The organism is Paenibacillus sp. FSL R7-0652 (assembly GCF_038595045.1).
Lineage (GTDB): Bacteria > Bacillota > Bacilli > Paenibacillales > Paenibacillaceae > Paenibacillus.
In genome coordinates this window covers 5,142,343-5,200,013 of the sequence record NZ_CP152001.1, presented here as the reverse complement: position 1 = coordinate 5,200,013, position 57,671 = coordinate 5,142,343, and the positions used below count along the sequence as shown (strand labels likewise).

50 protein-coding genes, 9 tRNA genes, 3 rRNA genes and 1 other annotated feature (2 of these 63 only partly in view) are annotated in these 57,671 nt (G+C 48.0%); of the genes, 59 read left to right on the top strand and 3 right to left on the bottom strand.

Going from position 1 to position 57,671, the window contains the following annotated elements; translation table 11 throughout:
- From MKY97_RS22795 to yajC, 47 genes are all read left to right on the top strand, one after another.
- Positions 1-2,045, top strand: partial view of a valine--tRNA ligase gene (locus tag MKY97_RS22795; protein ID WP_342552525.1) — the 3' portion only. The gene continues 619 nt to the left of window position 1, outside the view; the window shows 2,045 of its 2,664 coding nt (coding positions 620-2,664); the start codon falls outside the window, past its left edge; it ends in the stop codon at positions 2,043-2,045.
- 87 nt (positions 2,046-2,132) lie between these two features.
- The gene (locus MKY97_RS22790; protein WP_342556429.1) at positions 2,133-3,509 is read left to right on the top strand and encodes a folylpolyglutamate synthase/dihydrofolate synthase family protein; all 1,377 of its coding nucleotides are present in this window, start codon (positions 2,133-2,135) and stop codon (positions 3,507-3,509) included.
- Between the two features lie 56 nt (positions 3,510-3,565).
- Positions 3,566-4,885: a UDP-N-acetylmuramate--L-alanine ligase gene (gene murC / locus MKY97_RS22785; protein WP_342556428.1), complete on the top strand. Its 1,320-nt coding sequence runs from the start codon at positions 3,566-3,568 to the stop codon at positions 4,883-4,885.
- 171 nt (positions 4,886-5,056) lie between these two features.
- Positions 5,057-6,322, top strand: a complete 1,266-nt coding sequence (locus MKY97_RS22780; RefSeq protein ID WP_342552524.1) for an SPOR domain-containing protein — start codon at positions 5,057-5,059, stop codon at positions 6,320-6,322.
- 149 nt (positions 6,323-6,471) lie between these two features.
- A complete protein-coding gene (locus tag MKY97_RS22775; protein ID WP_342552523.1) occupies positions 6,472-6,714 on the top strand; it encodes a DUF4321 domain-containing protein in 243 nt (80 codons plus the stop codon).
- Positions 6,715-6,803: 89 nt separating this feature from the next.
- Positions 6,804-7,418: a Maf family protein gene (locus MKY97_RS22770; protein WP_342552522.1), complete on the top strand. Its 615-nt coding sequence runs from the start codon at positions 6,804-6,806 to the stop codon at positions 7,416-7,418.
- Positions 7,419-7,449: 31 nt separating this feature from the next.
- On the top strand, positions 7,450-8,139 hold the full coding sequence (gene radC, locus MKY97_RS22765) for a DNA repair protein RadC (protein WP_342552521.1): 690 nt from the start codon (positions 7,450-7,452) through the stop codon (positions 8,137-8,139).
- A gap of 187 nt (positions 8,140-8,326) precedes the next feature.
- Positions 8,327-9,361 carry a rod shape-determining protein gene (locus MKY97_RS22760; protein ID WP_111268761.1) on the top strand — a complete coding sequence of 345 codons (1,035 nt, stop codon included), beginning with the start codon at positions 8,327-8,329 and terminating at the stop codon, positions 9,359-9,361.
- Between the two features lie 176 nt (positions 9,362-9,537).
- On the top strand, positions 9,538-10,410 hold the full coding sequence (gene mreC / locus MKY97_RS22755; protein WP_342552520.1) for a rod shape-determining protein MreC: 873 nt from the start codon (positions 9,538-9,540) through the stop codon (positions 10,408-10,410).
- Positions 10,410-10,943: a rod shape-determining protein MreD gene (gene mreD, locus MKY97_RS22750; RefSeq protein WP_342552519.1), complete on the top strand. Its 534-nt coding sequence runs from the start codon at positions 10,410-10,412 to the stop codon at positions 10,941-10,943. Before mreC ends, mreD begins: the two co-directional genes overlap by 1 nt.
- Positions 10,944-11,017: 74 nt before the next feature.
- Positions 11,018-11,680, top strand: coding sequence for a septum site-determining protein MinC (gene minC, locus MKY97_RS22745; protein ID WP_342552518.1), 663 nt, complete (start codon positions 11,018-11,020; stop codon positions 11,678-11,680).
- Between the two features lie 3 nt (positions 11,681-11,683).
- Positions 11,684-12,478 carry a septum site-determining protein MinD gene (minD, locus tag MKY97_RS22740; RefSeq protein WP_024633965.1) on the top strand — a complete coding sequence of 265 codons (795 nt, stop codon included), beginning with the start codon at positions 11,684-11,686 and terminating at the stop codon, positions 12,476-12,478.
- Between the two features lie 294 nt (positions 12,479-12,772).
- Entirely contained in the window at positions 12,773-13,702 is a 930-nt protein-coding gene (locus MKY97_RS22735) for a M23 family metallopeptidase (protein WP_342552517.1), read from the top strand.
- The gene (locus MKY97_RS22730; RefSeq protein WP_342552516.1) at positions 13,695-14,552 is read left to right on the top strand and encodes a M50 family metallopeptidase; all 858 of its coding nucleotides are present in this window, start codon (positions 13,695-13,697) and stop codon (positions 14,550-14,552) included. Before MKY97_RS22735 ends, MKY97_RS22730 begins: the two co-directional genes overlap by 8 nt.
- Before the next feature lie 159 nt (positions 14,553-14,711).
- A complete protein-coding gene (locus MKY97_RS22725) occupies positions 14,712-15,962 on the top strand; it encodes an Rne/Rng family ribonuclease (RefSeq protein ID WP_342552515.1) in 1,251 nt (416 codons plus the stop codon).
- A gap of 56 nt (positions 15,963-16,018) precedes the next feature.
- Positions 16,019-16,101, top strand: a sequence feature (ribosomal protein L21 leader region).
- 14 nt (positions 16,102-16,115) lie between these two features.
- On the top strand, positions 16,116-16,427 hold the full coding sequence (gene rplU, locus MKY97_RS22720; protein WP_090919085.1) for a 50S ribosomal protein L21: 312 nt from the start codon (positions 16,116-16,118) through the stop codon (positions 16,425-16,427).
- Between the two features lie 13 nt (positions 16,428-16,440).
- Entirely contained in the window at positions 16,441-16,770 is a 330-nt protein-coding gene (locus MKY97_RS22715) for a ribosomal-processing cysteine protease Prp (RefSeq protein WP_342552514.1), read from the top strand.
- Between the two features lie 23 nt (positions 16,771-16,793).
- Positions 16,794-17,105, top strand: a complete 312-nt coding sequence (rpmA, locus tag MKY97_RS22710; RefSeq protein ID WP_110898889.1) for a 50S ribosomal protein L27 — start codon at positions 16,794-16,796, stop codon at positions 17,103-17,105.
- A 151-nt stretch (positions 17,106-17,256) separates the two neighbouring features.
- Positions 17,257-17,994, top strand: coding sequence for a Spo0B domain-containing protein (locus MKY97_RS22705; RefSeq protein WP_342552513.1), 738 nt, complete (start codon positions 17,257-17,259; stop codon positions 17,992-17,994).
- A gap of 16 nt (positions 17,995-18,010) precedes the next feature.
- Complete coding sequence (gene obgE, locus MKY97_RS22700; RefSeq protein WP_342552512.1) at positions 18,011-19,321, top strand: GTPase ObgE; 1,311 nt, start codon at positions 18,011-18,013, stop codon at positions 19,319-19,321.
- 214 nt (positions 19,322-19,535) lie between these two features.
- Positions 19,536-19,973: an ACT domain-containing protein gene (locus tag MKY97_RS22695; protein ID WP_110898886.1), complete on the top strand. Its 438-nt coding sequence runs from the start codon at positions 19,536-19,538 to the stop codon at positions 19,971-19,973.
- A 46-nt stretch (positions 19,974-20,019) separates the two neighbouring features.
- Positions 20,020-21,306 (top strand): homoserine dehydrogenase, encoded by a 1,287-nt coding sequence (locus MKY97_RS22690; protein ID WP_342552511.1) that lies wholly within the window; start codon positions 20,020-20,022, stop codon positions 21,304-21,306.
- Positions 21,307-21,430: 124 nt separating this feature from the next.
- Positions 21,431-22,501 (top strand): threonine synthase, encoded by a 1,071-nt coding sequence (thrC, locus tag MKY97_RS22685; RefSeq protein WP_342552510.1) that lies wholly within the window; start codon positions 21,431-21,433, stop codon positions 22,499-22,501.
- Positions 22,498-23,466 carry a homoserine kinase gene (gene thrB, locus MKY97_RS22680; protein ID WP_342552509.1) on the top strand — a complete coding sequence of 323 codons (969 nt, stop codon included), beginning with the start codon at positions 22,498-22,500 and terminating at the stop codon, positions 23,464-23,466. Before thrC ends, thrB begins: the two co-directional genes overlap by 4 nt.
- Positions 23,463-24,338 carry a prephenate dehydratase gene (pheA, locus tag MKY97_RS22675; RefSeq protein ID WP_342552508.1) on the top strand — a complete coding sequence of 292 codons (876 nt, stop codon included), beginning with the start codon at positions 23,463-23,465 and terminating at the stop codon, positions 24,336-24,338. The genes thrB and pheA overlap by 4 nt, the downstream gene beginning before the upstream one ends.
- 144 nt (positions 24,339-24,482) lie before the next feature.
- Positions 24,483-25,364, top strand: a complete 882-nt coding sequence (gene ilvE, locus MKY97_RS22670) for a branched-chain-amino-acid transaminase (protein ID WP_342552507.1) — start codon at positions 24,483-24,485, stop codon at positions 25,362-25,364.
- A gap of 200 nt (positions 25,365-25,564) precedes the next feature.
- Positions 25,565-27,190 (top strand): LysM peptidoglycan-binding domain-containing protein, encoded by a 1,626-nt coding sequence (locus tag MKY97_RS22665; RefSeq protein WP_342552506.1) that lies wholly within the window; start codon positions 25,565-25,567, stop codon positions 27,188-27,190.
- Between the two features lie 555 nt (positions 27,191-27,745).
- Positions 27,746-29,300: ribosomal RNA gene (locus MKY97_RS22660) — 16S ribosomal RNA — on the top strand.
- Between the two features lie 340 nt (positions 29,301-29,640).
- Positions 29,641-32,565 (top strand): 23S ribosomal RNA (locus MKY97_RS22655).
- Between the two features lie 96 nt (positions 32,566-32,661).
- Positions 32,662-32,778: ribosomal RNA gene (gene rrf / locus MKY97_RS22650) — 5S ribosomal RNA — on the top strand.
- The 16S, 23S and 5S rRNA genes sit together here with 9 tRNA genes alongside, the layout of an rRNA operon.
- Positions 32,779-32,862: 84 nt before the next feature.
- Positions 32,863-32,938, top strand: a tRNA-Asn gene (locus MKY97_RS22645).
- Positions 32,939-32,942: 4 nt separating this feature from the next.
- Positions 32,943-33,014 (top strand) — tRNA-Glu (locus MKY97_RS22640).
- Between the two features lie 7 nt (positions 33,015-33,021).
- Positions 33,022-33,097: transfer RNA gene (locus MKY97_RS22635), tRNA-Val, on the top strand.
- 18 nt (positions 33,098-33,115) lie between these two features.
- A tRNA-Met gene (locus MKY97_RS22630) sits at positions 33,116-33,189 on the top strand.
- 26 nt (positions 33,190-33,215) lie between these two features.
- Positions 33,216-33,293: transfer RNA gene (locus MKY97_RS22625), tRNA-Asp, on the top strand.
- Positions 33,294-33,311: 18 nt separating this feature from the next.
- Positions 33,312-33,386 (top strand) — tRNA-Gly (locus MKY97_RS22620).
- A gap of 6 nt (positions 33,387-33,392) precedes the next feature.
- A tRNA-Arg gene (locus MKY97_RS22615) sits at positions 33,393-33,469 on the top strand.
- Between the two features lie 15 nt (positions 33,470-33,484).
- A tRNA-Leu gene (locus MKY97_RS22610) sits at positions 33,485-33,563 on the top strand.
- A gap of 7 nt (positions 33,564-33,570) precedes the next feature.
- Positions 33,571-33,644 (top strand) — tRNA-Pro (locus MKY97_RS22605).
- A 190-nt stretch (positions 33,645-33,834) separates the two neighbouring features.
- Positions 33,835-34,527, top strand: coding sequence for a BofC C-terminal domain-containing protein (locus MKY97_RS22600; protein ID WP_342552505.1), 693 nt, complete (start codon positions 33,835-33,837; stop codon positions 34,525-34,527).
- 295 nt (positions 34,528-34,822) lie between these two features.
- Entirely contained in the window at positions 34,823-35,326 is a 504-nt protein-coding gene (ruvC, locus tag MKY97_RS22595) for a crossover junction endodeoxyribonuclease RuvC (RefSeq protein WP_342552504.1), read from the top strand.
- Positions 35,323-35,937, top strand: coding sequence for a Holliday junction branch migration protein RuvA (gene ruvA, locus MKY97_RS22590; RefSeq protein ID WP_342552503.1), 615 nt, complete (start codon positions 35,323-35,325; stop codon positions 35,935-35,937). The genes ruvC and ruvA overlap by 4 nt, the downstream gene beginning before the upstream one ends.
- Positions 35,938-35,993: 56 nt before the next feature.
- Entirely contained in the window at positions 35,994-37,004 is a 1,011-nt protein-coding gene (ruvB, locus tag MKY97_RS22585) for a Holliday junction branch migration DNA helicase RuvB (protein ID WP_342552502.1), read from the top strand.
- Positions 37,005-37,120: 116 nt separating this feature from the next.
- Entirely contained in the window at positions 37,121-39,205 is a 2,085-nt protein-coding gene (locus tag MKY97_RS22580) for a SpoIID/LytB domain-containing protein (protein ID WP_342552501.1), read from the top strand.
- Positions 39,206-39,212: 7 nt separating this feature from the next.
- The gene (queA, locus tag MKY97_RS22575; protein WP_342552500.1) at positions 39,213-40,241 is read left to right on the top strand and encodes a tRNA preQ1(34) S-adenosylmethionine ribosyltransferase-isomerase QueA; all 1,029 of its coding nucleotides are present in this window, start codon (positions 39,213-39,215) and stop codon (positions 40,239-40,241) included.
- 34 nt (positions 40,242-40,275) lie between these two features.
- Positions 40,276-41,412 (top strand): tRNA guanosine(34) transglycosylase Tgt, encoded by a 1,137-nt coding sequence (tgt, locus tag MKY97_RS22570; RefSeq protein WP_342552499.1) that lies wholly within the window; start codon positions 40,276-40,278, stop codon positions 41,410-41,412.
- Between the two features lie 68 nt (positions 41,413-41,480).
- Complete coding sequence (gene yajC / locus MKY97_RS22565; protein ID WP_342552498.1) at positions 41,481-41,792, top strand: preprotein translocase subunit YajC; 312 nt, start codon at positions 41,481-41,483, stop codon at positions 41,790-41,792.
- 90 nt (positions 41,793-41,882) lie between these two features.
- On the opposite strand, the gene MKY97_RS22560 is transcribed toward yajC, so the two are convergent.
- Positions 41,883-42,278 (bottom strand): TIGR04086 family membrane protein, encoded by a 396-nt coding sequence (locus tag MKY97_RS22560; RefSeq protein ID WP_342552497.1) that lies wholly within the window; start codon positions 42,276-42,278, stop codon positions 41,883-41,885.
- 179 nt (positions 42,279-42,457) lie between these two features.
- Here MKY97_RS22560 and MKY97_RS22555 point away from each other — a divergent pair, with 179 nt between their 5' ends.
- Positions 42,458-43,210, top strand: coding sequence for a DUF421 domain-containing protein (locus MKY97_RS22555; protein WP_342552496.1), 753 nt, complete (start codon positions 42,458-42,460; stop codon positions 43,208-43,210).
- 1 nt (position 43,211) lies between these two features.
- Here MKY97_RS22555 and MKY97_RS22550 read toward each other — a convergent pair whose 3' ends face one another.
- Positions 43,212-44,849: a polysaccharide biosynthesis protein gene (locus tag MKY97_RS22550; RefSeq protein ID WP_342552495.1), complete on the bottom strand. Its 1,638-nt coding sequence runs from the start codon at positions 44,847-44,849 to the stop codon at positions 43,212-43,214.
- A 250-nt stretch (positions 44,850-45,099) separates the two neighbouring features.
- Between MKY97_RS22550 and MKY97_RS22545 the strand changes: the two genes are divergently transcribed.
- The 6 genes from MKY97_RS22545 (at position 45,100) to MKY97_RS22520 (ending at position 51,619) form a co-directional block, all read left to right on the top strand.
- On the top strand, positions 45,100-45,339 hold the full coding sequence (locus MKY97_RS22545) for a post-transcriptional regulator (RefSeq protein WP_145332921.1): 240 nt from the start codon (positions 45,100-45,102) through the stop codon (positions 45,337-45,339).
- A 91-nt stretch (positions 45,340-45,430) separates the two neighbouring features.
- Positions 45,431-46,681 carry a protein translocase subunit SecD gene (secD, locus tag MKY97_RS22540; protein ID WP_342552494.1) on the top strand — a complete coding sequence of 417 codons (1,251 nt, stop codon included), beginning with the start codon at positions 45,431-45,433 and terminating at the stop codon, positions 46,679-46,681.
- Positions 46,671-47,582 carry a protein translocase subunit SecF gene (secF, locus tag MKY97_RS22535; RefSeq protein ID WP_342552493.1) on the top strand — a complete coding sequence of 304 codons (912 nt, stop codon included), beginning with the start codon at positions 46,671-46,673 and terminating at the stop codon, positions 47,580-47,582. The genes secD and secF overlap by 11 nt, the downstream gene beginning before the upstream one ends.
- A gap of 73 nt (positions 47,583-47,655) precedes the next feature.
- Entirely contained in the window at positions 47,656-48,615 is a 960-nt protein-coding gene (locus MKY97_RS22530; RefSeq protein WP_342552492.1) for a cation diffusion facilitator family transporter, read from the top strand.
- Between the two features lie 42 nt (positions 48,616-48,657).
- Complete coding sequence (gene recJ / locus MKY97_RS22525; RefSeq protein ID WP_342552491.1) at positions 48,658-51,066, top strand: single-stranded-DNA-specific exonuclease RecJ; 2,409 nt, start codon at positions 48,658-48,660, stop codon at positions 51,064-51,066.
- A gap of 37 nt (positions 51,067-51,103) precedes the next feature.
- On the top strand, positions 51,104-51,619 hold the full coding sequence (locus MKY97_RS22520; RefSeq protein ID WP_342552490.1) for an adenine phosphoribosyltransferase: 516 nt from the start codon (positions 51,104-51,106) through the stop codon (positions 51,617-51,619).
- Between the two features lie 215 nt (positions 51,620-51,834).
- Here MKY97_RS22520 and uraA read toward each other — a convergent pair whose 3' ends face one another.
- Positions 51,835-53,151: a uracil permease gene (gene uraA / locus MKY97_RS22515; RefSeq protein WP_342552489.1), complete on the bottom strand. Its 1,317-nt coding sequence runs from the start codon at positions 53,149-53,151 to the stop codon at positions 51,835-51,837.
- 315 nt (positions 53,152-53,466) lie between these two features.
- Between uraA and MKY97_RS22510 the strand changes: the two genes are divergently transcribed.
- From MKY97_RS22510 to MKY97_RS22490, 5 genes are all read left to right on the top strand, one after another.
- Positions 53,467-55,644 (top strand): bifunctional (p)ppGpp synthetase/guanosine-3',5'-bis(diphosphate) 3'-pyrophosphohydrolase, encoded by a 2,178-nt coding sequence (locus MKY97_RS22510; protein WP_342552488.1) that lies wholly within the window; start codon positions 53,467-53,469, stop codon positions 55,642-55,644.
- Between the two features lie 14 nt (positions 55,645-55,658).
- Positions 55,659-56,108 carry a D-aminoacyl-tRNA deacylase gene (gene dtd, locus MKY97_RS22505; RefSeq protein ID WP_342552487.1) on the top strand — a complete coding sequence of 150 codons (450 nt, stop codon included), beginning with the start codon at positions 55,659-55,661 and terminating at the stop codon, positions 56,106-56,108.
- Between the two features lie 95 nt (positions 56,109-56,203).
- Complete coding sequence (locus tag MKY97_RS22500; RefSeq protein ID WP_342552486.1) at positions 56,204-56,371, top strand: hypothetical protein; 168 nt, start codon at positions 56,204-56,206, stop codon at positions 56,369-56,371.
- A 316-nt stretch (positions 56,372-56,687) separates the two neighbouring features.
- Positions 56,688-57,194 carry a type 1 glutamine amidotransferase domain-containing protein gene (locus MKY97_RS22495; RefSeq protein ID WP_342552485.1) on the top strand — a complete coding sequence of 169 codons (507 nt, stop codon included), beginning with the start codon at positions 56,688-56,690 and terminating at the stop codon, positions 57,192-57,194.
- 129 nt (positions 57,195-57,323) lie between these two features.
- Positions 57,324-57,671: the 5' portion of a hypothetical protein gene (locus MKY97_RS22490; protein WP_342552484.1), read on the top strand. It continues 99 nt past the right edge of the window; the window shows 348 of its 447 coding nt (coding positions 1-348); the start codon lies at positions 57,324-57,326; the stop codon falls past the right edge of the window.

The following is a 57,671-nucleotide window of genomic DNA, read 5'->3' as shown; positions in this document are numbered from 1 at the left end:
ACCACCTGCGTTATCCACTCCAAGATGGCAGTGGCCATATTACTGTGGCAACGACTCGTCCGGAAACGATGCTGGGTGATACGGCTGTTGCTGTTCATCCGAAGGATGAGCGTTATGCAGATATGATCGGTAAAACCCTCGTACTTCCTATTATTGGACGTGAGATACCGGTTATTGCTGATGACTATGTCGACAAAGAGTTCGGCAGTGGTGCGGTAAAAATCACACCTGCACACGACCCGAATGACTTTGAAGTAGGTCTGCGCCATGAACTGCCTCAAATCACGGTTATGGACGAAAGCGGGACAATGAATGCCGAGGCGGGTAAATATCAAGGGCTGGATCGCAGCGACTGCCGCAAACAGATCGTTGCAGATTTGAAAGAACAGGGTGTGCTGATCAGTATCGAAGATCATATGCACCAAGTGGGTCACAGTGAGCGTACCGGAGCAGTGGTTGAGCCGTATCTGTCCACACAATGGTTCGTTGAGATGAAACCGCTGGCGGAGAGAGCGATCAAAAGGCAGCAGAGCGGTGAAGGTGTTAACTTTGTTCCGGATCGTTTTGAGAAAACATACCTGAACTGGATTGAAAACGTTCGTGACTGGTGTATTTCCCGTCAACTATGGTGGGGACACCGTATTCCTGCTTGGTACGATGAGGAGACGGGCGAAGTGATTGTATCGGCTGAAGACCCGACGACACTGCCTGAATATGCCGGACGGAAGCTGAAGCAGGATGAAGATGTTCTGGATACATGGTTCAGCTCGGCGCTGTGGCCTTTCTCAACATTGGGCTGGCCCGAAGATTCGGAAGACCTGAAGCGTTATTATCCAACCAACGTACTCGTTACCGGTTATGACATCATCTATTTCTGGGTGGCACGTATGATCTTCACCGCCTTGGAATTCACGGATGAAATCCCGTTCAAGGATGTACTGATGCATGGTCTTGTACGTGATGCAGACGGACGTAAAATGTCCAAATCTTTGGGGAATGGTGTAGACCCGCTGGATGTTATCGAAAAATATGGTGCAGATGCGATGCGTTATATGATTTCGACCAGCAGTACGCCGGGACAGGATTTGCGTTTCCGCTGGGAGCGGGTTGAACAGGCTCGTAACTTTGCCAATAAAATCTGGAACGCTTCCCGCTTCGCATTGATGAACCTGGAAGGTTTCACCTACGAGGATCGAGATATCAGCGGTGAGCTCGGAACGGCGGATTATTGGATTTTGCACCGTCTGAACGAAACTTCCCGTGATATTACGCGTCTAATCGATGCATATGAATTTGGGGAAACAGGCCGCGTGTTATACAACTTTATCTGGGATGATCTGTGTGACTGGTACATCGAATTCGCCAAGCTGTCATTCTACGGAGACGACCCGATTGCGAAGAAGAAAACACAGTCGGTGCTGGCTTACGTGCTGGATCAGACCATGCGCCTGATCCATCCGTTCATGCCTTACATCTCTGAAGAGATCTGGCAGCACCTTCCGCATGAAGGGGAGACGATCACACTCGCTTCCTGGCCGGAATATGATCCTGCGCTGGAGAATCCGGAAGCTGTTGCCGAGATGAATCTGCTGATGGATACCATTCGTGCTGTTCGTAACATTCGTGCCGAAGTGAATGTGCCTATGAGCAAAAAGATCGAGTTAATGGTGAAGGCGAACAATGACGAAACATCCAGCATTATCGAGCGCAACAGTCATTATATCAAGCGTTTCTGCAACACATCCGAGTTTGAGAGCGGACTGAATTTGAGTTCACCAGACAAAGCCATGACGGCCATTATTACAGGAGCTGAACTGTACCTGCCGCTGGCTGGCCTGATCGATATCGAACAGGAAGTCGCTCGTCTGGAGAAAGAACTGCAGAACCTTGAAGGTGAAGTACTCCGCGTAGAAAAGAAACTGGCGAATGAAGGTTTCGTAGCCAAGGCTCCGGCTAAGGTTATCGAAGAAGAACGTGCCAAACAAGCAGACTATTCCGATAAACGGGATAAAGTCATTGCTCGGATCAAGGAACTGAAAGGTTAATACCAAAAGAGTCGGATGGAGTGCTTACCGCGCCATCCGGCTGCTTTTTTCAACTTTCTATCAAACAGGGGACCGAAGGTGAATAAGATGACGGAATTAAACGGGACACATACAGCTGCTCCTTTACAAACGTATGACGAGGCCGTGGACTGGATCAATGGCCTTATTCCTTTTGGTATCAGACCTGGTCTTGAACGAATTGAGGGTCTGATGTCGCAGCTTGGCAATCCGCACCAACGACTCAAATTCATCCATGTCGCGGGAACGAACGGTAAAGGTTCGACTTGCGCTTTTTTGACGTCAGTGCTGCTTCAATCAGGGTATGACGTTGGGACATTTACATCGCCTTACATCACCAAGTTCACCAATCGTTTTCAATACAACGGCAAAGACATCCCGGAAGAAACCCTGCTGAAACTGTCGAATCGGCTGCTTCCACTCGTGATGGAGATGGCGTCTACACCGCTGGGTTCACCAACGATGTTTGAAGTATCCACAGCTCTGGCCCTGCTGTATTATGCAGAAGAGTGTTACCCGGATGTTGTAGTATGGGAGACCGGGCTGGGGGGAAGGATGGACGTAACGAATATTGTTACTCCCGTCGTGTCCGTCATTACCAATATCGGTATGGATCATACGGATGTGCTCGGAGATACCATTGAACAGATTGCCGCGGAAAAGGCAGGCATTATCAAACCGGGTGTACCCGTTGTCACTTGTGCCGTTCAGCCTGAAGCTGTAAAAGTTATTCAGGAGAGAGCGAAGGAGCTGCGGTCAACGGTGTATTTGGCAGGCGATCAATTTTCCTATCGCAGGATAGACAGCAGCAAGGAAGGACAAAGCTTGCAGTTTACCGGTCCATTCCGTGATCTGCATGTTCATATTCGCATGCAGGGTGTGTATCAGTGTGATAATGCAGCGGCCGCATTAATGACTCTCGAAATACTGAGGCAGTATATGGCCTTTATGCTGGATGAAGACGATATTAAACTTGGCTTCGAAAATGCCTTCTGGGCAGGGAGATTTGAGAAAGTCAGTGACAGTCCTTTGATTGTACTTGATGGTGCTCATAATCCCGAAGGGGCGGAATCGCTGGCCAAGAGCATTATCGACGGTTATCCCCAAAAAAAGTTAATTTTGATGATGGGTATGCTGGCGAATAAGCATCACGAAGCGTATTTGCAGCATATACTGCCACTAGTGGATACGCTGATCCTGACCGAGCCAGATTTCCGGCGCAAAATGGCTGCAGCCGAATTGCTGCAGATTGTTGAACGGGTACGTCCCGCCATTGCGAAGCAGGAACTGGATATCATCGTCGAGCCTGATTGGGCAAAGGCACTTGATTTATTGAAGTCACGGACGGAAGCGGAGGATCTGGGGGTGGTTTCCGGCACGCTTTATCTCATTGCGGACGTGCGGGCAGCCCTTTTGCATCAAACCGATTCTGAAAAAGGTTGGTGAAAGTTTTGTTAAACACATCGGAACACGTTCATTTTATAGGGATTGGCGGTTATGGCATGAGTGCCATCGCCCGGGTTATGCTGGAGATGGGATACACCGTTACCGGATCGGATGTCGCTTCACAAGAGTTGACAGAGAAGCTGGCAGCCAAAGGGGCGAAAATATATATTGGACATACCGCAGAGCATGTGAATGGGGCAGATCTGGTGGTCTACTCTACTGCAGCGCCTGCGGATAACGTGGAACGTGTTGCTGCTGAGCAGCTTAACATACCCATTCTTCATCGCGCGCAGATGCTGGCGCGTTTGTTGAATGAGCGTAAAGGCGTCGCCGTTGCAGGAGCGCATGGCAAAACAACGACTTCTTCCATGATTGCACTCGTGATGGAGCAGTGTGACACAGATCCGACCTATATTATTGGTGGAGAGATCATGAATCTCGGTACAAATGCCAAAGCAGGTCAAGGCGAGTGGGTGGTAGCAGAAGCGGATGAGAGCGACGGTTCCTTTTTGCAATACCATCCATGGCTCGGCATAGTCACAAACATTGAAGCTGACCATCTGGAAAATTACAACAGCGATTTTGAGGAACTGAAGAAAGCATATGTACAATTCCTCAGTCAGATCCGTCCAGAAGGCACAGCTATTGTATGTGCTGATGACGAAAATGTGCAGGCTATTCTGCCGCACCTCAAGTCTCGTATTACAACTTATGGTATCGACCGGGCTGCTGATTATACAGCTGCTGATATCGTACTTGGGGATCGCCGTATTTCCTTCACGATGAATCATCAGGGTGCTGCCATGGGGACTGTTGAACTGTCGGTACCAGGCAAGCACAATGTATGTAACGCGATGGCTACAGTTATTACCTGTCTTGAGGCGGGCATTCCATTTGAGAAAATCACAGCGGCCATCGTGCAGTTCCATGGAGCCAAGCGCAGATTCCAAGTGCTCGGCGAAGCACGCGACATGCTGATTATTGACGACTATGCACACCATCCTACGGAAATAGAAGCTACGATCAGTGCGGCGAAAGCGACAGGCAAGCGAATTATTGCCGTATTCCAGCCGCAGCGGTATACACGTACATTTTTCCTGCTGGATGCATTCAGCCGGGCATTTGCCGAGGCGGATGAGGTGCTGATTACCGATATCTATTCCCCGGCTGGCGAGAAGCAGATTGAAGGTGTGCACTCCGCCAGACTGGTTGAACTAATTGTGCAGAACAGTAATGCTTCGGCAAGATATCTTCCGACGAAGGAGGAAGTTGTTGCTGACCTGCAGCCGCGGCTGCAGCCAGGAGATCTTGTGCTTACAATGGGTGCAGGAGATATCTGGAAGGTGGGCGACGCGCTCGCCAAGGGTTTAAAATAAATATTTAATTTTAATCCGAAACGTCTGTCTTCTTCGTGAAGCAGGCGTTTTTGGTATGCAGCACACGGAGCATCGTTTGTACACAAGAAAATATCTTTTCACCGATGATTGGAATAATCTCCTCTTTTCCAGCATATAGCTGATATAAATGGGACAAAGGAGAGGGTACGGGTGAGTAATGCCAGAATGACGTTTCGCTTCGGGGATCGCGAGTCGGACAAGCTTGAGAATAAGGAGATGCCGTCATCCAGTCCGCTTGTTACAACGAACGATGACATACCTTACACTTTACAGACACTGCCAAAGCCTGAACCGGAAAATAACAGCATGGCAGCACCATCTTGGACAGCAGAGGACATGCCTGTGGACTGGGGAGGAACAATTCTGGCAGACGCTTCCCGAACGGAAACGGAGCGTTTGAAGCATACGGACTCAATGGACTACAGAAGCGCTGATTCTGATACGAATTCTCTTTCTGATTCAGACTCTCATTCAACCTACAGTGATATCACCTCAGAGCGAAATGTCCAGTATGACCTATATGAGTCTCCAAGAAGTCAAGACTTGGATCAGGGCCACAATTGGATGGTTGAATCCGAGAACTATTCTTATAAACGAAACCGCCCCCCAAGGGGATGGAAGATGATCGGGTCAGTCTCAGGCGCATTGGTGACCGGAGCGTTGTTCGGCATGGTAATTCTATCTTTCTTTAACAAGGATGGCACGGCGAAACCGGAAGAGATGCTTCCTGTGAATCAGACCGTTTCCGCTGGAACAGATCAAGGGGGAGCAGGCGGAACGGCGGTGCAGCTGGAAACTTCTTCTGCAGGAGGCACCTATTATGCCCTTCAATACGGGGTGTTCAGTTCCCCGGAAAGGGCGGAACAGGCCAAACTTGAACTCACCCAGGCAGGCATAGCTGCGGGTTCTGATCCTGAAGACGGCAATCGGGTCTATGCCGGTATCTCTGCTGATCGAGAAGAGGCCAAGCTCCTCAGTACAAGGCTGAAGTCCCAAGGCGTTGAACTGTATGTAAAAGAGATCGTTAATCCCGAAGTGAATCCAGCGATTTTCGGTAACAAACAGGAGGATGCTTCTCTTTTTTTCCAGAACAGCTCTGCTCTTGTCGATCAATTATCAACACTGTCGATCCAGCAGCTGGGGCAGTCGGTTCAGGCAGCTGTTGCACCAGAGCGGATGGCGGCGCTGCAGACACAGCACGAAACGTGGCTGACGGGGATAAAGAATCTCGCGCCTGGAATGGCTGCGGATGTGCAGCCGATTGTGGCCAGTATGGAGAAATCGATGAACAGCGCTGTAACAGCCATTGCCGAATATAACAAAAATCCAGATGCTGTTCACATGTGGGCCGTTCAGTCTGATTTAATGGAGTATGTGCTCCAACAGAAAAAATGGCTGGAGTCCATAAAGCAGTGAGCGTGATCTCGTTCCCATAACAACGTCTTAAAATCCCTGTCCGGCAAGGAACTGGAAATAGTTCCCCATGCCGGATTTGTGTTTGTATTGACGTACAAAACCCCGTATAATAATGTGGGTGTCAAAAAATGGCGAGGGAAGATTAACCGATGAAAAAAAACTTCGGCATGTTATTATTATTTCTGCTGCTCGGCTGGATGGCTGGAGCGTGGATCGCCAAGGCACTACAGCCTGTAAAGGCCGTAGCCTTTCTAACCAAGGTCACGACGATTCGCTGGTCACCCCAGGCTGATCTGGATATTATCAGTTATGACCTTTCATTTCAATTTCAAATAAGCCTCCTGAGTCTGATGGGTATCATTGCGGCTGTATGGCTGTATCGCAGACTGTAGGAGAATGACGAATGTTGACCCAAAAAATAAACTAGTGACATCTATTGTTGTGATTCGGACAGGTGTTGCCGTAGTATAAGGAGCCATTCATGTTGAATAACACAGAGCAGCGCCCGATTATTCTGGCCTCCACATCGCCGCGGCGCAGGGAACTGATCGCTTCACTCCATTTAGCGTTTGAAGTTATACCAAGTTATGCAGACGAAGATACACCATCTGACTGGACCCCCGAACAGACAGTCCAGGAACTGGCACTGCGCAAGGCACTTGCTGTGTATCGCGGACTTGAGGGCCGCGGGCAGGATGCGATTATCGTTGGCAGTGATACGGTTGTTGTGCTGGATCAGGAGATTCTGGGTAAGCCCGTGGATGAGGCGGATGCTGCACGAATGCTGTCACGGCTGCAGGGACGGGAGCATCGCGTGTTCACTGGCATTGCATGTATTGATGCAGCCAACGGACATTCCGTGGTTCATTACCGCCAGACGAATGTTACGATGAAGGAGCTGTCTGAAGACACCATTCGTGCTTACGTGAAGACGGGAGAACCTTCGGACAAAGCAGGATCGTACGCTATTCAAGGTATTGGCGCTTCACTGATCGACCGCATTGAAGGATGTTACTTTAACGTCGTGGGTCTGCCTTTATCTTTACTCAGTGATATGCTGGAGGGATTTGGCGTATACGTCCTGCCGCGAACATAATCAAAATGAATGCTGTGAAAAGAGGGAATATATGGAGTCGCCTCAATATATGATGCGCGACATCCCCCAGGAAGAACGCCCGAGAGAACGCATGATGGAATATGGGGCGGGCGCCTTGAGTCATGCCGAATTGCTGGCTATCTTACTTCGAACAGGAACAAGACAGGAATCTGCTGTGCATATGGCACAGCGGATTCTTAATGAAGCAGGCGGCGTCCGCTCGCTAATGGATCTGAGCCTTGAAGAATTGACGGCAATGAAAGGCATTGGACAAGCCAAAGCGGTTCAGCTTAAAGCCGGTATTGAGCTAGGCCATCGAATCGCGAAGAGCCGACTTGCCCCTTCGACCACAATTCGTACACCGCGTGATGCTGCGGATGTTTTGATGGAGCAGCTTCGTTATTTGCAGAAAGAGCATTTTGTGTGTCTCTTTTTGAACAGCAAAAATCATATCATAGCTCAGGAAACACTCTCCATGGGCAGCCTTAATGCTTCGATTGTACATCCGCGTGAAGTATTTCGTGCCGCCATCAAATGCAGCAGTGCCTCGATTGTGTGTGCACACAACCATCCCAGTGGTGATCCAATGCCCAGCCCGGAAGATATTCAGATAACGAAAAGACTGATCGAAGCCGGCGCTATCGTGGGCATTGACGTTCTGGATCATCTTGTTATTGGTGATGGAACATACGTAAGTTTGAAGGAGAAGGGCTTGGTATAATATAATGGTTGGCGTTGATGTTTTCCTATGAATGATAACGGATGTGACCGTTAAAGATAGGTTCACTTTATTTTTAAGATCGAAAATACAAAATGCGAATATTAGCTCCACGGTTTCGTGGAAATGAAAATTACGCTCTTGTCATGAAAGAGGAGCGGCAATATGAGGCAGAAAAGGAGAATACGTCATGTTTGGTGGTTTTACGAAAGATCTGGGTATTGATTTGGGGACAGCGAATACGCTGGTTTATGTACGAGGTAAAGGAATTGTGGTGCGCGAACCTTCGGTAGTCGCTCTGCGTACGGATACAAAAAGCATTGAGGCAGTAGGTGAGTCTGCTAAAAAAATGATCGGACGTACGCCTGGCAATATTCGTGCCATTCGTCCAATGAAGGACGGCGTAATCGCTGACTTTGATACAACAGCAACGATGATTAAATATTTTATTCGTCAGGCTCAGAAACAGCGTTCCATGTTCCAGCGTCATCCGAACGTAATGGTATGTGTACCGTCCGGAATCACGGCAGTAGAGCAGCGGGCTGTGGAAGATGCAACCAAACAAGCGGGCGCACGCGAGGCTTACACGATTGAAGAGCCGTTTGCAGCTGCCATTGGTGCAGACCTGCCGGTTTGGGAGCCGACAGGCAGTATGGTTGTTGATATTGGTGGGGGGACAACAGAAGTAGCTGTCATCTCGCTTGGCGGTATTGTAACAAGCCGTTCGGTGCGTGTTGCGGGTGACGAGATGGATGAGTCCGTCATTCAATACATCAAACGCCAGTATAATCTCATGATCGGTGAGCGTACGTCCGAGCAGCTCAAAATGGATATCGGATCAGCTATGCCGCTGGAGCAAGTAGAAACGATGGAGATTCGTGGTCGCGACCTGGTGACAGGCCTGCCGAAGACAATTACCATTACTTCGGACGAAATCAGCGAAGCTCTGGCAGATACCGTAAATGCCATCATCGAAGCCGTTAAAGTAACACTTGAGAAATGTCCTCCCGAGCTTGCTGCGGACATTATGGACCGCGGAATTGTTCTGACAGGCGGCGGGGCTCTGCTTCGCAATCTGGACAAACTGCTCGCTGGTGAGACAGGAATGCCTGTTATTGTAGCAGAGAACCCACTGGATTGTGTGGCCATCGGAACAGGTAAAGCACTGGAGAATATTCATATGTTCAAAAGCAGAAGCAGTTCAGCAGTTCGTTCCAAGCGTTAATTGGCAGCTTGCTTGTCTGATCCTGATCAGGCGGCACATTAAAAGAAGTGCCCGGATATTCCGGGAGAGCTGTAACCCGCTTAACAGGGGAGGATTGACTGATATTCTCGCAGGGACTTCAGGTTTGATGTCTCCCCGCCGGGCTGGGCTCGGAAGAGAATAATGGATGTTAGAGGGTGTTGGAACTGTTTAAACTGCTGGGTAACAAAAGACTTTTTGTTTTGCTGGTGGGCCTTGTTACATTTATCGCGCTGATGGGCTTTACGCTTAGTCCGCGAGCCACTTTATCCTGGCCGGAGAAATTCCTTAAGGATTCAGTTGGATTTGTACAATACGTATTTTACAAGCCCGCCTCTTATGTAGCGGGCTTTTTCAAAGATGTGGCGAACATGCGTGCGGTATATCAGGAAAATGAAGAGCTGCGTATTGCAATGGGACACTACACTAGGGACCGGTTGAAGTTCAATGAAATGGAGCAAGAAAATCTGGGGCTTCGGAAGGCCCTTAACTTTACGAAAGAGCAGGAGAATCGGTATAACTACGGCTCGCGAATAGCTCAGGTCATCAGTGCCAATTCCGATCCGAACAGCAGAACGATTAACATTGATATCGGGGAAAATGCAGGCATTAAACCGGGCATGGCGGTTACTTCACAGAAAGGACTGGTTGGGGTAGTCAGTCATGTCAGCGCGTATACGTCAACGGTGAACCTGCTAACTTCCATGAATGCCAATGATCCAACGTCGAATGCGATTGCGGCTACGGCTTTAGGTAAAGAGAAAGTGTTTGGCATGATCGAAAGTTATGATCCGAAGAGCGGTATGCTGAAGATGACGAAGATTTCGGAAGATTCCAATATTGCAAAGGGTGATGAGATCATCTCATCCGGCATCATTAACAATTTTCCGAAGTATATGCGCATCGGTGAAGTGAAGAGTATTGAGAAAAGCGAGTATGGTTTGACGAAGACTGCTACAATTGAGCCATATGCAAGCTTCCTCGACTGGAAAGAGCTGATTGTGATCATTCCGCCTGAGGTTAAAGAGTGATGGTAACACGCAAACAGGTCCTGTTTCTGTTACTGTTCGTGCTGTTCATCGCCGAAGATACGATTCTGCCGCAGATCATTCCTTCGGCTTGGCAGATGCGTATTTCAGCTAACCTGGTCTATATCGTTATTCTGTTTTTTGCTGTTTATCATCACCGGCATACGGCCTTGGTCTTGGGCATATTGTTTGGTCTTCTGCATGACGTCGTCTTCTACGGGGAGATGATTGGCCCTTATGGATTCTCGATGGGACTGTCCGCTTATATGATGGGATTGATATTTCAAGCACCTCGTGCACCGCTGCCTATTATGGTTTCGGTTGTCCTGCTCGGAAGTCTGCTGAATGATACGATGTTATTTTTCTTATACAAACTCTTCCAGCTTAATCATGTGACCTACGACTGGGCGTTGATTGAATACATGATCCCTAATCTGTTTGTTCACTTTGTGTTTGCCTTGATTATTTATGTTCCGCTGCGCAAACAACTGGAGAAGATCGGGCAGCCGAGAAGCAAGGCAGACGAAGCTTCCTGATGACATTTGTGGAATATAAAGCAGGAACTTGGGGACCGGGGCACGAAATGTAATGAGATGGGAGGGACAGGCTTATGACGGTAAAATCGAATCACGTAACGATTAAAGGCATCCGAGACGGCCTGGTTTTCCTGTTGGACGATCAATGTGAATTCGAGGAATTGCTCTATGAGCTCCGCTATAAGCTGGAACACAGCCATCAAAATATTTTGACCGGACCGATTGTTCATGTGGATATCAAGCTGGGAGCGCGGGAAGTTACAGAAGACCAGAAAGATGAGATTCTGGATATATTGAAGCAAAAAGGAAATCTGCTGATCCGGTCCATTGACTCGCCTGCACTTGTCGAGCAGGTCAAAGGTCCCCCGCCGATTGTGACGATGTGCGGCATGGTACGCTCAGGACAGGTGCTTCATCATGAGGGAAACCTCCTCTTTCTTGGAGATATCAATCCAGGCGGCACGGTGACGTGTACTGGAGATATATATGTATTGGGTTCACTCAGAGGCATGGCTCATGCCGGAATCAGCGGGGACGAAGAGGCGATTATTGCCGCATCGGTGTTCGCACCGACACAGCTGCGTATTGCAGATGTGATCAGCCGTCCTCCGGATGAATGGGAGAGCCGTGAAACCGGAATGGAATTTGCTTATTTGCAGGACAATCAGATGCAGATCGACAAGATGAGCAATATCGTTCGGTTGCGCCGAGATTTTAATGTGTTTAAAGGAGTGTAGCTCATGGGAGAGGCGATCGTGATCACTTCGGGTAAAGGCGGCGTAGGTAAGACGACCACCTCGGCAAACATCGGGACAGCGCTGGCGCTGCTCGGCAAAAAGGTTTGTCTGGTCGATACCGATATCGGCCTTCGTAATCTGGATGTTGTGATGGGACTCGAGAATCGCATTATTTACGATCTGTGCGACGTTGCGGATGGCCGCTGCCGTCTGAATCAGGCTTTGGTGAAAGACAAGCGGTTCGAAGAATTATACATGCTGCCTGCAGCGCAGACGAGAGACAAAAACTCTGTATCGCCAGAACAGGTAAAGGATATCATCCTGGAACTTAAAAAAGATTTTGAATACGTTATTATTGACTGCCCGGCAGGGATTGAGCAGGGATTCAAAAATGCGGTAGCAGGAGCAGATCAAGCCATCGTGGTCACTACACCGGAAAATGCAGCGGTTCGTGATGCGGATCGTGTCATCGGATTGCTGGAGAGTTCACATATCCAGTCACCAAAGCTGGTGGTGAACCGGATTCGCAACAATATGGTGAAGTCAGGTGACATGCTCGATATCGATGGTATTTTACAAGTACTTAACATCGACCTGATTGGAATTGTGCCGGATGATGAACTTGTCATCAAAGCCGCCAATTCAGGTGAACCCACAGTGATGAACCCGGATTCACTTGCCGCCATTGCCTATCGCAATATTGCAAGAAGAATTTTGGGAGACACCGTGCCATTAATGCAGCTGGAGCAGAAAAAGGGCGCGTTTTCCCGTTTCAAGAAATTTTTCGGAATGGGGTAAGGTATGCTGTTCAGCATAAACGAACATTGAACATCGCTGAATAAGATTGAATGTATCAGAGCCGGGACGGTGTACCCGGCTTTTTTGTATGTTCTTGTTCTTTCGTTTACTCGCTCATTAGCCCCTTTTATCAATTGATTTCATAACAGCCGCACGTTATACATCATATTAAGCCCCCTACCTTGCTCTTGTTCAAGCTTTGAGTTTATTTAAGGTTCTGTATATGGGCTTGTTCATAATTCCCTCTATTGTTTCATAGGATGTAGTAAACAAGCCTCGGCGGGAGGACATTTGATGAATACGAAACTGAGAATCAAACAGAGAAGAGAAGAGCGAATTCGACGGCTGATGGATGGTGCAGTGCATGAAGTATTTCAGGAACAGAAGCCTGTTTTTCAATGGGACAGAGAACGGGAAAGAGACAGAGGGAGAAGCACAGATCGTAGTGAAGAGCGAAGTACGGACAAGGAAAGAAGAAGTGAACAGGATGAATCGATCCGGCAGAAGCCGTTTGTTTTTGTAGAGGAAACACAGGAAAGAGACCCGGAATGGCTGTGGAAAAAAGAGAATGGACATATCGGACCCTCAGGGCGTCCCGGGTTTAAGCTAATCCGATCACTGCTGCGGCGGACCATTGTTAGTGCCGTTTTATTTGCAGGAGTGTGGGGACTGTTCCAGCTAAACGCATCATGGACCATACCTCCTAAAACCGTCATTGCCGATGCACTTCATAACGATATGGATTTTGCAGCGGCTGCCGCTTGGTATGAACGGAATTTTGGCGGTACGCCCTCCTTTCTGCCTGTGCTTGGACATACCACTGATGCCGTGAACGGTGCTGGCGTTCGGCAGCTTCTAAGTAAGCCGGTCTCAGGAACGGTGGTTCAACCGTTTGCACTTAGTTTGAAAGGAATCGAGATTGTTCCCGATGGCGTGCGAGCAGGAGGACTTGTGCAGGTGGTAAGCTCTGGCGCTGGACGCGTACTTGAGGTTCTTGGAGATGCATCCAGCGGCTATACCGTTGTGATCCAGCATACCGGCAAGGTGAAAGCCATTTACGGCCGAATGAATGCGAGTGACGTCCAGGTCAATGATTGGGTTGAAGCAGGCAGTGCTGTAGGAAGTATGAAAGCAGGGAGCAGTGAACAGCCGGCTGCGCTCTATTTTGCGATAAAAGAAGGAGAAGAGTACGTGGACCCTGCGGAAGTCGTCGCCCTTGATTAGGGTATGGGGGGTGCGCCTCTCGCTTCACCCTTTTTTTGTGATTATCATGATGACATCCCTGCTGACTGGACATTTTATTGAACTGATTACACTCTTTGCGATCGTTTTTATTCATGAATGCGGACATGCTGCTGCGGCAGCCCTTCTGGGCTGCCGTGTGTTATCGATACAGATGCTTCCTTTTGGAGGCGTGGCGGTTATTGAAGATGGGGGGAAACTGACAGCTTATCGCGAGATCGTTATTGCCTTGGCTGGGCCGCTCCAGAACCTGCTGATGGTTGGCGTTGTGCTGCTGCTGCGTCATTTCCAGTTGGGTGATCCGGTGTTTCTGGATTATATCATTCAGGCGAATATGCTCATTGCTCTGTTTAATCTGCTGCCTGTTTTACCACTGGATGGCGGTAAAATCGTCCAAGCACTGGTCAGCCTGTGGGCCCCATACTATACCACACTTATGTGGACTTACCGCATCAGTATCCTGTGCAGCGCAGGGGTTATTTTGGCTGCAGTCATCCAGTGGATCTCGGGGAATTACGGACTTCCTTTAAACCTTTTGTTAATTGGTCTTTTTTTGTTTTACTCCAACTTTACCGATTATCGAAATGTGCCTTATCGCTTTATCCGTTTCCTGATGAACCGTGAAGCTGTTTTCGTCCGGCATGCGGCTGCAGGCAGTTTGGCCCAGCCAATAATCTCGTTCCCGGCGAAACCTTTGGACACTATTTTGCGTCTATTAAAAAGAGAAAGGTACCATATGGTATACGTTATGAATAAACAGGGACATATCATGGCAGTGCTGCCAGAGCAGCGCGTGATCGGTTCCTATTTTCAACAAAATGCGGATAAATGATGATGTCTGCTGATGGATCTGTTCTTGAACGGGGTAAATACAATTAAGATAATCAATGCATTCTGTCATCGAAGTGCCTGTATAAATCAATTTTAGTTCGACTTGTATATATTACGAAATGGATGTGGATGAATTGAAGTGTCTTCTAGAGGTGAAGCCATGAAACAAATGATTGTACATAATGAACCTAACCTCATGCAAATGGCGCTTCTGGAAGAAGGCAAAGCTGTGGAATTCACGGCAGAGCGTACACGAGAGCGCGGTCTGCTGGGTTCTTTTTTCAAGGGACGGGTAGTTAACGTGTTACCGGGTATGCAGGCTGCCTTTGTGGATATCGGTCAGAAAAAAAATGCTTTTCTGTATGTGGATGATGTGCTTCATCCTCATCTGGAGAAACAGCCCAAAGTAAAACCTTCCATCTCGGAGCTGCTGCGTCCGGGTCAGGAATTGATTGTACAAGTTCTGAAGGAACCAGTAGGAAGCAAAGGAGCCCGGGTGACTACGCACTATTCACTTCCGGGCCGCTGGCTTGTCTATATGCCTGAAGCGGGTTACGTGGCTGTCTCCAAAAGAATTGCCCGGGAGGGAGATCGGTCCCGTCTCAAAGCGATGGGAGAGCAGCTGCGCCGGCATGAAGAAGGGCTGATTATACGTACTGTATCTGCTGAGGAACAGTATGAGGCGATTCAGATTGATTTGGAGACGTTACGTTCACAGTGGCTTCTGATCCGAGAAAAAGCAAACAATTTGCCTTCTCCGAGCCTGCTGCACCGGGATCACAGCATGATTCAGCGAGTCATCAGAGATGTGTATACTCCTGGCAGTGACGAGGTAATTACCGATAGCGAAGGACAGGCCGGGGTAATCCGGGCACTCCTTGAAGAGATCTGTCCTGGACACGAGCCCCGTGTTCATGTGTATTCGGGAACAGAATCTATCTTTGATGCATACGGCGTACAGGAGCAGCTGAACAAAGATTTTGCCCGCAAAGTATGGCTGCCTGGAGGTGGATATATCGTCATTGATCATACCGAAGCATTAACGGTAATCGATGTGAATACAGGCAAATATATAGGGGCTGGCGGGGACAGCCTGGAGGAAACGGTAACCGAAACCAACATGCAGGCCGCAGTAGAGATTGCGAGGCTGATGCGGCTCCGGGACATCGGCGGCATGATTATCGTGGATTTCATTGATATGGAAGAGGCACAGAATCGATACGAAGTCGCAGCGGCGCTGGAGCAGGAGCTGCGTAAGGACCGGACTAAAGCTTTTGTTTTGGGATGGACCAAGCTGGGATTGCTTGAGCTGACTCGTAAAAAGGTGAGAGAAGAGAGCACACTGCCCTATGTAGAGGCTTGTTCTTCCTGTCACGGAACGGGCAAAAGATATATTTCACCTTTGCATTGATTTTTGCTGTACAGCGTGATATAATCGTCAAGTATGTGTTTAGCCTATTGGTCTTGCACATGCTGTAACCGCACTGGCTAGGTATAAGCGCAGTTCCGCAAGGAGTGCCACCTGAGTACGGGCGAGTCTGAGACATGAGGAGGTGCAAGGCAAATGTACGCAATTATTGAAACAGGCGGCAAACAGTACAAAGTCCAAGAGGGCGATGTTCTGTTCATCGAGAAATTGAATGCGAACGACGGCGAAAGCGTAACGTTCGACCGTGTCCTGGCTGTATCTAACGATCAAGGTTTGACAGCAGGTACACCATTGGTTTCCGGAGCTACTGTAACGGCTAAAGTGGAGAAACATGGCAAAGGTCAAAAGGTTGTTGTATACAAATACAAACCTAAAAAGAACTACCATGTGAAGCAAGGTCACCGTCAACCGTACACTAAAGTAACTATCGAAAAAATCAAAGCGTAAGAAGGTGCGATAAGTGATTATCGTTCAAATCTTTCGTGATGAGGACGGGAACATCGAACGTTTTTCCATCGAAGGGCATGCCAATTTTGCCAAGCGGGGAGAAGATATCGTATGTGCCGGGGTATCTGCTGTAACAGTAGGTACAGTGAACTCGATTGAAGCATTGACTGGTGTCGAGATGGATGCCAAGATGAAGAATGGCTTTCTGAGTGGTTCTTTGCCAATGCTGACAAAAGGGGAAAACTTTTCTCAGGTACAGTTGTTGCTCGAATCCATGGTAGTTATGCTCTCTAATATTGAAGAGTCATACGGGAAGTATATTCAAATACAGCAGCACCAATAAGCAAAGAAGGAGGAAAACCAATCATGTTGAAATTAAATCTTCAGTTGTTCGCATCGAAAAAAGGTGTAGGTTCCACGAAGAACGGACGTGACAGTAATGCACAACGTCTGGGTGTTAAACGTGCAGATGGCCAAACTGTAACTGGTGGCAGCATTCTCGTTCGCCAACGCGGAACGAAAATTCACCCAGGAACAAACGTGGGTATCGGTAAAGATGACACTTTGTTCGCGAAAATCGACGGCGTTGTTAAATTCGAACGTTGGGGTCGCGATCGCAAAAAAGTAAGCATCTACCCTGTTGACGTTGCTCCAGTAGCAGCGGCAGTAGAAGCTTAATACCGGCATTCCGCCTAAGGAGCCTTCGGCATTTTTGCCGGAGGTTTTTTGCATTGAACGACTATTCGATAATGAACTGGCAGAAAAGACATGTTATACTTGGTTACGGTGGGTCTAAACCAACCGAGTTTTGTTAGAACGGGGAGAAGCCATGAGATCCTGGAAAAGAGTGCCGTGGATTGCGGCATGTTCACTTGTGATTCCTTTGGTTTTCGTTGTGCTGTATCCGGCGCCCTTCGCGAGCGTCGTGTGCGCATTGTGGTCCGTTGCGGCGATGTCCATTTCTGTATATGCGCTGAAAAGGCAGGCGGAAGCGGAACGCAAAACCATCATACAATCCATGGAAAAAACCGCAATAGCTTCATTAAATCATCATCGGCATGACTGGATGAACGACCTTCAGGTGTTATATGGATATCTCAGACTGGGCAAACTTGATAAATCCCTGCAGTGTGTGGAAAGAATAAAAGAGCGGGTTACGGAAGAAAGCCGGATATCCAAATTAGGCATCCCTTCCCTCGTATTTTATTTGCAGTCTTTCCGGGCCAGTGGAGCAGCGCTGGAATTGCATGTGGAAGTGGAGGAAGAACTGCAGCTCAGTGCTCTGGTCTCTCCCGAGGATGGCGAGTCGCTTACGGGGGCGATTGCGGATGCAATCCGGGCCTATCAATATGGCGGCGGCCGGTCGTCTTGGGGAGAGGTTCGCAAACTGACCTTGAACTTCGGACAGGATCATGGAGATGTGGTCGTCCGGCTGGACGGTGATCAAACCCCCGATCCGGAAACGCTGCGGCAGCTAACAGCCGTACTCAAAGGTAAAAAAGTCAGAACGGAGCAGCTTCCGTCTGGGGATACGTTTATACAATTCAGAATGCCTTGTGGAATATAGGAAGAAGGGGTAACTAATGTTTGTTGATAAAGCGAAGATTTACGTAAAAGCAGGAGATGGCGGGGACGGTATCGTTTCATTCCGTCGGGAGAAGTATGTACCGGAAGGCGGACCTGCAGGCGGGGATGGCGGCCGGGGTGCCGATATTATTTTTCGGGTAGATGAAGGTCTGCGGACATTGATGGACTTTCGCTATCAGCGTCACTTCAAAGCCCCGCGCGGGGAAAAAGGACGTAACAAAAGCCAGCATGGTGCAAATGCGGAGAATATGATTGTGCGCATCCCGCCAGGTACGGTGATTATCGATGAGGACAGCGGAGAGGTTCTGGCCGATCTGACACGTCATGGTCAGCAGGTTGTCGTTGCCAAAGGCGGCCGGGGCGGTCGGGGAAACATTCGATTTGCAACGCCGAGAAACCCTGCACCTGAGCTTGCCGAGAATGGTGAAGAAGGCGAAGAGCGTTACATTGTGCTTGAGCTTAAAGTCATGGCGGATGTAGGGCTGGTCGGTTTCCCGAGTGTCGGAAAATCCACCTTGTTGTCCGTTGTTTCGGCAGCGAAGCCTAAGATAGGAGCGTATCACTTTACAACCATCACGCCTAACCTGGGTGTCGTGGATGTAGGTGAAGGCCGCAGCTTTGTCATGGCGGATTTGCCAGGTCTGATTGAAGGGGCACATGAGGGTGTCGGACTGGGCCATGAGTTCCTGCGGCATGTTGAGCGGACAAGGGTAATTATTCATGTTGTGGATATGTCTGGTTCCGAGGGTCGTGATCCTTTTGAAGACTGGCAGAAGATCAATGATGAGCTGAGACTGTACAATCCGGTGCTCGCCGAGAGACCGCAGGTTGTGGCAGCGAACAAAATGGATATGCCGGATTCCGAAGCCAATCTGGAGCAATTTTTGCAGCAGGTTCGCGAAGTGAAATCGGATATTGAAGTGATGCCTATTTCCTCTCTGACGCGTCAAGGTATTCAGGAACTGCTGTACCGTGCGGCTGATCTGCTGGATCAGATTCCGGATGAACCTGAAGTAGAAGAAGTGGCTGAGCTCTCCGAGCGTAAAGTATACAGCTTGGAGAAAAAAGAGGACGAAGGTTTCCGCATTGTGCGTGAGAACGATACGTTTATTGTGGAAAGTGCCAAGATTGATCGTATGATGAAACGGATGCAGTTGAATTCACACGAAGCGATTCTGAAGCTGGCACGTACACTTCGTTACATGGGTGTAGATGATGAGCTTCGTAAACGCGGCGCCGTGGAAGGCACCATTGTACGGATTGGCGATTTCGAGTTTGAATTCGTGGAAAGCAGCAGTTACTATTAAGCCGCTGTTTCTCACAAACAAGGACGCAGTGAAGCGGGAAGTTACCCGTGACGCTGCGTTTTTTTTGTTTTTCTGACATGGGAGGGGCATAAGCCTGTATACTGTGAGAAATAGTTTTTTAGAAAAATAGACATGTCACGTATTGCCCTTTTGTGAATCATCCTATATAATGTCCACTATATGAATACATGAGTCTTTGAGGAGAGGACGTTCTGTGAATGAACGCTATTACTTAGTACGGGAAGATATTTTGCCCGAGGCTGTGGTAAAAACAATGCAGGTGAAAGAACTGCTTGCTTCTGGTGATGTCAAAACAGTGCATGAGGCTGTCGAGCAGGTCGGATTAAGCCGGAGTGCCTTTTACAAGTACAAAGATGGAATCCATCTCATCAATCAGTTGGAGCGCGAGCGAATCGTAACGATCTCGATTGATCTGGAGCATCAGTCAGGAATTTTGTCTCGTGTACTCGGGCATTTCGCAGGTTACGGGGCCAACGTACTTACAATTAATCAGAGTATTCCGCTTCAGGGAAGAGCCAATGTTGTTATTTCCGTGGAAACGACGCATCTGCATGGAGAGATTGGAGAAATGCTGGACCGAATGCAGGATATGCCCGGGGTGAAGCGCACAAGGATCGTAGGCCAAGGTTAATCGGGCTTTGAGAATACAGGAGCAGACAATAGGGGGTAGGTCGTTAGTGAAACCGGTAAAAGTCGGATTGTTAGGCCTGGGCACGGTTGGAACGGGCGTTGTCCGAATTGTGGAAGGGAATCAGGAAGATCTGAGCAGTCAGGTTGGGTCGCCGATTATCATCGAGAAAATCGCTGTGAAGAACACAGAGAAGGATCGTGTCATCCCCATAGACCGGGCGAAGCTGACAGAGAACCCTTGGGATGTCATTCGCCATCCGGACATTGATGTGATCGTCGAAGTGATGGGCGGCATCGATCAGACAAAAGAATATATCCTTGAAGCGCTGGAACGTGGGAAACATATCGTAACAGCGAACAAAGACCTTATGGCACTGCATGGTTCGGAGATTCTGGCAAAGGCACAGGAGAAGCAGTGTGACGTGTTCTATGAAGCGAGTGTGGCTGGCGGCATCCCGATTATCCGTACACTGATCGAAGGTTTCTCTTCTGACCGGATCACCCGGATTATGGGTATTGTGAACGGCACGACGAATTATATACTTACGAAAATGAGCCAGGAAGGAGCATCCTATGAAGAGGTGCTAGCGGAAGCACAGGCTTTAGGGTACGCGGAAACAGACCCGACCTCGGATGTGGAAGGACTCGATGCTGCTCGTAAAATGGCAATCTTGGGCACCCTCGGTTTCCGTACGAATGTGGAGCTGAAGGATGTTACTGTAAAAGGAATCTCTTCGGTCACACGTGAGGATATCGCGTACGCCAAAAGACTGGGATATGAGCTGAAGCTGCTTGGAATCGCAGATCGCATCGATGATGAAATTACGATTAGTGTGCAGCCTACGATGGTTCGACAGAATCATCCGATTGCATCGGTAAATGGTGTGTTCAACGCAGTTTATGTGCATGGTGAGGCGGTAGGGGAGACGATGTTTTACGGTGCAGGTGCGGGTGAACTGCCGACAGCCACTTCTGTCGTCGCGGATATTGTCGCCGTAACCAAAAACCTCAAGCTTGGCGTAAATGGATTGAAGGCAATAGTGCCTTATAAGCAGAAGAGGCTGCAAAGTGACGAGCAGATCTTCTCGAAAAACTTTATTTTACTGCACGTGGACGACAAAGCGGGTGTATTGGCACAGATTACGCAGATTTTTGCGGAGTATGAAGTCAGTTTGGCCTCGGTCGTGCAGCAGCCAAATGAGCATAATCCGGATGCCGAGATCATTATTGTCACGCATAACGCAAGCAAAGCGAGTATGGATAAGGTGCTCAGACATTTTGAGTCCCTAAATGTGATTCGCCGGATCAAGAGTGTTTACCGCGTTGAGGGATAGTTTTTAAAGAACAGCTGTTAATGAAGAACAAATCAACAGAAGCACAGGTTCACATTATGAATTTTTATTGATCACTAATCATTCAATCATTTTGATTAATTCATCATAAAGGAGTTTACCCACAATGAGATATCAAGGACTATTGCAAACGTACAAAGAGCACCTGCCCGTGAATGAGAATACCCCTCGGCTTACACTGCAGGAAGGTAATACACCGCTGATTCATGCAGAGAATCTATCGAAAGAACTCGGTTTAAATCTGTATTTCAAATATGAAGGTTTGAATCCTACAGGCTCATTTAAGGATCGCGGAATGGTGATGGCTGTTGCTAAGGCAATAGAAGAGGGCAGTCGTACGATTATGTGTGCATCTACTGGGAATACATCCGCAGCTGCTGCAGCCTATGCCGCACGCGGTGGGCTTAATTGTATCGTGCTGATTCCGAATAATAATATTGCTTTGGGTAAACTGGCTCAAGCGATGATCTACGGTGCCAAAGTTATCGCAATCAATGGTAACTTCGACCGTGCGCTTGAGATTGTACGTGAAATTACGGCTAAACACCCCATTACACTTGTGAACTCTGTCAACCCGTACCGGATTGAGGGGCAGAAAACAGCTGCTTTTGAAGTGGTTGAGCAGTTGGGTGAAGCGCCTGACGTTCTTGCTATCCCCGTTGGTAACGCGGGTAATATCTCGGCATACTGGAAAGGCTTTAAAGAGTATAAAGAGGCAGGGAAATCAAGCACATTGCCGCGCATGGTCGGCTTTGAGGCAGAAGGCGCTATGGCTATCGTAAAAGGAGAGCCTATTCTTGAGCCGGAAACTGTAGCTACAGCGATTCGAATCGGTAACCCTGCCAGCTGGAAAACAGCAGTGGCTGCAGCCGAGGAGTCTGGCGGACAGATCAACTATGTTACAGATGAAGAAATTTTGGCAGCTTACCGCACTATTGCAGCGCGTGAAGGGGTGTTTGCTGAACCTGCTTCTGCTGCATCGGTGGCTGGTGTGTACAAACTGCATAGTGAAGGCTACTTCAAAGGCGGGGAAACCGTTGTATGTGTGTTAACGGGTAACGGGCTGAAAGACCCGAATGTGGCCATTCAGACGGCAGCCGTGGAGCCGCTGGTTGTTGAAGATACGGAAGAAGCGGTTATGGCAGCTATTGCCCAACTGGAGCAGCAGTCTGTATGAGCTTGCGTGAAAAAGTAACCGTAAAAGTCCCGGCAAGCACAGCCAATCTCGGTCCAGGGTTTGATACCCTGGGCATGGCCTTGTCTTTATATGCCTGGCTTGAGATCAAACCGGCAGCACAGACGGTACTTCATCTATACGGAGAACATCTGACGGGTCTGCCTGTGGATAAATCCAATCTGATCTATGAAGTCGCGCAGATGGTATTTGATGAAGCAGGGGTGTCTGTGCCTGAGCTTGAAATTTCGATGTATTCCGACATCCCCCTCACTCGGGGACTTGGAAGCAGTGCATCGGCAATTGTTGCTGCACTTGCCGGTGCCAATGCATTGATTGGCAGCCCGTTATCGAATGATAAACTGCTGGATATGGCCACTGCGCTGGAGAAACATCCCGACAATGTCGGGGCATCGTTGTGCGGAGGAATCATTACTGCAGCTTGGGACGGGCAGGATGTCGACTATATTCGTATTGAACCTCATCAGGATTTGCAAGCTTTGGTCATTGTGCCGGACTTCCAGCTGTCCACTTCAAAAGCAAGAGATGTTGTTCCCAAGCAGTTTGGTAAGTCCGATGTTGTGCACAACGTGAGTCGTTCATCATTGCTTGTCGCTGCATTAGCCAGTGGGCGGCTCGATATGATTCAAAAGGCGATGTCGGATCGGATCCATCAGCCATATCGTGCATCACTGGTACCCGGCATGACGCAGATTCTGGAGCAGGCTGCCGAACATGGCGCATTGGGGGCTGCACTAAGTGGGGCGGGGCCAACGGTTCTTGCATTGGTGGATCGTCATGATACCCGGAAGTCAGAGCTGGAGCAATACTTAATGGGGGTTATGAAGCAGGAGGGGATTACTGCCTCTGCTTTGTGGCTGGACCCGGATCTGGACGGCACTGTTATACTGCCGGATCAAGATGAACGTCCTTTTTTGGACAGAATCAAAGGGGAAGTTAACGCATGAAACGAATTGCAGTATTGCCTGAGGGATCGGTTTCACACGAGGCGATCGATTTCCTTTTTAATGGAGAAGCACTCGATTTGCAGCATTCCAAACTCATTTCCGACATTTTTCGTGCTGTTGATAGCGGGAGTGTACAGTACAGCGTGATTCCGTTTGAAAATACGATTGAAGGCTCCGTTAGCCTGCATATGGACTGGCTTGTTAATGAAGTGGATATCCCGATGCAGGCAGAGTGGGTATATCCCTCCATTCAGAATATCATTGGACATGGAAATGAATTCGTCACGGAGGATGGCACATATGATTTTGGTAAAATCACCAAGATCATGTCCCATCCTGTGGCAATCCCCCAGTGTCAGAATTTTATTCGGCAGCATTCACCTGATGCAGACCTCGAAGGTGTGAACAGCACCGCTGAAGCAGTGGAGATTGTGAAGAGAAATCCGGGCAAAGGTTGGGTGGCAATCGGTACAAAGCTTGCAGCTCAAAAGCATGGTCTTGATATCATGGCTGAACGGGTAACGGATCATGACAATAACTACACCCGTTTTGTACTCATTGGCCATGAACCCGTCAGCATTCCGCGTGAACCTGATCATGTGAAGACCAGTCTGCTTGTAACGCTGCCTGAGGATGCACCGGGTGCGCTTCATCAAGTGCTCTCCGCTTTTGCGTGGAGAAAGCTGAACTTGACCCGTCTTGAATCTCGTCCAACGAAAAAACGATTAGGCAGCTACTATTTTTACATTGATGTCATTGAAACGGTTGATTCCGTACTGCTCACGGCAGCCATGGCCGAAATCGAGGCGTTGAATTGTCAGGTGCGTGTTCTTGGCAGTTATCCATGTTATACATACCCTTCACGGAAATAACCGGATAGTGGTTGGATAATGTAAAGAAGTCATCAGCGTCTGTGCGAAATAAGAGAGTTTTTCCGTTATTTTTGATGTAAGATGGACAAGTTATTATGTTTCGGAAATATGGGAAATGCATATTTAATGGAGGTGCAGGTAGTCGTGGCAGAACAATGGATCTATTTGGATGGTCAGTATGTAACCAAGGAGAATGCAAAAGTTTCGGTGTATGACCATGGTTTTTTGTACGGAGATGGGATCTTCGAAGGTATTCGGATTTACAATGGCAATATTTTCAGATGCAAGGCACACTTGGATCGCTTGTATGATTCGGCAAAATCCATCAGTTTGAACATTCCGCTGTCTTACGATGAGATGCTTGAAGTGATGGCTGAAACGGTGCGCCGCAACGATATGCGTAATGGTTATATTCGTCTGATCGTTTCACGCGGACCCGGCAATCTGGGTCTTGACCCGACCCGCTGCCCTAAAGCTTCCGTGATCATTATTGTGGAACAGCTGGCGATCTATCCAGAAGAAGCTTATCTTATTGGATTGAAGGCCGTTTCCGTATCACAGCGCCGCAACATCCCGGATGCGCTGAATCCGAAGATCAAATCCCTCAACTATCTGAACAACATCCTTGTCAAATTGCAGTCGAACTATTCGGGTGCAGGTGAGGCCATTATGCTGAACTCACAAGGCTACGTAACCGAGGGTTCAAGCGATAACATTTTCATTATCAAAAACGGTGTAGTGTATACTCCTCCTTGTTACCTTGGAGCACTCGAAGGCATCACCCGTCAAGCGATTATTGATCTGTGCGGGGAGTTGGGTATTGAGTTAAAAGAAGTGCCTTTCACCCTTCATGATGTGTACATTGCTGACGAAGTATTCTTCACAGGAACGGCTGCGGAAGTTATTGCGGCTTGTGAAGTGGATGGCAGAACGATTGGTTCTGGTACAGCAGGCCCAGTTACTTTGCAATTGCTTGAAGCTTTCCGTCAGATTGTCGACAAAGACGGTTACAAGGTGTGGGAATAGACAGTTTACGTTTAACTGAATAAATAACAGGAATTCTCCTTGTCCGATAAAATGCTGCATGCCTCGTGTATGTGGAATTTTAGAAGACGGGAGGATTTTTTTTGTTCAAATGATGTCATTAGCCCGGTTGCTGCATAGGATGTAGTAACGGTATGGGCGAATGTACTGCCCAAGTATGACGTCTAGGAGGTTAGTTCCCTGTGAAAATACACATGGTAAAAAAAGGCGACACCTTATATCTGCTGTCTCAAAAATACAATGTAGCGCTGGACAAATTAATTGCGGCCAATCCGCAGATTGCAGACCCCGACAAGCTGGATATTGGTATGAAAGTCAAAATCCCTGCGCAGCCAGTAACACCAAAGCCAGAGGGCATGCTGCACAGCCATAAGGTTGTACAAGGGGATTCGTTATGGAAACTGTCACAAGCCTGGGGTGTTCCTTTGAAAGACATGATTAATGCCAACCCGCAGTTGAAAAATCCGAATGCTCTGCTGGTTGGAGAAACAGTCTACATTCCTTCCATGCACGCCCAAGGGAATCAAGCCTCGAATACCGAAATCGGAAATATTGGTGCACAAGAAAAATTGTCGCCCGAGGGCAAGGAGTATACGGGGGTAAAAGAAGAAACAGCCCCGATCGTCCCGGCTCCTCCAACTCCTGCTGTTGAAACTCCTGTTCCTGTTCCGGCTCCTATGCCACCTGCACCGGTTAAGCCTAATGTGATGCCTGAAATGGAGGCTTTGCCGCAGCTTCCCGAGATGCCTGAGATGAAGCCGGAGAAAAAAACAGACAAGAAAGAGGAAATGAAAACTGAGGTTCAAGTCCAACCTGTAACGGAAGCCAAGAAATCTCAACTACCTGATCTTTCACCGGAAATGATGCCTCTGCCTATGATGCCTAACATTGAACCTGCTGTAAATGCTGCCCCAGCTGCTAAGGCGCCATGTGGATGTGGACAAAAGATGCTCCATGCTCCGATCGAACATCCTTACATGCAGGTTCCGGTACCAGCGCAAGAGATATATGCACCCCAACAAAACAATATGTATACGGCGGGAATGAACAATAATTCTCCCTTCCCTGGTATTCAAGATGTGGGTGCTTATAGTGTAGGGGATATGCCGAATGGCCCGTGGACCGCTGCAGAACAAACGTATAATCATAATGACGTTATGCCCAATATATCTCCAGAAACGATGAATAATTCATTTCCAATCTCACCGGCTGGTCAGGTTAATAGTCCTTTTCCTCATTTTGCAGCTGCAAATACACAGATGAACCATCAGCCGCCATTTGTTTCTCCATACTCCATGCTTCCTTATCCGCCATGCGGATGTGGGTCACATACACCTGCTCCTCAATATACTTATCCAGCGTATGGTTACCAGGAACCGGGCTGGGGCATGTATGGTCACCCGAATGGCATGCCGCCTGAAATGTCCACATCGGTGATGCCGAATCATCCCATGGAATATGCTTATCAAAATCCGTATCCTGCTCAAAACATGGTTCCGCCATCTCCGCTTGGCGCTTTTGGGGAAATGTACCCTCCACTTTCCCAAGGTGCGAGCAGCGGTAAAAAGGGAGGACGGGAGGATGCGAATTTAAGTCAGGCATCGTTTGAAGAGGCAGGAGCTGAGTCTGAAGCGAAACCTAAATCAAACCTGACTAAATCAGGGACGGCAAAGCGGAGAACGAATAAAGCTCCTGCAAAAAATAAATCCAAGGTTTCTGTATCAGGTAAAACTTCCAGAGAAAGCTCAGCTTCATCCAGTTCACGAAAACCAGCTAAAAAGCGCCGTAACCCCTGGATTCAACATTAAATATTCTTAATTGTTTTAAACACCACCAATGACGAAAAGGCCAGTTCAGTAATCAGGGATTGGCTTTTTCGTTTATTCCGCTTATATAGTTGGCGAGGAAGGAACTGTACGAAAGACATATTCATATGTCGGAAAAACAAAAACATTGCCGATAATGTTTGAAAGCCCATTCATAGATATGTTACAATGTATATGCATCATGATTTACAGGCTGATTTCAGTTTGAAAGTAAGGTGTAGGTTTTAAGTTTACGAATCGTTAAAACTTATTTCAAAAAACTCTTGCGTTTGTTTTTCTGGTATGATATATTATTTAAGTCGCCGCTGAAATACGGCGCTGACAAAAAAGAAGTTTGATCTTTGAAAACTGAACAACGAGTGAGTAATGATCTTGCTTGCAAGATCAACGCTGAGAAATCGGTACACGTCTTCGGACTGTATGATTTCGAAAGCAAAAATGAGATTTTTAATCTCGTCAGATTCAAAATGAGCTTATCGCTCTTTTCAATACCCCGATGAGTTTCACAGCGTTTAACCACACTGACGGAATTCATCTTTATTGGAGAGTTTGATCCTGGCTCAGGACGAACGCTGGCGGCATGCCTAATACATGCAAGTCGAGCGGACTTGAAGAGAAGCTTGCTTCTCGGATGGTTAGCGGCGGACGGGTGAGTAACACGTAGGCAACCTGCCCTCAAGCTTGGGACAACTACCGGAAACGGTAGCTAATACCGAATACTTGTTTTCTTCGCCTGAAGAGAACTGGAAAGACGGAGCAATCTGTCACTTGGGGATGGGCCTGCGGCGCATTAGCTAGTTGGTGAGGTAACGGCTCACCAAGGCGACGATGCGTAGCCGACCTGAGAGGGTGATCGGCCACACTGGGACTGAGACACGGCCCAGACTCCTACGGGAGGCAGCAGTAGGGAATCTTCCGCAATGGGCGAAAGCCTGACGGAGCAATGCCGCGTGAGTGATGAAGGTTTTCGGATCGTAAAGCTCTGTTGCCAGGGAAGAACGCTTGGGAGAGTAACTGCTCTCAAGGTGACGGTACCTGAGAAGAAAGCCCCGGCTAACTACGTGCCAGCAGCCGCGGTAATACGTAGGGGGCAAGCGTTGTCCGGAATTATTGGGCGTAAAGCGCGCGCAGGCGGTCATGTAAGTCTGGTGTTTAATCCCGGGGCTCAACCCCGGATCGCACTGGAAACTGCGTGACTTGAGTGCAGAAGAGGAGAGTGGAATTCCACGTGTAGCGGTGAAATGCGTAGAGATGTGGAGGAACACCAGTGGCGAAGGCGACTCTCTGGGCTGTAACTGACGCTGAGGCGCGAAAGCGTGGGGAGCAAACAGGATTAGATACCCTGGTAGTCCACGCCGTAAACGATGAATGCTAGGTGTTAGGGGTTTCGATACCCTTGGTGCCGAAGTTAACACATTAAGCATTCCGCCTGGGGAGTACGGTCGCAAGACTGAAACTCAAAGGAATTGACGGGGACCCGCACAAGCAGTGGAGTATGTGGTTTAATTCGAAGCAACGCGAAGAACCTTACCAGGTCTTGACATCCAACTAACGAGGCAGAGATGCGTTAGGTGCCCTTCGGGGAAAGTTGAGACAGGTGGTGCATGGTTGTCGTCAGCTCGTGTCGTGAGATGTTGGGTTAAGTCCCGCAACGAGCGCAACCCTTGATCTTAGTTGCCAGCACTTCGGGTGGGCACTCTAAGGTGACTGCCGGTGACAAACCGGAGGAAGGTGGGGATGACGTCAAATCATCATGCCCCTTATGACCTGGGCTACACACGTACTACAATGGCCGGTACAACGGGCAGTGAAGCCGCGAGGTGGAACCAATCCTAAAAAGCCGGTCTCAGTTCGGATTGCAGGCTGCAACTCGCCTGCATGAAGTCGGAATTGCTAGTAATCGCGGATCAGCATGCCGCGGTGAATACGTTCCCGGGTCTTGTACACACCGCCCGTCACACCACGAGAGTTTATAACACCCGAAGTCGGTGGGGTAACCGCAAGGAGCCAGCCGCCGAAGGTGGGATAGATGATTGGGGTGAAGTCGTAACAAGGTAGCCGTATCGGAAGGTGCGGCTGGATCACCTCCTTTCTATGGAGAATCGTCTTCTGCAACGAAGACATTCAAATATGCAGCTCAGCTGCAAACTACTCACTCGTTGCTCAGTTTTGAGAGCTCAAACTCTCAATCATCTCGTTTTTTCGACGGACACTTATGGTGAACGGTCCGAAGAAACCGATTTGTTCTTTGAAAACTAGATATCGAAACGAAACAAACGCGAATTAGAACATTCCTTTTTAGCTGAACTTGTGTTAAACAAGTTTCAATAAAAACGGTAGTTAAATGCAATTGCGATGGTATCGGATGGGAGCGACTTTTGGCTTTGCGTAAGCAAAACAAGGGGAGCAAGCAAACGAAACCGGAGCAATCTGGTTAAGCTGCTAAGAGCACACGGAGGATGCCTAGGCGCTAGGAGCCGATGAAGGACGTGGCGAACAACGATACTGCCTCGGGGAGCTGTAAGCAAGCTTTGATCCGGGGATGTCCGAATGGGGAAACCCAGCTGGGGTAATATCCAGTTACTCACAACTGAATACATAGGTTGTGCAGAGGCATACCAGGGGAACTGAAACATCTAAGTACCCTGAGGAAGAGAAAACAATAGTGATTCCGTCAGTAGCGGCGAGCGAACGCGGAGAAGCCCAAACCAGAGAGCTTGCTCTTTGGGGTTGTGGGACGTCTCACATGGAGTTACAAAGGAACCGGTTAAGCGAAGAGGTCTGGAAAGGCCCGCCAAAGAAGGTAAAAGCCCTGTAATTGAAAGTCTGTTCCCTCCGAGACGGATCCCGAGTAGTGCGGGGCACGTGAAACCCCGTATGAATCCGGCAGGACCATCTGCCAAGGCTAAATACTTCCTAGCGACCGATAGTGAAGCAGTACCGTGAGGGAAAGGTGAAAAGCACCCCGGAAGGGGAGTGAAATAGAACCTGAAACCGTGTGCTTACAAAAAGTCAGAGCCCGTTTTAGGGGTGATGGCGTGCCTTTTGTAGAATGAACCGGCGAGTTACGTTCCCGTGCAAGGTTAAGGTGAAGAGCCGGAGCCGCAGCGAAAGCGAGTCTGAATAGGGCGACATAGTACGTGGACGTAGACCCGAAACCGGGTGATCTACCCCTGTCCAGGGTGAAGGTGCGGTAACACGCACTGGAGGCCCGAACCCACGCACGTTGAAAAGTGCGGGGATGAGGTGGGGGTAGCGGAGAAATTCCAATCGAACTCGGAGATAGCTGGTTCTCCCCGAAATAGCTTTAGGGCTAGCCTCGGAAAACAGAGTCGTGGAGGTAGAGCACTGATTGGGTGCGGGGCCCGCAAGGGTTACCAAGCTCAGTCAAACTCCGAATGCCATAGACTTACTTCCGGGAGTCAGACAGTGAGTGCTAAGATCCATTGTCAAAAGGGAAACAGCCCAGACCATCAGCTAAGGTCCCCAAGTGTGTGTTAAGTGGGAAAGGATGTGGAGTTGCACAGACAACCAGGATGTTGGCTTAGAAGCAGCCATCATTGAAAGAGTGCGTAATAGCTCACTGGTCGAGTGACTCTGCGCCGAAAATGTAACGGGGCTAAACACACCACCGAAGCTATGGCTTGATGCTTGCATCAGGGGTAGGGGAGCGTTGTATAAGGGTTGAAGGTGTACCGTAAGGAGCGCTGGACATTATACAAGTGAGAATGCCGGTATGAGTAACGAAAAGATCAGTGAGAATCTGATCCGCCGAAAGCCTAAGGGTTCCTGAGGAAGGCTCGTCCGCTCAGGGTAAGTCGGGACCTAAGGCGAGGCCGAAAGGCGTAGTCGAAGGACAACAGGTCGAAATTCCTGTACCACCGTAAATCGTTACGAGCGATGGGGGGACGCAGTAGGGTAGTGACGCAGGCTGATGGATGCCTGTCCAAGCAGTGAGGCTGATGTGTAGGCAAATCCGCACATCGTAAGGCTGAGCTGTGATGGGGAGTGAAAATTACAGTAGCGAAGGTCATGATCTCACACTGCCAAGAAAAGCCTCTAGCCAGATGAAGGTGCCCGTACCGCAAACCGACACAGGTAGGCGAGAAGAGAATTCTAAGGCGCGCGGAAGAACTCTCGTTAAGGAACTCGGCAAAATGACCCCGTAACTTCGGGAGAAGGGGTGCCCCGGTAGTGTGAATAGCACGAGGGGGCCGCAGTGAAAAGGCCCAAGCGACTGTTTAGCAAAAACACAGGTCTGTGCGAAGCCGTAAGGCGAAGTATACGGGCTGACGCCTGCCCGGTGCTGGAAGGTTAAGGGGAGTGGTTAGGAGCAATCCGAAGCTGTGAACCGAAGCCCCAGTAAACGGCGGCCGTAACTATAACGGTCCTAAGGTAGCGAAATTCCTTGTCAGGTAAATTCTGACCCGCACGAATGGCGTAACGACTTGGGCGCTGTCTCAACGAGAGATCCGGTGAAATTTTAATACCTGTGAAGATGCAGGTTACCCGCGACAAGACGGAAAGACCCCATGGAGCTTTACTGCAGCTTGATATTGAATTTGGGTACGATCTGTACAGGATAGGTGGGAGCCTTTGAAGCATGAGCGCCAGCTTGTGTGGAGGCACCGTTGGGATACCACCCTGATCGTATCTAGGTTCTAACCTGGTGCCCTTAGCGGGTACGGGGACAGTGTCAGGTGGGCAGTTTGACTGGGGCGGTCGCCTCCTAAAGAGTAACGGAGGCGCCCAAAGGTTCCCTCAGAATGGTTGGAAATCATTCGAAGAGTGCAAAGGCATAAGGGAGCTTGACTGCGAGACCTACAAGTCGAGCAGGGACGAAAGTCGGGCTTAGTGATCCGGTGGTACCGCATGGAAGGGCCATCGCTCAACGGATAAAAGCTACCCTGGGGATAACAGGCTTATCTCCCCCAAGAGTCCACATCGACGGGGAGGTTTGGCACCTCGATGTCGGCTCATCGCATCCTGGGGCTGAAGTAGGTCCCAAGGGTTGGGCTGTTCGCCCATTAAAGCGGTACGCGAGCTGGGTTCAGAACGTCGTGAGACAGTTCGGTCCCTATCTGTCGTGGGCGTAGGAAATTTGAGAGGAGCTGTCCTTAGTACGAGAGGACCGGGATGGACGTACCGCTGGTGTACCAGTTGTTCCGCCAGGAGCACCGCTGGGTAGCTATGTACGGACGGGATAAGCGCTGAAAGCATCTAAGCGTGAAGCCCCCCTCAAGATGAGATTTCCCAGTATGTAAGACCCCTTGAAGACGACGAGGTAGATAGGCTGGGGGTGGAAGTGCAGCAATGCATGGAGCTGACCAGTACTAATCGGTCGAGGGCTTATCCAATAGCAGGTTTTGAGTCGTGTAGGTTTCGTTTCGAATCTAGTTTTCAGAGAACAATAACTCTGATGAATGGAAGAAGCTATGCTTCGACCAATCGCGTTTGGTGGCGATGGCGGAGGGGTTCCACACGTACCCATCCCGAACACGACCGTTAAGCCCTCTAGCGCCGATGGTACTTGGACCGCAGGGTCCTGGGAGAGTAGGACGCCGCCAAGCGAACTCTTTCATCATACATAGAAAACAGGTTATGCATGTGGACGTTGTACGATGAATTGCATTTGTTCAGCAGATGCATATTATTCCCTGATAGCTCAGTTGGTAGAGCACTCGACTGTTAATCGAGTTGTCACAGGTTCGAGTCCTGTTCGGGGAGCCATTAAGGCCCGTTGGTCAAGGGGTTAAGACACCTCCCTTTCACGGAGGTAACAGGGGTTCGAATCCCCTACGGGTCATATATGTGGAGGCTTAGCTCAGCTGGGAGAGCATCTGCCTTACAAGCAGAGGGTCGGGGGTTCGATCCCCTCAGCCTCCACCATATATCTTTTATCAATGACGCGGGGTGGAGCAGCCCGGTAGCTCGTCGGGCTCATAACCCGAAGGCCGCAGGTTCAAATCCTGCCCCCGCAATTTAACTTTCTAATCGAGAGTGATTTGGAACCGTGGTGTAGTTGGCCTAACATGCCTGCCTGTCACGCAGGAGATCGCGGGTTCGAATCCCGTCGGTTCCGCCATTTTATACTTTTTTTCATGCGGAAGTGGCTCAGCGGTAGAGCATCGCCTTGCCAAGGCGAGGGTCGCGGGTTCGATTCCCGTCTTCCGCTCCAATATTTGCGCCCTTAGCTCAGCTGGATAGAGCGTTTGACTACGAATCAAAAGGCCGGGAGTTCGAATCTCTCAGGGCGCGCCATTATTTTCATAGTTTGCCGGCGTGGCGGAATGGCAGACGCGCTCGACTCAAAATCGAGTGGGAAACCGTGGAGGTTCGAGTCCTCTCGCCGGTATATATAACGGGATGTAGCTCAGCTTGGTAGAGCACCTGGTTTGGGACCAGGGGGTCGCATGTTCAAATCGTGTCATCCCGATTCAAGAAAGCACTATCTAATCAGATAGTGCTTTTTACTTTTTAAAATAATAAATTATACATATAAGGTTCCAGAAAAGGATAAATGCTCACCGAGTAAGGCTTTTATCCTTTTCAAGCAGGCTTGGTTATGCATAAAATTTCATCCATTAGGTCACAATAGCTTTAAAAAAGTGATTGAAGGGGTTTATGTGAACAGGTTCAGCTTCAGAAAACAATTAAAGAAACGATGGCGGCGCTGGAAACGGACATTTTGGATGACTGCAGCGGTATGCGCAGTTATGATACTAGCATATCGTGGTTTATCTATATCTGCAGCAGTTGAGCGGTTATTAACGACTAATTTTGGTGAGGCTGTAAGCGTTATGGGTACAGTTAAAAAGGATACACGGTCGGATCAAGAGATTCAGCGTCTTGTCACACAGCTTAAAGCTGACAAAGAGCAGCTGATACGTGTTGTTTTACAAACGGAATATATTTGCGGTGTAGAGACGGAACAGTTGGGGAGAATGGATATTCCGCGGCTTAAAATACTGCTTGCTCAGCATCCGGAGTGGGAAGCGAAGATTACTTCTTCGGATACGATGCAGCTGAATCAGAGGGTTGAGGACCTTTCACCGATATGTAAACAAGAAGCATATATCAGCATTGATGCTGCTGGTAATCTTAAACTGTATGAGGGCAAACCTGCTGAAGAGAACGTCATTCGCACGTTTTTTCAACTCGATGTAGGTACGCTGGAAAGTTCACTGCCCGAAGGGGTGTTAGAGCAATTGCAGGAAGGCATTCGCATACAGGATAAAGATGAGTATGATAGTGTAATCTCGACATTTAGTGATTTTGCAGTGGATGAAACACACCGATTGCTTCGTAATGGCGGATAATTGGTGAAACAGGAAATTTTTAAGAATTGAATCGTAAAGGTAAAGGATATGCTAAAAAAAGGCTAGGCCGTATAAGTAAGAATTTTGACTCATGCCTTTCAACTAAGGACATCAAGAGGATGTCCTTTTTGTCGTTTTTAGAAAAGGCATCAAGGATATAAGTGACATGAAGAAAGAATACGCTCGAAATAAAGCAAGCTTTAGCATAGACAAAGTTTTTCCTGCCGCAAGGCGTATCTAATGTTATAATGAAATGAACGATACATATGTTCGCTTTTGTAAGGGAGAGATGGTTTTGCGTTTTTTGGGAATTGACCCGGGGATTGCGATTGTTGGGTTTGGCTTTGTGGACAAAATCGGGAACAAAGTAGTACCCGTACAATATGGATGTATTCAGACGGAGGCTCATACTCCTGATGAGGAACGGCTTCTTCACGTTTATGAGGGGATGGTGCAGCTGATCGATAAATATAAACCCGATGCAGTAGCACTGGAGAAGCTCTTTTTTAACCGTAATGTAACTACAGCAATGTCTGTCAGTCAGGCCAGAGGGGTCATGATCCTTGCTGCTGCTCAGAAAGGTTTGCCGATTGCAGAGTATACTCCGATGCAGATCAAACAGGCGATTGTGGGTTACGGCAAGGCGGAGAAGAAACAAGTGCAGGAGATGGTCAAAATGTTTCTTCGCCTGCAGGTTGTGCCTAAACCGGATGACGTTGCAGATGCGCTGGCTGTTGCCGTTTGCCATGCACACTCATATACATTAAATTCCAAATTGAATGAGGTATTGCGAAAATGATCGATTTTCTAAGAGGACAGTTTATACATGTCGAGAGTGATTATATTGTGCTGGACGTTCATGGCGTAGGTTACCGCGTATTCTGTCCTAACCCTTATGCGTTTGCCAAGCAGGAAGGCGAAATTATTGTATACACTCATCACCATGTGCGTGAAGATGCAATGTTTTTGTTTGGATTTGTGACGAGAGAAGAACAGCGTCTGTTCCGCAAATTGATTGAAGTGTCGGGAATTGGGCCAAAGGTGGCATTAGGTATTCTTGCTGGAGGTACACCAGATCACGTGGTTACGGCGATCTATCAGGAGAATCTGACATTCTTGACGAAACTGCCGGGCATCGGCAAAAAAACAGCACAGCGTATGATCCTTGATCTGAAAGACAAATTGGACGGCTTTGGAACGGCAGCGTATGAAACGGGGCTGTTTGCACCCCCATCGGAAGAGAAGGGAAGCGGGTCTGCGTGGGATGAAGCACGTGAGGGCTTGAAGGCGCTTGGATATACGGATAGTGAATTGGATAAAGTATGGCTCAAGTTGAAAAAAGACGTAACGACTGCAGATTCAGTTGATGTCCTGATGAAGCGGGCACTGCAGATGTTGTTTACGGGATAAGTTCAGGTTTCATAGTATACTAGAGGTGCAGCCTGCAAGAAAAGGTAGGGATAGACATGGATGAACGGATTATATCCGCTAACCTGATGATGGAGGATCAGAACGTTGAACTCAGCCTCCGTCCCCGGTATTTAAATGAATACATCGGGCAGAATCAGGTCAAGGAAAATCTTAAAATATATATCGAAGCTGCCAAGTTACGAAATGAAGCACTGGATCATGTGCTTTTATATGGTCCGCCGGGACTTGGAAAAACGACTCTCGCTAATATTATAGCAAACGAACTTGGTGTTAATCTGAGAACAACTTCAGGTCCTGCGATCGAGCGTCCAGGTGATCTTGCGGCTCTGCTGACCAATCTGCAGGAGGGGGATGTCTTGTTTATTGACGAGATTCATCGACTTCACCGTACTGTTGAAGAGGTCATGTACCCGGCTATGGAAGATTCTGCTCTGGATATTATGATTGGCAAGGGGCCGAGTGCACGTTCCGTTCGTTTGGATCTGCCCCCATTTACATTGATTGGGGCTACGACGCGTGCTGGACTTCTATCCGCCCCCCTTCGGGACAGGTTTGGTGTAATCAGCCGTCTGGAGTTCTATACCGTTGATGAGCTGGCATACATCGTTTCACGCTCGACAGAAATTTTGGGTGTCGAGATTGTAGGCGATGCTGCAGAAGAGATTGCCCTGCGTTCGCGCGGGACACCACGGATTGCCAACCGATTGCTAAAACGGGTGCGTGATTTTGCACAGGTGCGCGGTGATGGCATTATTACACAAGCTCTGGCAGAAGAAGCACTGCAGCGTCTTCAGATTGATCCGCGCGGATTGGACGAAATCGACCACAAGATGCTTAAATCCATGATTAACAGTTTTCGTGGAGGGCCGGTTGGACTGGATACCATTGCGGCTACGATTGGGGAGGAGTCACAGACAATTGAGGATGTTTATGAACCCTATCTGCTGCAGATCGGTATGATTCAGCGTACACCGAGAGGTCGGGTGGTAACAGATCTGGCATATCACCATCTTGGTCTGCCCGTTCCGCCAAGAGACGGCAAATAGCGCCTTACCTTCTTTGGTTATGGAAGTGAATCGAGGGAGTTATCATCAAATGAAGTGAATTCTCTATAGAATCTGACCGATATAAACGAAAGACATACGTGGAGAGGAGTCTGATTGTGGGAAAAGCAATACGAACGAAAAAGTGGAGTCGTCGATTGAAGGTACTGGCGGCTGCTCTATTAACAGCGGGATGTTTGCAGGTGCCTGCTTATGCGGCTGGTAATGATGGACAATTAATCAGAGTAGCCTTGTTTGCCAATTTAGGGAGCACATATAAATCAACGACTCCTATTATTACACTTGAATCGGCCGGAGAATGGAGCCTTCAGTCGGGGGGCGCTGCGAATGCTTCACTTCCTTCCGGACAGGCCAGATTTAGTGCGGATGGATTTCGAGTAAAAGTGTTAGAAACGGCTGATTTTAAAACAGCCGCAGCAGCCGCAAAATTGCTGCAGGCTTCAGCTGATAAACCTTTGCTGTACACCGCATCGTTTAATGGCAAGACGCTTTATCAGCTGTATACAGGTAATTACGGGACAGCTGCACTTGCCGCACAAGCTGTGACACGTGTTCAGAAAACAGCCGCAGCACAATTGGCAGGACAGCAGCCTGTTGTAACAGGAAGCGAACGTTTGTCGACAGGCACGTACAGTTCACTTCAGGAGGCAGAAGCTGTACAGGCAAATCTGCTTTCGGCAGGATTCACTGCATATCCTGTGCTTCTGCTGAATGGAAGCAGTCAAGGATATACAGTATGGGTTGGCGAGGCCTCATCCGCGGCGGAGTTGGACTCATTAAAGCAGCAGGTCGAAGCAAGCGCAGCCGGGATCAGTCTCTCCCCTGTAGGAAACAGTGCAGGTCTGATTATCCGACAGGATGCAGGATTGAGTCTGGATGCTCTCAAAACGGCTCCACACTATACTATTGCAGGCAGTGATGCCAAAGTACTCGTACAGGGGACAGGCAGCGGTATAAAAGTTGTGGAGCGATCTCAACGGATATACCGCGGAGATATGGAGGTCAGCATCGTAAATGGGGACTTGGCTCTAGTAAATGTTGTGCCGCTGGAAAAGTACCTGTACTCGGTTGTCGGTGCAGAAGTCTATTCTTCCTGGCCAGCAGAAGCACTTAAGGTACAGGCGGTAGCAGCACGTTCCTATGCGCTTCAGCAGGGGGAACGATTCAAGATTGCCAATGTGGTCGATACAACACTGAGTCAGGCTTACAACGGAATGAATTCGGAGAATGACAAAGTAACGAGTGCAGTAAATGCGACTGCAGGAGAAGTGATCAAAAGCGGCGGCAAAATTGTAGAAGCCGTATTTTCTTCCAATGCGGGAGGACAGACTGCTCATCCTTCTGAAGTATGGAACAGTGGAAACGGTCTGTTTACCAATGTAGACAGTCGTGGGGATCAGTCTGCGCAGGCCGGACTCCATACATGGTACCACGTTCTGCTGAATACAGGTGTGAGCGGATATATTCGTGAGGACAACGTAAAAGAAGTAACAACAAAAACAGAGGCGGGCCTTTCCAAAGTGACGGTTACAGCTCAAAATACAAATGTAAGACCCATACCGCTAATTCAATCCAATGTAGAGCCGGTTGCGAAAATCAATCCGGGCACTGAAGTTGTTGTACTGGCAAAAGTCGCTCAGTCCAATGATTACGCTTGGGTGAGAGGGCCATTTACTTCGGCACAGTTGGTCAAAACGCTGCAGGGCAAAACGACAAATGCCGTTCCTTCCTCCATCTCAACACTGGAAGTAACCAAAAGGGGGCCTTCAGGACGGGCCCTTGAAGTGACAGCCAATGGGCAGCCGTTGACGGTCAAATACGGAGATACGTACCGTTCTGCCTTAGGGGGATTGCCGAGCACTTTATTTGATATTGCGGGGACCGGAAGTTATACTGTATTAGGCGCTGACGGCAAAAAAGTCAGCAAAACCGGATCGCAGGGTGCTCCTGTTTTATCTGCTTCAGGCACAGGAAGCTCTTCCAGTAATGCACTGGTTGTGATGAGTGCGGATGGACAGGCCAGAGCCGTTACACAAGGTCAGACTTTTATGTTTATTGGTCAGGGTAACGGTCATGGACTTGGTTTATCTCAATGGGGAGCCAAGGGTATGGCGGATGAAGGGTATGATTACCAGACAATATTGAAACACTATTATCAGAATGCCACTATTGTTAAGGAATGAAATGAACATGAATGTGAACTTATATGATTTTGAACTGCCTGAAGAATTGATTGCACAGACGCCGCTGCTGGACCGCACAGCGTCTCGTCTGCTTACGTTGAACAAAGAGACAGGTGAGATTGGTCATCACCACTTTCCTCATATTATTAATGTTCTGGAGCCTGGGGATACGCTGATCTTAAATGATACACGTGTACTGCCTGCCCGCCTTTTTGGTACAAAAGAGGACACGGGAGCGAAAGCCGAGGTGCTGCTGCTTAAAAACCTAGAAGGTGACAAATGGGAGGCGCTGGTCAAGCCGGGTAAAAAACTGCGGGCTGGTTCTGTGATTGTGTTCAGCGATGAGTTAAAGGCCGTCATTAATGAAGTTGGCGAAATGGGGGCACGTACATTAACATTTGAGTACAGCGGAATCTTCCAGGAGATTCTGGATCGATTGGGAGAAATGCCGCTGCCGCCTTATATCAAAGAAACGCTGGACGATCGGGAGCGTTATCAGACGGTATATGCCAAACATGAAGGCTCAGCCGCTGCACCGACCGCAGGTCTGCACTTTACCGATGAGCTGCTTGATCAGATTCGAGCTAAAGGTGTGCATGTCGGCTTCATTACTCTCCATGTTGGCTTAGGCACTTTCAGACCGATGTCCGTGGATGTGGTGGAGGATCATGTAATGCATGAAGAATACTATTCTTTGTCTCAGGAAACAGCTGATTTGATTAACCAGACCAAAGAGCGAGGTAATAAAGTTTTTGCGGTAGGTACCACCAGCTGCAGAACGCTGGAGACAGTGGGAAGTAAGTTTGAAGATGGCATACTGCAGGAAAGCAGCGGCTGGACGAGTATTTTTATCTATCCCGGATACTCCTTCAAAGTCATTGACGGAATGCTTACCAACTTTCACCTGCCAAAATCCACACTAGTGATGCTTGTTAGTGCACTTGCAGGGCGAGAACATATTATGCGCGCCTATGAGGAAGCGATCAAAGAGAAATACCGTTTCTTCAGTTTTGGGGATGCGATGCTGATTTATTAATAAACGATTAACTTTTAGAGGATGATTATAACCAATGGCAGCAATTACGTACGAACATATCAAAACGTGTAAACAATCCGGTGCGCGTCTGGGACGGGTACATACACCTCATGGAGTTATTGAGACACCAACCTTCATGCCGGTAGGTACGCAGGCAACGGTAAAAACGATGAGTCCTGAAGAGTTGAAAGAAATGGATGCTCAGATTATTCTGAGCAATACCTATCACTTGTTCCTAAGGCCCGGACATGAAATTATTCGTCAGGCTGGTGGGCTGCACAAATTTATGAACTGGGATCGACCGATTCTGACAGATAGTGGTGGATTTCAAGTGTTTTCCCTCAGTGAGATGCGTAAGATTACGGAAGAAGGCGTACACTTCCGTTCCCATCTGAACGGAGACAAAAAGTTTCTTTCCCCGGAAGTAGCCATGGAAATTCAGAACGCACTGGGATCGGATATCATGATGGCTTTTGATGAATGTCCTCCATATCCAGCTGAATATGAATACGTTAAGAAGTCGCTTGAAAGAACGAGCCGCTGGGCAGAGCGCTGTCTTGAAAGTCATGCTCGTCCGCATGATCAAGGTTTGTTCGCCATCGTACAGGGAGGCATGCATGAGGACCTTCGTCGTCAAAGCGCGGCTGATTTGACTTCCATGGATTTCCCGGGGTATGCTATTGGTGGACTGAGTGTTGGAGAACCGAAACATTTGATGTATGGTGTATTGGACTATACAGTGCCTTTGCTGCCTTCCAATAAACCGCGCTATTTGATGGGGGTAGGTTCACCCGATGCATTGATTGAGGGATCGATTCGTGGAGTGGACATGTTTGACTGCGTGCTGCCGACCCGAATTGCCCGTAACGGAACAACGATGACAAGCCAAGGACGTCTGGTCGTTCGCAATGCCAAGTTTGCAACCGATTTTGGGCCGCTTGACCCGGAATGTGACTGCTACACTTGCCGCAACTATTCCAGAGCTTATCTGCGCCATCTGATCAAAGCAGATGAAACATTTGGCTTGCGTCTGACAACGATCCATAATCTTCATTTCCTACAGAACTTAATGCGCAATGTGCGCAAAGCCATAATGGAAGATCGTTTGCTTGATTTCCGGGATGAATTTTTCGATCAATATGGTCTGCATGATAATGACAAAGGTTTCTGATTAAAGGTTTTTGCGGAACCGATGCAACAAGCAATATCTGTATGTATAGTCGATAAGGGGGAGTTTTGATGTTTCAAGCTATGACTGCTCAAGCTGCAAATCCTGGTGGTGGAATTTTTTCGTTGATCGTACCTTTGGTACTGATGGTCGCCATTTTCTACTTCCTGATGATTCGTCCACAGAACAAAAAACAAAAGGCTCGTAATGCGATGCTGGGTCAGCTGAAAAAAGGCGACAAAATTGTTACGATCGGTGGTCTTCACGGTACGATTGCTGAAATTACGGAGGACATCGTGGTACTGCGTGTAAACGATGTTACCAAGCTTACGTTTGATCGTAATGCAATCAGCAGTGCTGTAAGTCGTGAAACGGCTGAATAATCGAATATATATTGAGAATATGCACCCGCATATTCCCGAACAGAGAATCGGATCTAAGCAGATCCGGTTCTCTTTTTTTATGGGAGTTGATCACGAGGAACGCTGTGTATTGACACCAAAGATACCGCCTAGAGCTGAGAGCAGAAAGGCACAAAGCAGCTGTAAGCTGTCCTTCCAGTTAAAAGAAGCGTCAAGGGCCAGAAATCCAATAAGAAGCACGAGGAGCCCATAAACGATGCCTGTAACTCCGCCGTAATACCATCCCTTCTCACCAGACCGTTTCCCTGCAATGAAACCGCCAATGAGCAGTGACAAACCATGAACGACATAGGTATAGGTAGATAGCTCCTGTTCCCGTAAGCCGCTCATCCACAAGAAGAATGAAAGAACTAACGCTCCAATAAACATCCAGACAAAAGCATGGCAGAGACCAGACAGAATCGGATTGGACATCCGAAATGAGAACAAGCGGCGAATCAATTGCATGAAGCAACCCCCTTGTACAAGTTTGAAATTATTACAGTGTATGGTCAAGCCTTCTCACTTATGAACTGATTTCCATTAAATGAACGGATTATTTCTGCATGAGCATTTCAGGTTCAGGTCAAAATAGGGATTGCACTTCAAATATCCCCAAATGCTGAAATTCGAAGGAGGTCCCTGTTATGAATTTCACGGATATCGGCCCCCATGTTTACCGAACCGTACTCATGTATTTTCTGGTCTATTGTGCGATTCGTGTTATGGGCAAACGTGAGATCGGCAAGCTGTCCATGTTTGATCTGGTCGTGTCGATTATGCTCGCTGAAATGGCTGCTTTTGTCATTGAGGATATTAAAAAACCGCTCTCTCATGGTATAGCTCCGATGCTGACGGTCATTGTTATGCAGATTGGGATGGCCTATGTTGGCTTGAAAAGTAGAAAGCTTCGCTTGATGATTGATGGGAAACCTACGGTGTTAATCTCTAAAGGTAAACTTCATCGGGATGAAATGCGGAAACAGCGTTATAATCTGGATGATCTGCTCCTCCAGCTGCGTGAACAGAACATAGACAGCATAGGTGATGTAGATTTTGCGCTTCTGGAGACGACGGGCAAATTAACCGTTTTTCCAAAAGATCAAAGTTCCGAAGGCAGTTCCTCCGAGTCAGGTTCAGGTTTCAGCAGCTCATCTTCCCGCAAAAAAAATCATATTCACTTGAAAGGTTTCCCCGACATCAAATATGAGGGCCTGCCTGTACCGCTAATTATGGATGGGAAAGTGCAGGATGAGAATCTGGAAATGATTGAGAAAACACGTTTCTGGTTAAAAAATCAAATTCAGCAAAAAGGCATCATGGATTTCAAAGATGTGTTTATTTGCTCAATTGACCACAATGGCAAGTTATATATCAGCCCTCGCGAGGACAAAAAGTAAATTACTTGCGGCGTTTAAACCATGAACCAATGAGCGGAGCACGGGATAAATCATGAAAGTCAATCATTTTGGTGATGCCCATAATGAGAAAATAAACGAGTAAACCTGTCGCTGGGGCTAGGATCATTCGCAGCCAAAATGGAAGCAGGGCAGCTGTGTGCTCGTAGACGAGAAGGGTCGCTGCACCCATAATGAACATGCCGGCTCCTGTTTTGACCCAATCCATCAACTTAAATCGGAAGTTTAACAGCTGACGTACACTTCGCGCATGTAATAAGGTCACAATCATGGAATTGATACAGATGGCAATGACAGCACCAAAAATACCATATTCGGGCTGCGAAGCCAGCATCAGAATTAAAGAAATTTTGATGACAGCGCCAATAAATGTATTCAGCAAAGCTTTACCTGGACGATCAAGTGCCTGCAGCGCTGCCTGCAGCGGGGCTTGAATATAGATAAACAAAGCAAAAGGAGCCATCAGCTTCAGCATGCTTCCAATCGATGCATCATCATAGAGCAGCAGACACATCGGTTCGGCAAGCACATACATAAATACAGAAAAAGGTGCACCAGTGACCAGAGCAAGCCGCAGGGCCTGATGCATTCTTTTATGAATGAGCGCACGGTCACCCCGGGCAGCTGCTTCAGATAAAGACGGGACGAGTGATGTCGCAAGAGATGAGGTCAGCGCACCAGGAAGCAGCAGTAACGGGATGACCATCCCCTGTAATGCACCATATTGAGCTGTAGCGAGCCCTTTGGCGATACCGGCAATGGCAAGACTCTGGGCTGTTACGATTGTCTCAGCGAGGTAGGATAGAGAGCCAACAAGACGACCTGCTGTAACAGGCACAGATATAGCCAGCAAACGGCGGATTAATCCTCTTTGGGCATGACTCTTCCCCTCAGACAGCCCTGCTTCTGTTAACAAACTGGATTCTGGTTCCACTGACTTGGATGAAGGAGAGGGCTCCTGTTCTATTTTTATAGAAAGGGGCAGCTCTTTTTTTGATTTTGTATAATTCCACAGTAGAATCAGCATTCCACCCAGCTCCCCGACCATTGCCCCCAGCATTGCGCCGGCCGCCGCATGTTCAATTCCTTTAGGAAGCAGCAGCCAGGCAAACCAGATCACACAAATGATGCGGATAATCGTTTCTGTAATAGACGAAATCGCTGTTGGCATCATGTTCTGCCTGCCTTGGAAATAACCTCTGTATACAGCGGAAACAGCGATGATAGCAATCATAGGACTCATGCTGACAAACGTATGATATACCCGTTCATCGGTGAGAACATACTGAGTGATCCAAGGGGCAAACAGAATGCAAAGAAACATAAAAACGACACCGAGAGTGAGTGTGAAACTGAGGCTTATCTGTAAAATACGCTGGGGCGAATAACGATTGGCACCCGTTTCGGCTTCCGCAACAAGTTTGGCTACGGCTAACGGAATCCCTCCGGTAATCAGCGTCACCAGCACGATGAAAAAGGGATAGCTCAGCTGATAGATGCCAACACCTTCTGCGCCGATCACTCGAGGCAGTGCGATACGCGGAATGAAGCCAAGAATACGGTTGATAATGCCTGCCGCGAGCAGAATCATGGCCCCCTGAATAAATGTCTGTTTCTTCAAAACTACCCCTCTTTCCCGGTTGAAGGTACAGGTTATCCTCATTGAAAGTACTGGTTATCCTCATTAATGGGACAAAGCCGTTGTACTTCATCCTATGCTGGCCTTTCATCATCTCATGACAACTTGGACACGATTAACAAAAAGAACCATATCCAGCAAGAAGGAATATGATCGGGGAAGGTCGAATGATGTAGTACTGATGCCGCATAAAGGCTTGTAAGCACGAAGGGAGGCTCCCCGCTTGGAAGAAATGAATGATGTGGAGTTGGAACAGTCCATAGAGATACTCTGCCGAAGCAAGGCAGAAGAATTAAGGCTTGTCGGTTACGAATATGTCACCAGCAAAGATGTTTGGAATTGCGTCAGTCATAAATACGAAAAACAGGGTATTCCACCGCTTCATCAACTGGTGAACGACATATTGTCACTGAAAGCAACAAGCTTTATGAACTTTATGACCGTGTCTGCATACCGGGGGTCCTCTTTCTAGACGAAAGGGATCTTTTTTGTTGAAAATTGACTGCTTTTTACGGCATCGCTATAATAGGAATATTGAGAACGAAAGGGGATCTAGGAACGGCATGAAAAGAATTATCAGTTTCATTCTGGTCGTGCTTGTCACCACAGGGGTTATGGTGGGTACAAGCCCGGAACTGCTCAAAAATATACGCTTGGGCCTTGATTTAAAAGGAGGCTATGAAATCCTGTATGAAGCAGAACCGCTCGATTCAGGGCAGCAGGTGAACAAAGCCTCCTTGGTGCAAACTGCCAAAAGCCTCGAAAGCCGTGCCAATGCACTCGGAACAAGTGAGCCGGAAGTAACCACGGAAGGAAGTAACCGCATCCGGTTGAAATTGGCAGGTGTTACGGATGAGGCGGAGGTTAGAGCCAAAATGAAAGAACCTGCGGTTCTGACTTTCCGTAGTAAAGCTCCGGGTGACAAAGACGGGGAGTTCAGTAAAATTGAGCTTCGCGGTAATGAGTTTGTCGAAAATGCGGCCAAGGTTGTCTTCACTCAATTAAATGAGCCGATGATTGACATTAAAGTAAAGGATAAAGCGAAATTCTCTGAAATCACCAAACGTTTGATCAATAAACCCCTTGCTATTTATCTGGATGATCAGCTGCTTTCAGCACCAGAAGTTAGGCAGCAATTGACCGACGGATCTGCTCAAATCTCAGGTTCTTACACGCGAGAAGAAGCAAATCAGCTCCGTGATACCATTAACCTGGGTGCACTGCCATTGAAACTTACGGAGAAATACTCCCAGAGCGTAGGAGCAACCCTCGGTAAATTGTCTCTGGATCAAACGATCAAAGCAGGCTTGATTGGCTCTGTTATCATCCTGATTTTCATGATTGGACTGTATCGCATACCGGGTATCATCGCGAGCTTTGCACTGATTACTCATACGTGGTTAGTGCTTGCGATTTTCTATTTGGGCGAATTCGTGCTCACCCTACCAGGTATTGCGGCTTTCATTCTAGGGATAGGTATGGCGGTGGATGCCAACATCATTACGTATGAACGGATTAAAGAAGAGATGCGCAGCGGCAAATCAATCTTGTCGTCCGTCAAGGCGGGAAGCAAACATTCATTCCGTACAATTATCGATTCTAATATTACGACGATTATTGCTGCGGCTGTAATGTTTTTCCTCGGTACCGGTGCGGTTAAAGGTTTTGCACTCGTACTGATTTTCGACATTGTGACCAGTATCATCACGAATATTTTCTTCTCCCGCTTCTTGTTGACCCTGCTTGTACGGGGGAACGTAGTCAAGAAGCCTAAGTACTTCGGAGTGAAGGAGAGTGAAATTCGTGCGCTTTAATTGGAATTATGATTATGTAAAAGGCAGTAAGATTGCCTATATTTTCTCGATTATTCTTACCGTTACGGGAATTGTCAGTATCCTCGCATTGGGATTGAACTACGCTGTTGATTTCCGTGCAGGTTCCAACGTTGATATTACGGTATCCAAAGCTATCAGCACAGAGCAAGTTAATCCGATCATCAAGGATATGGGTGTCAATGAAGGTGATGTACACATCACACCAGGCGCAGATCGGGTAAATGTTCGTTTCTCCAATGTATTGGACGAAAAACAGGAAAGCAAATTCAAACAAGAGTTCAGCAAGCTGGATGCAACTGCTTCCTACGATGTCAATACAGTAGATCCAGAGATGGCTAAGGAATTGGAGCGCAATGCGATTTATGCCGTTCTTATCGCAAGTATCGGGATTATGATCTATGTGGCCATTCGTTTTGAATGGCGCTTCGGTCTTGCAGCCGTTATTGCACTCTTCCATGATGCATTTGTTGTTATCAGTGTATTCTCCATTTTCCGTCTGGAAGTGGATCTGACCTTTATTACAGCGGTTCTGACGATCGTTGGTTTCTCGATTAACGATACCATCGTTATTTTTGACCGAATTCGGGAAAATCTGCGTTTTGCCAAAAAGACAAGCAAAGCCGATTTGCGTGAGGTCGTCAATCACAGTCTGGCTCAAACCATGACCCGTTCCTTAAATACAACGTTCACGGTATTTGCTGCTTCAATCTGTTTGTTTATTTTTGGGGGAGAGTCCATTCGCATGTTCTCACTTGCCATGGTAATCGGAACTTTGTTCGGTGCCTATTCTTCAATCTTCATCGCTGCTCCGCTCTGGCTTGTGCTCAAAGGCAAACAAATTAGCAAACCAAAAACAGCAGCTGCGAAAACAACTAATTAAACATCGGAATGTAAAGCCGCGTCTGCCAGGCGCGGTTTTGCAGCGTTAAGTACAGAATGAAGGGGGAATCAACATGACAAGAGCACCTGGCCCGTCTGCACATGCGGCTGCATGGAGCGGGATCGTCGGAAACATGGCACTTGCAGTCATCAAAACAGGAGTAGGATACATGGCAAACAGCAAATCTTTGCTTGCCGATGGCTTGTACTCTGCTTCTGAAGCTGCCTCTTCCTTGGTTGGTCTTTTTCCCTCAAGGTCTGTACATTCCAAAAGTAAAGTTCATAAGGAGCGTCTCAAGGAACATGCACGGGCTGCGAAACCCGGTATGACGGTGCTGTTAGCAGTGCTTATTCTGATGGGTGGCCTACAGCTGGCAATCTCGGCGTTAAGTAGTTTATCTAGTGGTGAACTCGCTGCACCAGGAAAGTCTGTACTTTTGGTCGCTGTTGCGGCACTGGCTGTAAAAGAAGCCATATTTCAGTTCCAGTACCGATACTTCCGTAAACGAAATCAGTCTCTAGCAATGTCGTATGCACTGCAGCATCGGCGTGCGCTGTATTGTTCGCTTACCGTTTTAATCGGCATCATTGGCGCCATGGCGGGTGAAGAAACGGGTCTAGGTCTGCTTCTCTATCTTGATCCCGCCGCTGCCCTCATCGCTTCTGGCTTTATCTTGTATAAAGGGTACAGAATGATTGTAGATACGGTGTATGGTTCCCTGATTCAAGAACTGGAGCAGGAGGATGCCGCTGATTACAAGGAAACCGTACAGCGGGTATACGGCATTATCACGATTGAACATCTCGTTGCTCGCGAACAGGAACATGATGTTACCATTGAACTGACTATTAGTGTGAATCCGAGAATCTCCATTCTGGAGGCGCAGGAAATCGCGAATCGGGCCAAGACCTTGTTATTAACACGTTTCAGTCATGTCAAAGAAGTTCAGATCCAGGCTGTACCTTATGATCCCGGATATCCTTATAAATCCAATCATGAACTGCCCGATCATGAAGCGACATTAATTCAGTAATGGCGCGCGCGGATCTTGCAGGTCAGGAAAGGAGCGTTATCATTGCTTTATTCGCAATATCAGTGGAATACACCACATATTAATCTGGAGGCGGCTGCGGGACTTTCGCAGGCGCTTTCCGTTTCCCCTCTCGTTGGACGTTTGCTTGCAAGCCGAGGTGTGCACAATGAAAAGGAGGCAGAACGATTTTTGCATCCTGACTTGAATCAGATGCATGATCCGTATCTGCTGCTGGGCATGAGTGAAGCGATTCCTCGAATTAAGCAGGCATTGGAACGGGAAGAACATATTTTAATTTATGGAGATTATGACGCAGATGGAGTATCCAGTACGTCACTTATGATACATCTGATGCGTCATTTGGGAGCTTCATATGATATCTATATCCCTCACCGCTCGAACGAGGGGTATGGTCTTCATAACCATGCCTTGGATTGGGCGCATCAGCAAGGAGTTACTTTGATTATTACCGTCGATACCGGAATTAGCGCTGTAGAACAGATTGCGTACGCTGCATCACTGGGCATCGAAGTCATTGTGACAGATCACCATGAACCTCCTGAAGTATTACCCGAGGCCTATGCATTAATTAATCCGAAACTGCCGGGCTGCCCGTATCCATTTAAGGGTTTGGCGGGAGCAGGTGTAGCTTTGAAAGTTGCACAGGCCCTGATCGGTGAAGTGCCGGGTGAATGGATGGAAATCGCCGCCATTGGGACAGTAGCGGATCTGATGCCGCTTGAAGGCGAGAACCGCGTAATTGTTAGTTATGGTATAGAATCCATGCGCGGTTCGAAACTGCCAGGGGTTAGTGCCTTGCTGGAGATTAGTGGTGTGGATCAAAGTCAAGTGACATCAATTAATATTGCCTTTGCCATGGCTCCACGGATTAATGCCAGCGGTCGGTTGGATCATGCCGGAAGAGCAGTATCACTGCTCACAACTGAAAACCTGGATGAGGCCCATACCCTTGCGGGACAGCTGGATCTGCTGAATCGGGAGCGACAGCAAGTCGTTGAGGGCATACTACAGGAAGCCACAATGCAGTTAGAACAGAAAATTGAGCAGCGTTCCGGTTCCGTGCCGGATGTGATCGTACTGGCTGGTGAAGGCTGGAATGTGGGCGTGGTTGGTATTGTCGCTTCCAAATTGCTGGATCGGTATTACAGACCCACACTGATTCTGGGTATCGACCCGGAAAGCGGCGTTTGTAAAGGCTCTGCACGTTCAATTGAAGGTCTGGATATCTATGAGGCACTTACAGCGAACAAACATTTCATGGATCATTATGGAGGACATCCTGCAGCAGCTGGAATGACTCTTCATCGTGATCAGTTGGAAGAACTTGAATCAGGTTTGAACGAATTTGCCGCAGCTGTGCTGACGGAGGAAGACTTTGTTCCGCAGCGGCAGGCTGATGATGAATGCAGCATCAGTGATGTTCCGCTCAAAGTAATTCAGGAAATTGACAGATTACAGCCATTCGGTATGAGTAATCCATCGCCGCGTTTTGTATTAAGAAACGTGACGATTAAGGAGATCAGGACGATGGGACGGGAAAAGCGCCACTTGAAGCTGGTCCTTGAACAAGATGGACAGCAGCTGGAGGCTGTTGCTTTTGGTAAGGGAGCACTGGCTGAATTTCTGACTGCAGGTTCGGTCATTGATGTCATGGGTGAACTGTCGATAAATGAATGGAACGGTATGAGAAAGCCGCAGATGATGCTTCAGGATATCCATGTTCCCGGGGCACAGGTATTCGATATGCGAGGACATGCTGATCCGGTAAACGCCATGAGACACTTCCTGAGCACGCTTGATGTGCATCTCCGTTACAAAGCAGGTTCAATCGGAGCGATTGTAAGAAATGAAGCAAATGTTTCTGAAGGAAATTCATTGTATGAACCGTGCCTTTGGGTATATGATAGAAAGGTCGGGTTATTTCCGTGTAATGCTGCAGCAGAGCAGTATGGACAGGAACAAGTCCGGACGTTATTTGTGTTTGATACGCCGGAAACCCCGGAACAACTTGATGCAATGCTGGCTTTATTCAGCGGAGCCGAGAATATCATCCTTCTGCACGGATCAGGCAGCCTTCGAGATCGACTTCAGATGCCCTCCAGAGAACTGTTCAAGCGTATTTATATGCTGGTGTTTAAATGGAAAGCGGAACCCGTGGACGAGCAAGAGATAACTCCTGTGCTCAGTCGTCAGTGTGGTTGTTCTGCGCGAATGATTACGATGATGCTTGATGTATTTGAAGAGTTATCCTTCATTTCGCGTGAGGACGGCAAAATTACCGTTATGGACAATCCTCCAAAACGTGATTTGACCTCAGCACGTCAGTATCAGGCGCTGGAACATATGGCCGAGACAGAACAGGTGATGCTGGATGCATCTACACCTCAGCTGACACAATGGATGATATCCCGGATGAAGGGCGTATCTTAGATGGAAGTTTGTGTATTTATTTTAGGAGGAGATTATTTTGGATTTTAAAGAGTATATTCGTGTTATTCCTGACTTTCCACAACCGGGAATCAGCTTCAAGGACATCACAACATTGCTGAAAGATGGAGAAATGTATCGCAATGCAATCAATGAACTGAAACAAATGGTTGCAGAGCTGAAAATTGATGTCATTGCCGGACCTGAAGCACGCGGTTTTGTGGTAGGTGCACCATTGGCATACGCTCTCGGTGTTGGTTTTGCTCCAATTCGCAAAAGTGGGAAATTACCTGGTGCGACCATTGAAGCGGGATACGATCTCGAATATGGCAAGGACACACTGGCAATGCATACAGATGCAATCGAAAAAGGGCAGAATGTCCTGATTGCAGACGATCTGCTCGCAACGGGCGGTACCATTGCAACTTCCATCAACTTGATTGAGCAGCTGGGCGGTAATGTCGTTGGTGCTGCTTTCCTGATTGAACTGACAGATCTGAACGGCCGTGCCAAACTGCCTGAGAACATGAATGTATTCACATTGATGAACTACTAGAAACAGAAATCGCTTTGTACTTTACAGTGCTGCTGTGAATAATGAATTACAGCTTCCCCAGTTTCCCGGGAAATAATATACAGCATGAATGATTGGCAAAAAAGCCTGTTTCTCCAACGCTATGTTGGGAGACAGGCTTTTTGAGTTGTCTTTTACAAAGGTAACTGTCGATGGTCGAGAGAAGCTTGTGCAAATAAAATGTCGCGCTTCTATAACTAGTCTGGATTTTTTTCTGTAATCGGTTGTTTTTGTGTTTCCTCATTCAACAAACCAAGCACATCAAACAGTTTGAACAGCAGGCTGAGAAGCATTCCGGCGATCGTAGCCAGTGCCATGCCTTTCAGATGTACACCATAGAACGAAATTTCCGTACCGCTCAGACCGATCACAAGTACAAGTGTAGTCAGGATCAAGTTCGTCGGTTTGGCAAAATCCACTTTTTGTTCTACGAGAATACGCAGACCAGATGCTGCAATAACGCCGAACAGAAGCAGGGAAACACCGCCCATAACGGGTACCGGAATGTTGGCAACAAGGGCCGAGAACGTGCCGGAGAAGGAGAGAAGAATGGCAATGACAGCAGCACCGCCAATTACATAGATCGAGTAAACCCGAGTCAATGCCATAACACCGATGTTTTCACCATAGGTTGTATTCGGTGTTGATCCGACGAAGCCGGACATTATTGTAGATACACCATTACCAAGCAGGGAGCGATGCAGACCAGGGTCTTTAGACAAATCCTTGCCCACAATACTGCTTGTCACGAGCAGATGTCCAATATGTTCAACAATCACGACGAGTGCGACGGGTAAAATCGTGAGAATCACCGACCAGTCAAATGAAGGTGTTGTGACGGTTGGAAGAGAGATGAAATCAGCGTTAGCAATTGCACTTGTTTTAACGAGCCCCATGGAGTAGCCAAGCCCGTAACCGACCACAATACCAATGAGGATATGAATGATTTTAGGGAAGCCGCGGAAAGTTACAGCCCCAAGCACAGTGACTCCTAGAGTGACCATGGATAAGATAATAGGTTTGGCTTGAGGAAACCAACCGGGGTTGTTTACGGGGTCTGAGTTAATTAATCCAGCCATTCCGGCAGCGACAGGAACAAGTTCCAGACCAATCAAAGCAACGATGGCACCCATAACTGCTGGGGGAAAAACAACGTTGATCCAACCTGTTCCGGCATATTTAATAATGAGCGCCACGAGGCAGAATACGATACCTGTTACGATGAATGCTGCGAGGGCCATGGAGTAACCATTTTCAGGGTGTGCTTTTAATACCGCCATGACTGGAGCAATAAAAGCGAAGCTTGATCCGAGATATGCAGGGATTTTCCCTTTACACATCAGGATGTACAGCAGGGTACCAATTCCGTTCATTAAGAGAATCATGCTTGGATCGACCTTGAAGAGGTTAGGTACCAATACGGTACTTCCAAACATAGCGAACAAATGCTGCAGACTCAATAATACGCCGGGGCCCAAAGGCATCTTTTGATCAACCTGAATTTCACGTTGCAAAGCATCTCATCTCCTTTTTCCGATACACAAACTTTCAATAGATTACAGAGTTTCTTTCAAATAAGCAATAACAATTTTCAGGTTTGGGGTGCAAATCACTTATTTTCTCAAAATTCCCTTCTATTTCAGCAAATATCGGCAATAATGCATAATAACTGAATGAATTCAAATATTGGATAAACGGTCTTATTCGTCAGCAGTTGACGGGAAACGGGTGAGGCGTCATAATTATAGGAAATTACTTTTACGGGGAACCTGTGTTGATATATTGTCACGGGTTCCATTTTGTATAGAAAGGACACGGAACAGATCAGAATGGGCATAGAGCAATTACTCGAGAAGGCCGGGGCATATATCAAAGAACCCGATTTGGTGCGCATACGAGAGGCTTATGAATTTGCTGATCAGGCCCACCATGGACAGACGCGAAAATCGGGAGAACCGTATATTCTGCATCCGCTTGCGGTTGCCGACATTGTTGTGAATATGCAGATGGACACCATCTCCATTATAGCAGCACTTCTTCATGATGTAGTCGAGGACACTACGGTGTCGCTTGATGAGATCCGAACTCATTTCGGCAATACGTGTGCCATGCTTGTTGACGGCTTGACGAAGCTGGAACGTATCCAGTTTCGCTCTAAGGAAGAACAGCAGAACGAGAACTACCGCAAAATGTTCATCGCCATGGCGCAGGACATCCGTGTCATCGTGATCAAATTGGCTGACCGTCTGCATAACATGCGGACCCTCAAGTTTCAGTCAGAAGAAAGCCAGCGCCGGATCTCGTACGAGACGCTGGAGATTTTTTGTCCGATTGCAAACCGTTTGGGAATATCAGCAATCAAATGGGAAATGGAGGACATCGCCCTCCGTTATTTAAATCCGCAGCAGTACTACCGTATTGCAAATCTGATGCACAAGAAACGTGCAGAACGCGAGCAGTACATCGATACTGTAATGGACGGCATTACAAGTAAGCTCGAAGAGATGGGCATTCAAGCAGACTTGTCCGGCCGCCCGAAACATATCTATAGTGTGTTCAAAAAAATGACGACCAAGAACAAGCAGTTTAACGAGATTTATGACCTGCTTGCAATTCGTATTATTGTGGATAATATCAAGGATTGTTATGCTACACTCGGCATTATCCATACGTTATGGAAGCCCATGCCTGGACGGTTCAAGGACTATATCGCAATGCCAAAAGCGAATATGTATCAGTCCCTGCATACAACCGTGGTCGGTCCTAACGGTGAGCCGACAGAAGTCCAGATTCGTACATGGGATATGCATCGTACGGCTGAGTTCGGTATTGCTGCACACTGGGCTTATAAAGAAGGAGCTGCGGCTGGACCTCAGTTTGAAGATAAAATCACCTTTTTTCGGGAGATTCTTGAGCTTCAAAATGAAGCACAGGATGCTTCCGAATTTGTGGAATCGCTCAAAATGGATTTCTTCTCCGATCTGGTGTTTGTCTTTACACCAAAAGGTGAAGTCATTGAACTGCCCAGCGGCTCGGTGCCGCTAGACTTTGCCTATCGTATTCATACAGAAGTGGGTAACCGGACTATCGGTGCCAAAGTCAACGGACGAATTGTTCCACTCGATTATCATCTCAAGACGGGCGATATCATCGAAATTTTGACTTCCAAGCATTCTTATGGGCCCAGCCAAGACTGGCTAAAGATCGCGAAATCTTCTCATGCAAGAGCGAAGATTAAACAATGGTTCAAGAAAGAACGCCGTGAAGAGAACGTGGAAAAGGGCCGGGAAAGCTGTGAGCGTGAACTGAAACGTATGGGACTTGATCCTTCTGCGTGGATGACTGACGACAAGCTGATGGAAGCGGCGAAAAAATTCGCGTTTAACGATATCGATGATATGCTGGCGGCGGTTGGTTTTGGCGGAATTACAGCCGCTCAGATCATCACCAAAGCAACGGAGAAGCTCCGCAAGGAGCAGGAAGAATCCAACCAGCTGGAACTAAATTCCGAGATGCGAGAGCTGAAACCTGCGCCTGAACGCAGAAACAGACCAACCAACGGCATCCGTGTCAAGGGAATCGACAATCTGTTGGTTCGGTTTGCACGATGCTGCAACCCTGTGCCTGGGGATGACATTATCGGTTATGTTACACGCGGTCGCGGCGTTTCTGTGCATCGCAGTGACTGTCCAAATATCCCTTCAAGTGCGGATGGAGAAGAGGCAGCGCGGGTCATTGAAGTCGAGTGGGAAGAGAATATCGAATCCAGCTACAGTGTCGATATCGAGATTACAGGACATGATCGCAATGGACTGCTCAATGAAGTGCTTCAAGCTGTTTCGGAAAGTAAAACCAATATATCTGCGGTCACCGGACGGACCGACAAAAATAAATTAGCATTGGTGCACGTCACCATTCTGATTCGCAATACAGACCATCTGCATTCCGTCGTGGAACGAATCAAACGAGTGAAGGACGTTTATTCTGTGCACCGAATTATGCAGTAAGGAGCCCCTGTAGGATGAGAGTGCTGGTACAACGCTGTAAAGAGGCTCAGGTAACCGTGGGAGATGAATTGACAGGCAGCATCGAATCTGGGCTGATGCTGCTTGTGGGGATTACCCATGAGGATACCGAAAAAGATGCAGTATATCTTGCTGATAAAATTAGCGGGCTGCGTATATTTGAGGATGAGCAGGAGAAGATGAATCTCAGCCTGCTCGATGTGGGTGGAGCTGTTCTTTCGGTTTCACAATTCACCTTGTATGGCGATTGTCGTAAAGGCAAACGGCCCAGCTTTGCTGCGGCAGCCCGTCCAGACACCGCTGAGCGGTTGTATGAGACGTTTAATCAGCTGCTTCGAGATAAGGGGATTCAGGTGGAAACAGGACGTTTTGGAGCCATGATGGACGTTTCATTTACGAATTGGGGTCCTGTAACCCTGATGCTGGAAAGTCCGCTGCGGGATTGAACCTGCGCATAATTATTTTGTAAAAAGGCCATAATGGGAATGATTAAACGTTATTGCAGCGTTGTATCCTCTGATAACCAAAGGAGTCCTTATCTATGCGCCAATCTGCAAAATTAACCAAGGCACGGATCGAACCGCTGCTGATACCCGGCAGTATGAGCGAGTCGCTTCATCTTGCCCGTTCTGCGGCATCGTGTGTTTCGACGTTATGGATGCTGCAAACTTCAGATAAAGACAGGCAGGATTATCATCCGCGTCCATAGAGCACGACGGCAATATGGATAAAGACGCCACAAAATGTATGCAATTCAAGCGTACTTGCTCCAGAGCAGCGTTATAAAGTACAAGTTCAGAATTCAAACGAAAGCCTCGATTGTTAAACAATCTGAGGTTTTTTTGCTGTTCACTGCCTCGGATAATTGGTCTACCTGACACATGATTGCAAAATCAATTGAACCTCGATTGTTATAAATCAGGCTGCCCGGGGTAATAACAAAGCGAGGCACCAATGACGTGCCATAGAGCAGCAGTGCTGAGATTCAAACCAAATTTTCGATTACGGAAAGGAGAACATACATTATGAGTAAAGTTGCTTTTTTACTTGCAAATGACTTTGAGGATTCCGAAATGCAGGTACCGTATGAAGAGGTGAAGAAGGCTGGACACGAGGTGCAAATTATTGGCTTGAAAGCCGGTGAAACGCTTCAGGGTAAGGGAGGCAAAGTCTCTTACACAACGGACAAAGCCATCTCGGAAGTGCAGGCTTCTGACTATGATGCCGTTGTGATTCCAGGCGGATCATCCCCCGAAAATTTGCGGACTGACGCAAACATTCTGAAATTCGTGACAGAAATTAACGATGCCAAGAAACCGATCGCTACGATCTGCCATGGGCCGCAAATTTTGGCCAGCGCCGATCTATTGAAAGGACGCACCATCACATCTTACCCGCCGCTGAAGGATGACATGGTTAATGCTGGGGCGGAGTTCAAGGATCATGAAGCTGTGGTGGATGGCAATTACATTACATCTCGCACACCGGAAGATGAGCCGGCATTTGTCCGCGAACTGCTGAAAGTCATTTAAGGATACAGAGGTTAAAATCAAGGGTACGATGGCATTCTATTCATATATAACAACGTATCTAACATTGGTTACATCGTGCCGCCTCATAAGGTGTCACGCTGCATTTCATTCCATAAAGGAGGGTTTGACATGGCAAAGCATATTCAGGCGTATTTTCGAACGGAAGACGAGGCAGAGGGTGCAAGAACTTCACTACAGGCGTTTCGTACCGAACAGTTGGAAGTAGGTCAGCTGGATGCTGCAATTGGCAGGGATACAAAAGTTATGGTACCGCTGGTCCCTTATAATACAGCAGGCGGTGTAGGTACGAACGGTGCGATGGGTGTAGGTGCAGCTCCCGGGGTTCCAGCAAGTGAAAATGTCATTCCGGTTGTCACCGACGTAGAGCGTAATGCTGAACGTGATCCACGGAACAGGGTGAATGAGGATGGAGACATGCTGGATGCAGCAGATGTGACTTCGGCCGATTATGATGAC

Bases quoted from the DNA above. Each gene is read 5' to 3' on its own strand.
- MKY97_RS22790 (WP_342556429.1), top strand. From the start codon at position 2,133: ATGACGGAATTAAACGGGACACATACAGCTGCTCCTTTACAAACGTAT.
- murC (WP_342556428.1), top strand. From the start codon at position 3,566: ATGAGTGCCATCGCCCGGGTTATGCTGGAGATGGGATACACCGTTACC.
- MKY97_RS22775 (WP_342552523.1), top strand. From the start codon at position 6,472: ATGAAAAAAAACTTCGGCATGTTATTATTATTTCTGCTGCTCGGCTGG.
- MKY97_RS22770 (WP_342552522.1), top strand. From the start codon at position 6,804: ATGTTGAATAACACAGAGCAGCGCCCGATTATTCTGGCCTCCACATCG.
- radC (WP_342552521.1), top strand. From the start codon at position 7,450: ATGGAGTCGCCTCAATATATGATGCGCGACATCCCCCAGGAAGAACGC.
- MKY97_RS22760 (WP_111268761.1), top strand. From the start codon at position 8,327: ATGTTTGGTGGTTTTACGAAAGATCTGGGTATTGATTTGGGGACAGCG.
- mreD (WP_342552519.1), top strand. From the start codon at position 10,410: ATGGTAACACGCAAACAGGTCCTGTTTCTGTTACTGTTCGTGCTGTTC.
- minC (WP_342552518.1), top strand. From the start codon at position 11,018: ATGACGGTAAAATCGAATCACGTAACGATTAAAGGCATCCGAGACGGC.
- minD (WP_024633965.1), top strand. From the start codon at position 11,684: ATGGGAGAGGCGATCGTGATCACTTCGGGTAAAGGCGGCGTAGGTAAG.
- MKY97_RS22735 (WP_342552517.1), top strand. From the start codon at position 12,773: ATGAATACGAAACTGAGAATCAAACAGAGAAGAGAAGAGCGAATTCGA.
- MKY97_RS22725 (WP_342552515.1), top strand. From the start codon at position 14,712: ATGAAACAAATGATTGTACATAATGAACCTAACCTCATGCAAATGGCG.
- rplU (WP_090919085.1), top strand. From the start codon at position 16,116: ATGTACGCAATTATTGAAACAGGCGGCAAACAGTACAAAGTCCAAGAG.
- rpmA (WP_110898889.1), top strand. From the start codon at position 16,794: ATGTTGAAATTAAATCTTCAGTTGTTCGCATCGAAAAAAGGTGTAGGT.
- MKY97_RS22705 (WP_342552513.1), top strand. From the start codon at position 17,257: ATGAGATCCTGGAAAAGAGTGCCGTGGATTGCGGCATGTTCACTTGTG.
- obgE (WP_342552512.1), top strand. From the start codon at position 18,011: ATGTTTGTTGATAAAGCGAAGATTTACGTAAAAGCAGGAGATGGCGGG.
- thrC (WP_342552510.1), top strand. From the start codon at position 21,431: ATGAGATATCAAGGACTATTGCAAACGTACAAAGAGCACCTGCCCGTG.
- thrB (WP_342552509.1), top strand. From the start codon at position 22,498: ATGAGCTTGCGTGAAAAAGTAACCGTAAAAGTCCCGGCAAGCACAGCC.
- pheA (WP_342552508.1), top strand. From the start codon at position 23,463: ATGAAACGAATTGCAGTATTGCCTGAGGGATCGGTTTCACACGAGGCG.
- ruvA (WP_342552503.1), top strand. From the start codon at position 35,323: ATGATCGATTTTCTAAGAGGACAGTTTATACATGTCGAGAGTGATTAT.
- ruvB (WP_342552502.1), top strand. From the start codon at position 35,994: ATGGATGAACGGATTATATCCGCTAACCTGATGATGGAGGATCAGAAC.
- queA (WP_342552500.1), top strand. From the start codon at position 39,213: ATGAATGTGAACTTATATGATTTTGAACTGCCTGAAGAATTGATTGCA.
- tgt (WP_342552499.1), top strand. From the start codon at position 40,276: ATGGCAGCAATTACGTACGAACATATCAAAACGTGTAAACAATCCGGT.
- yajC (WP_342552498.1), top strand. From the start codon at position 41,481: ATGTTTCAAGCTATGACTGCTCAAGCTGCAAATCCTGGTGGTGGAATT.
- MKY97_RS22560 (WP_342552497.1), bottom strand. From the start codon at position 42,278: ATGCAATTGATTCGCCGCTTGTTCTCATTTCGGATGTCCAATCCGATT.
- MKY97_RS22555 (WP_342552496.1), top strand. From the start codon at position 42,458: ATGAATTTCACGGATATCGGCCCCCATGTTTACCGAACCGTACTCATG.
- MKY97_RS22545 (WP_145332921.1), top strand. From the start codon at position 45,100: ATGAATGATGTGGAGTTGGAACAGTCCATAGAGATACTCTGCCGAAGC.
- secD (WP_342552494.1), top strand. From the start codon at position 45,431: ATGAAAAGAATTATCAGTTTCATTCTGGTCGTGCTTGTCACCACAGGG.
- MKY97_RS22530 (WP_342552492.1), top strand. From the start codon at position 47,656: ATGACAAGAGCACCTGGCCCGTCTGCACATGCGGCTGCATGGAGCGGG.
- MKY97_RS22510 (WP_342552488.1), top strand. From the start codon at position 53,467: ATGGGCATAGAGCAATTACTCGAGAAGGCCGGGGCATATATCAAAGAA.
- dtd (WP_342552487.1), top strand. From the start codon at position 55,659: ATGAGAGTGCTGGTACAACGCTGTAAAGAGGCTCAGGTAACCGTGGGA.
- MKY97_RS22500 (WP_342552486.1), top strand. From the start codon at position 56,204: ATGCGCCAATCTGCAAAATTAACCAAGGCACGGATCGAACCGCTGCTG.
- MKY97_RS22495 (WP_342552485.1), top strand. From the start codon at position 56,688: ATGAGTAAAGTTGCTTTTTTACTTGCAAATGACTTTGAGGATTCCGAA.